Origin of the sequence: Glutamicibacter sp. NPDC087831 (genome assembly GCF_044742845.1) — a bacterium.
Taxonomy (GTDB): domain Bacteria; phylum Actinomycetota; class Actinomycetes; order Actinomycetales; family Micrococcaceae; genus Glutamicibacter.
On the sequence record NZ_JBIUVH010000004.1, the window covers coordinates 53483 to 111153 of the forward strand.

The 57671-nt window shown below is 61.7% G+C and carries 47 protein-coding genes, 1 pseudogene and 3 riboswitches (2 of these 51 running past the window's edge); of the genes and pseudogenes, 21 read left to right on the forward strand and 27 right to left on the reverse strand.

Features of this window, described 5'->3' with window-relative positions:
• The 3 genes from ACIOJF_RS13270 to ACIOJF_RS13280 form a co-directional block, all read left to right on the forward strand.
• On the forward strand, positions 1 to 436 hold the 3' portion of the coding sequence (locus ACIOJF_RS13270) for a Pr6Pr family membrane protein (RefSeq protein WP_402741721.1). 119 nt of this gene lie to the left of the window's left edge; only the last 436 of its 555 coding nucleotides appear in the window; the start codon falls outside the window, past its left edge; its stop codon occupies positions 434 to 436.
• Positions 437 to 591: 155 nt separating this feature from the next.
• Complete coding sequence (locus ACIOJF_RS13275; RefSeq protein ID WP_388024618.1) at positions 592 to 1881, forward strand: adenylosuccinate synthase; 1290 nt, start codon at positions 592 to 594, stop codon at positions 1879 to 1881.
• Positions 1882 to 2164: 283 nt separating this feature from the next.
• Positions 2165 to 2278, forward strand: coding sequence for an NUDIX domain-containing protein (locus ACIOJF_RS13280; protein ID WP_286172329.1), 114 nt, complete (start codon positions 2165 to 2167; stop codon positions 2276 to 2278).
• Here ACIOJF_RS13280 and ACIOJF_RS13285 read toward each other — a convergent pair.
• From ACIOJF_RS13285 to ACIOJF_RS13295, 3 genes are all read right to left on the reverse strand, one after another.
• Positions 2259 to 3545 carry a HipA domain-containing protein gene (locus tag ACIOJF_RS13285; RefSeq protein ID WP_133834949.1) on the reverse strand — a complete coding sequence of 429 codons (1287 nt, stop codon included), beginning with the start codon at positions 3543 to 3545 and terminating at the stop codon, positions 2259 to 2261. The genes ACIOJF_RS13280 and ACIOJF_RS13285 overlap by 20 nt on opposite strands.
• Position 3546: 1 nt before the next feature.
• Complete coding sequence (locus ACIOJF_RS13290; RefSeq protein WP_133834948.1) at positions 3547 to 3828, reverse strand: helix-turn-helix domain-containing protein; 282 nt, start codon at positions 3826 to 3828, stop codon at positions 3547 to 3549.
• Positions 3829 to 4421: 593 nt separating this feature from the next.
• Positions 4422 to 5951, reverse strand: a complete 1530-nt coding sequence (locus ACIOJF_RS13295) for a sodium:solute symporter (RefSeq protein WP_402741722.1) — start codon at positions 5949 to 5951, stop codon at positions 4422 to 4424.
• Between the two features lie 368 nt (positions 5952 to 6319).
• Between ACIOJF_RS13295 and ACIOJF_RS13300 the strand changes: the two genes are divergently transcribed.
• The 5 genes from ACIOJF_RS13300 (at position 6320) to ACIOJF_RS13320 (ending at position 12127) form a co-directional block, all read left to right on the forward strand.
• Positions 6320 to 7975 (forward strand): thiamine pyrophosphate-dependent enzyme, encoded by a 1656-nt coding sequence (locus ACIOJF_RS13300; protein WP_105657924.1) that lies wholly within the window; start codon positions 6320 to 6322, stop codon positions 7973 to 7975.
• Positions 7976 to 8110: 135 nt separating this feature from the next.
• Entirely contained in the window at positions 8111 to 9394 is a 1284-nt protein-coding gene (locus tag ACIOJF_RS13305) for an AAA family ATPase (protein ID WP_105657925.1), read from the forward strand.
• 23 nt (positions 9395 to 9417) lie between these two features.
• On the forward strand, positions 9418 to 11046 hold the full coding sequence (locus ACIOJF_RS13310) for a hypothetical protein (protein WP_402741723.1): 1629 nt from the start codon (positions 9418 to 9420) through the stop codon (positions 11044 to 11046).
• Positions 11047 to 11178: 132 nt separating this feature from the next.
• Complete coding sequence (locus tag ACIOJF_RS13315) at positions 11179 to 11553, forward strand: hypothetical protein (protein WP_105657927.1); 375 nt, start codon at positions 11179 to 11181, stop codon at positions 11551 to 11553.
• Between the two features lie 142 nt (positions 11554 to 11695).
• Positions 11696 to 12127: an SRPBCC family protein gene (locus tag ACIOJF_RS13320; protein ID WP_038991977.1), complete on the forward strand. Its 432-nt coding sequence runs from the start codon at positions 11696 to 11698 to the stop codon at positions 12125 to 12127.
• Between the two features lie 19 nt (positions 12128 to 12146).
• Here the strand turns inward: ACIOJF_RS13320 and ACIOJF_RS13325 are convergent, their stop codons facing one another.
• The 13 genes from ACIOJF_RS13325 to ACIOJF_RS13385 all read right to left on the reverse strand — a co-directional run bounded on the left by ACIOJF_RS13325 (position 12147) and on the right by ACIOJF_RS13385 (position 28276).
• Complete coding sequence (locus ACIOJF_RS13325) at positions 12147 to 12908, reverse strand: polysaccharide deacetylase family protein (protein WP_402741724.1); 762 nt, start codon at positions 12906 to 12908, stop codon at positions 12147 to 12149.
• A 103-nt stretch (positions 12909 to 13011) separates the two neighbouring features.
• The gene (locus tag ACIOJF_RS13330) at positions 13012 to 14316 is read right to left on the reverse strand and encodes an MFS transporter (protein WP_402741725.1); all 1305 of its coding nucleotides are present in this window, start codon (positions 14314 to 14316) and stop codon (positions 13012 to 13014) included.
• Between the two features lie 129 nt (positions 14317 to 14445).
• The gene (locus ACIOJF_RS13335) at positions 14446 to 14724 is read right to left on the reverse strand and encodes an HPr family phosphocarrier protein (RefSeq protein ID WP_105657931.1); all 279 of its coding nucleotides are present in this window, start codon (positions 14722 to 14724) and stop codon (positions 14446 to 14448) included.
• A gap of 52 nt (positions 14725 to 14776) precedes the next feature.
• Positions 14777 to 16459, reverse strand: a complete 1683-nt coding sequence (ptsP, locus tag ACIOJF_RS13340; protein WP_105662633.1) for a phosphoenolpyruvate--protein phosphotransferase — start codon at positions 16457 to 16459, stop codon at positions 14777 to 14779.
• The gene (locus tag ACIOJF_RS13345) at positions 16456 to 18474 is read right to left on the reverse strand and encodes a fructose-specific PTS transporter subunit EIIC (RefSeq protein WP_402473720.1); all 2019 of its coding nucleotides are present in this window, start codon (positions 18472 to 18474) and stop codon (positions 16456 to 16458) included. The genes ptsP and ACIOJF_RS13345 overlap by 4 nt, the downstream gene beginning before the upstream one ends.
• On the reverse strand, positions 18471 to 19451 hold the full coding sequence (locus ACIOJF_RS13350) for a 1-phosphofructokinase family hexose kinase (RefSeq protein WP_402697482.1): 981 nt from the start codon (positions 19449 to 19451) through the stop codon (positions 18471 to 18473). The genes ACIOJF_RS13345 and ACIOJF_RS13350 overlap by 4 nt, the downstream gene beginning before the upstream one ends.
• Positions 19448 to 20224, reverse strand: coding sequence for a DeoR/GlpR family DNA-binding transcription regulator (locus ACIOJF_RS13355; RefSeq protein ID WP_105662630.1), 777 nt, complete (start codon positions 20222 to 20224; stop codon positions 19448 to 19450). Before ACIOJF_RS13355 ends, ACIOJF_RS13350 begins: the two co-directional genes overlap by 4 nt.
• A 1178-nt stretch (positions 20225 to 21402) precedes the next feature.
• Entirely contained in the window at positions 21403 to 22389 is a 987-nt protein-coding gene (locus ACIOJF_RS13360; protein WP_332595360.1) for a peptidase C39 family protein, read from the reverse strand.
• A 165-nt stretch (positions 22390 to 22554) separates the two neighbouring features.
• Positions 22555 to 24696: an iron ABC transporter permease gene (locus ACIOJF_RS13365; RefSeq protein ID WP_402741726.1), complete on the reverse strand. Its 2142-nt coding sequence runs from the start codon at positions 24694 to 24696 to the stop codon at positions 22555 to 22557.
• A 12-nt stretch (positions 24697 to 24708) separates the two neighbouring features.
• Positions 24709 to 25572, reverse strand: coding sequence for an ABC transporter substrate-binding protein (locus ACIOJF_RS13370; protein ID WP_286134247.1), 864 nt, complete (start codon positions 25570 to 25572; stop codon positions 24709 to 24711).
• A 250-nt stretch (positions 25573 to 25822) separates the two neighbouring features.
• A complete protein-coding gene (locus ACIOJF_RS13375; protein WP_105657938.1) occupies positions 25823 to 26665 on the reverse strand; it encodes an ABC transporter ATP-binding protein in 843 nt (280 codons plus the stop codon).
• A gap of 117 nt (positions 26666 to 26782) precedes the next feature.
• Positions 26783 to 27616, reverse strand: a complete 834-nt coding sequence (locus ACIOJF_RS13380) for an AraC family transcriptional regulator (protein WP_402697485.1) — start codon at positions 27614 to 27616, stop codon at positions 26783 to 26785.
• A gap of 183 nt (positions 27617 to 27799) precedes the next feature.
• On the reverse strand, positions 27800 to 28276 hold the full coding sequence (locus ACIOJF_RS13385; protein WP_105657939.1) for a GNAT family N-acetyltransferase: 477 nt from the start codon (positions 28274 to 28276) through the stop codon (positions 27800 to 27802).
• A 111-nt stretch (positions 28277 to 28387) separates the two neighbouring features.
• Here ACIOJF_RS13385 and ACIOJF_RS13390 point away from each other — a divergent pair.
• Positions 28388 to 29462, forward strand: a pseudogene (locus ACIOJF_RS13390) (IS3 family transposase); the annotation flags it as partial.
• 464 nt (positions 29463 to 29926) lie between these two features.
• Here the strand turns inward: ACIOJF_RS13390 and ACIOJF_RS13395 are convergent.
• On the reverse strand, positions 29927 to 30421 hold the full coding sequence (locus tag ACIOJF_RS13395) for a CoA-binding protein (protein WP_402697489.1): 495 nt from the start codon (positions 30419 to 30421) through the stop codon (positions 29927 to 29929).
• Complete coding sequence (locus ACIOJF_RS13400; protein WP_402697491.1) at positions 30421 to 31794, reverse strand: O-acetylhomoserine aminocarboxypropyltransferase/cysteine synthase family protein; 1374 nt, start codon at positions 31792 to 31794, stop codon at positions 30421 to 30423. The genes ACIOJF_RS13395 and ACIOJF_RS13400 overlap by 1 nt, the downstream gene beginning before the upstream one ends.
• Before the next feature lie 115 nt (positions 31795 to 31909).
• Positions 31910 to 32004: riboswitch (SAM riboswitch) on the reverse strand.
• Positions 32005 to 32115: 111 nt separating this feature from the next.
• Between ACIOJF_RS13400 and ACIOJF_RS13405 the strand changes: the two genes are divergently transcribed.
• The 3 genes from ACIOJF_RS13405 to ACIOJF_RS13415 all read left to right on the forward strand — a co-directional run bounded on the left by ACIOJF_RS13405 (position 32116) and on the right by ACIOJF_RS13415 (position 33912).
• Entirely contained in the window at positions 32116 to 32676 is a 561-nt protein-coding gene (locus tag ACIOJF_RS13405) for a histidine phosphatase family protein (protein ID WP_332595233.1), read from the forward strand.
• Positions 32677 to 32788: 112 nt separating this feature from the next.
• Complete coding sequence (locus tag ACIOJF_RS13410) at positions 32789 to 33286, forward strand: RNA polymerase sigma factor (RefSeq protein WP_402735238.1); 498 nt, start codon at positions 32789 to 32791, stop codon at positions 33284 to 33286.
• Positions 33283 to 33912, forward strand: a complete 630-nt coding sequence (locus ACIOJF_RS13415; protein WP_402735239.1) for a methylated-DNA--[protein]-cysteine S-methyltransferase — start codon at positions 33283 to 33285, stop codon at positions 33910 to 33912. The genes ACIOJF_RS13410 and ACIOJF_RS13415 overlap by 4 nt, the downstream gene beginning before the upstream one ends.
• Before the next feature lie 98 nt (positions 33913 to 34010).
• Here the strand turns inward: ACIOJF_RS13415 and katG are convergent, their stop codons facing one another.
• Positions 34011 to 36194: a catalase/peroxidase HPI gene (gene katG / locus ACIOJF_RS13420; protein ID WP_105657950.1), complete on the reverse strand. Its 2184-nt coding sequence runs from the start codon at positions 36192 to 36194 to the stop codon at positions 34011 to 34013.
• A gap of 103 nt (positions 36195 to 36297) precedes the next feature.
• Positions 36298 to 36726 (reverse strand): Fur family transcriptional regulator, encoded by a 429-nt coding sequence (locus tag ACIOJF_RS13425; protein ID WP_402735240.1) that lies wholly within the window; start codon positions 36724 to 36726, stop codon positions 36298 to 36300.
• A 664-nt stretch (positions 36727 to 37390) separates the two neighbouring features.
• Here ACIOJF_RS13425 and ACIOJF_RS13430 point away from each other — a divergent pair.
• Positions 37391 to 39262 carry a BCCT family transporter gene (locus tag ACIOJF_RS13430; RefSeq protein WP_402741727.1) on the forward strand — a complete coding sequence of 624 codons (1872 nt, stop codon included), beginning with the start codon at positions 37391 to 37393 and terminating at the stop codon, positions 39260 to 39262.
• 80 nt (positions 39263 to 39342) lie between these two features.
• On the opposite strand, the gene acs is transcribed toward ACIOJF_RS13430, so the two are convergent.
• From acs to ACIOJF_RS13450, 4 genes are all read right to left on the reverse strand, one after another.
• Entirely contained in the window at positions 39343 to 41304 is a 1962-nt protein-coding gene (acs, locus tag ACIOJF_RS13435) for an acetate--CoA ligase (RefSeq protein ID WP_105657953.1), read from the reverse strand.
• Between the two features lie 56 nt (positions 41305 to 41360).
• The gene (locus tag ACIOJF_RS13440) at positions 41361 to 42125 is read right to left on the reverse strand and encodes an ABC transporter permease (protein WP_388024657.1); all 765 of its coding nucleotides are present in this window, start codon (positions 42123 to 42125) and stop codon (positions 41361 to 41363) included.
• 69 nt (positions 42126 to 42194) lie between these two features.
• A complete protein-coding gene (locus ACIOJF_RS13445; RefSeq protein WP_105657955.1) occupies positions 42195 to 43217 on the reverse strand; it encodes an aliphatic sulfonate ABC transporter substrate-binding protein in 1023 nt (340 codons plus the stop codon).
• Between the two features lie 87 nt (positions 43218 to 43304).
• On the reverse strand, positions 43305 to 44126 hold the full coding sequence (locus ACIOJF_RS13450) for an ABC transporter ATP-binding protein (protein WP_105658011.1): 822 nt from the start codon (positions 44124 to 44126) through the stop codon (positions 43305 to 43307).
• A 5-nt stretch (positions 44127 to 44131) separates the two neighbouring features.
• A riboswitch (SAM riboswitch) is annotated at positions 44132 to 44233 on the reverse strand.
• Positions 44234 to 44500: 267 nt separating this feature from the next.
• Positions 44501 to 44592, forward strand: a riboswitch (SAM riboswitch).
• 15 nt (positions 44593 to 44607) lie between these two features.
• Between ACIOJF_RS13450 and ACIOJF_RS13455 the strand changes: the two genes are divergently transcribed.
• Positions 44608 to 45939: an acyl-CoA dehydrogenase family protein gene (locus tag ACIOJF_RS13455; RefSeq protein ID WP_105657956.1), complete on the forward strand. Its 1332-nt coding sequence runs from the start codon at positions 44608 to 44610 to the stop codon at positions 45937 to 45939.
• Positions 45940 to 45996: 57 nt separating this feature from the next.
• Positions 45997 to 47400, forward strand: coding sequence for an LLM class flavin-dependent oxidoreductase (locus ACIOJF_RS13460; protein WP_402741728.1), 1404 nt, complete (start codon positions 45997 to 45999; stop codon positions 47398 to 47400).
• Between the two features lie 84 nt (positions 47401 to 47484).
• Here the strand turns inward: ACIOJF_RS13460 and ggt are convergent, their stop codons facing one another.
• The 3 genes from ggt to ACIOJF_RS13475 form a co-directional block, all read right to left on the reverse strand.
• Positions 47485 to 49308, reverse strand: a complete 1824-nt coding sequence (ggt, locus tag ACIOJF_RS13465) for a gamma-glutamyltransferase (protein ID WP_402741729.1) — start codon at positions 49306 to 49308, stop codon at positions 47485 to 47487.
• A gap of 216 nt (positions 49309 to 49524) precedes the next feature.
• A complete protein-coding gene (locus tag ACIOJF_RS13470) occupies positions 49525 to 50388 on the reverse strand; it encodes an SDR family oxidoreductase (protein ID WP_402741730.1) in 864 nt (287 codons plus the stop codon).
• A 109-nt stretch (positions 50389 to 50497) separates the two neighbouring features.
• Positions 50498 to 51166: a heme oxygenase (biliverdin-producing) gene (locus ACIOJF_RS13475; RefSeq protein WP_402741731.1), complete on the reverse strand. Its 669-nt coding sequence runs from the start codon at positions 51164 to 51166 to the stop codon at positions 50498 to 50500.
• A gap of 378 nt (positions 51167 to 51544) precedes the next feature.
• Between ACIOJF_RS13475 and ACIOJF_RS13480 the strand changes: the two genes are divergently transcribed.
• From ACIOJF_RS13480 to ACIOJF_RS13505, 6 genes are all read left to right on the forward strand, one after another.
• Positions 51545 to 52651 (forward strand): hemin ABC transporter substrate-binding protein, encoded by a 1107-nt coding sequence (locus ACIOJF_RS13480; protein ID WP_402741732.1) that lies wholly within the window; start codon positions 51545 to 51547, stop codon positions 52649 to 52651.
• Complete coding sequence (locus ACIOJF_RS13485) at positions 52648 to 53787, forward strand: iron ABC transporter permease (RefSeq protein WP_134781187.1); 1140 nt, start codon at positions 52648 to 52650, stop codon at positions 53785 to 53787. The genes ACIOJF_RS13480 and ACIOJF_RS13485 overlap by 4 nt, the downstream gene beginning before the upstream one ends.
• The gene (locus ACIOJF_RS13490; protein WP_402741733.1) at positions 53784 to 54602 is read left to right on the forward strand and encodes a heme ABC transporter ATP-binding protein; all 819 of its coding nucleotides are present in this window, start codon (positions 53784 to 53786) and stop codon (positions 54600 to 54602) included. The genes ACIOJF_RS13485 and ACIOJF_RS13490 overlap by 4 nt, the downstream gene beginning before the upstream one ends.
• Positions 54599 to 55984 carry a hypothetical protein gene (locus ACIOJF_RS13495; RefSeq protein WP_402735252.1) on the forward strand — a complete coding sequence of 462 codons (1386 nt, stop codon included), beginning with the start codon at positions 54599 to 54601 and terminating at the stop codon, positions 55982 to 55984. Before ACIOJF_RS13490 ends, ACIOJF_RS13495 begins: the two co-directional genes overlap by 4 nt.
• Positions 55981 to 57297, forward strand: a complete 1317-nt coding sequence (locus ACIOJF_RS13500; protein WP_402741734.1) for a hypothetical protein — start codon at positions 55981 to 55983, stop codon at positions 57295 to 57297. The genes ACIOJF_RS13495 and ACIOJF_RS13500 overlap by 4 nt, the downstream gene beginning before the upstream one ends.
• A 111-nt stretch (positions 57298 to 57408) precedes the next feature.
• Positions 57409 to 57671 carry the beginning of a hypothetical protein gene (locus ACIOJF_RS13505; protein ID WP_402735254.1) on the forward strand. Its footprint extends 1141 nt past the window's final position, so 263 of the gene's 1404 nt are visible here — the first part of the coding sequence; the start codon lies at positions 57409 to 57411; its stop codon lies beyond the right edge, outside the window.

The window sequence follows — 57671 nt, forward strand, 5'->3', positions numbered from 1 at the left end:
GCCACTGAATTTCTTTGGCTACTTCACCATCCAGTCGAATCTGGTGGTGGTTCTGGTCGGGCTGATCTACCTCACGCTGCTGGCACCCTTAGGGGCCGCAGGCGGGGTTCCGCTTCCTTGGGCGAATTGGGTAATGCATATTCTCGGTCCCCTGCTGGTTCTGGCCGATTGGCTCTTGGCCAGGGACCGTACTTCCCTGTCCTACCGGGCGGTGCCGCTATTGCTGATTTACCCGTTGCTCTGGACCGGGGTAGTGCTGATTCGCGGAGCGTCCGATGGATGGGTTCCTTACCCGTTCCTCGACCCGGATCAGGGATACCCCGTCATTGCCCTGTACGTTGTTTCCATTGCCGTGCTCTTCGCGGGAATAGCTTTTCTGGTTGTCGCTTATGGCCTGCGTGGGCGACATCGTGACGTGCAACTCGAGATTCGCTAATCGTTTCGGTAAACTTTGGTCGTAAGAGCCCCTAACTCTTGCAACGGACCTTCAGGTTTCAGTGAGCAGGACAGGGGCATATTTTTTGTCCGGCACCGTGCCGGGACGGCGCTAAGCACGCCGCAACCGCTGCTTTAAGCAAGGGGGAGGATCCCATGCCAGCAATCGTGATCGTCGGAGCCCAATGGGGCGATGAAGGCAAAGGAAAGGCTACCGACCTGCTCGGTGGCAAGGTCGACTATGTAGTGAAGCCAAACGGCGGCAACAACGCCGGGCACACCGTGGTCGTAGGCGGCGAGAAGTACGAGCTCAAGCTCCTTCCTGCCGGCATCCTTTCCCCGAACGCCACTCCGATTATCGGCAATGGCTGCGTGGTGAACCTTGAAGCCCTCTTCGAAGAAATCGACGGCCTGGAATCGCGCGGCGCCGACACCTCGAAGCTGCGCGTTTCGGCCAACGCCCACCTGGTGGCCCCGTACCACCAGACCATGGACAAGGTCACCGAACGCTTCCTGGGCAAGCGGGCCATCGGCACCACCGGCCGCGGCATCGGCCCCGCCTACATGGACAAGGTCGGACGCCTGGGCATCCGCGTGCAGGACGTCTTCGACGAATCGATCCTGCGCCAGAAGGTCGAAGGCGCACTGCGCCAGAAGAACGAGCTGCTGGTCAAGATCTACAACCGCCGCAGCGTCGAGGTCGAGGAAATCGTCTCGTACTTCCTGTCCTACGCCGAGCGCCTGCGCCCGCTGGTCATCGACTCCACCTACGAGTTGAACAAGGCGCTGGACGAGGACAAGGTCGTGCTGATGGAAGGCGGCCAGGCCACCTTCCTGGACGTGGACCACGGCACCTACCCGTTCGTGACCTCCTCGAACCCGACTGCTGGTGGCGCGTCCGTGGGTTCGGGCATCGGCCCGACCCGCATCACCCGCTCCATCGGCATCATCAAGGCCTACACCACCCGCGTGGGTGCTGGTCCGTTCCCTACCGAGCTGTTCGACGACATGGGCCTCTACCTGCAGAAGACCGGTGGCGAATTCGGCGTAAACACCGGACGCCCGCGTCGTTGCGGTTGGTACGACGCCGTGCTGGCTCGCCACGCTTCGCGCGTGAACGGCTTCACCGACTACTTCGTCACCAAGCTGGATGTGCTCACCAACATTGAGCAGATCCCGGTATGCGTGGCCTACGACGTTGACGGCGTGCGCCACGACGAAATGCCGATGACGCAGACCGAGTTCCACCACGCGAAGCCGATCTTCGAGTACTTCCCGGGCTGGACCGAGGACATCTCGGGTGCGCAGAGCATGGAAGAGCTTCCGGAGAACGCAAGGAACTACATCCTGGCCCTGGAGAAGATCTCCGGCACCCGGATCTCCGCCATCGGCGTGGGACCGGACCGCGATCAGACCATCGTGCGCCACGATCTGATCCAGGACTAGTTCCTGTAGCCAAGGAGCCGCCGCAGTTCATCAGCTGATGAACTGCGGCGGCTCTTTTTCGTGCACTAGAACCTAAGACATGCTGGTAGTGCGGTTCAGGCACCCCAAGATGAAATTCTCGGACTGGATGGCGGGCATGGCGGTTTCTTCGGACATGCACAACCAGCACGTGGATGGATCACGAAGAAACTCGAATGCCGGAACAGATTACTTGTCAGCGGGCATTGCCGTGCATGAGGCCGGGCAGGTTCTGACAGGCCGCAAATGAGGCACGGCATCTTTCATGTTTCCGGGTGGCAAGCCGGAGCCGGACGGACCTCCTATCGATGCGGCCGTGCGAGAAGTGAGTGAGGAGCTACGGACAACCCCGTGTCTTGTTATGTACCTGGCGGGGTGAGCCGGTCGATCCGTTTTCTGGTGTCAGCGGCAACGTCGAGGATCATGGGGGTGAACCAGCCTTCTGCGCGCGATTGCTCGATGAGCGCCGGGAGCGCATCCAGCATCGCTTCCAGAGTGGCGCGGATCTGCCTGGCGGCAATTTTCGCTGGGATACCCCACGAGGACACTTCGTCCATCAGGTGCCTGCCGTTGACTTCGTCGATGTGCACGCCGGCGCCTACGTGCAGGGACAGCTCGCGGTCGGCGTGCTCCCATGCTGCGGTGGGGACCACATCGTAGGCCGGCGCCAGTCGCACGGTTCCGCGGTCGATGGTCAGCCCGATGTTCCGGGCGTGCATGTCGCAGTTCCCCAAGGCCAAGTTCACGGTCAGGTATTTGAGCAGGAGTTCGCGCTCTCGCGGAGGATTTGAAGCGTTGTCGGTGAGGACCTGGGCGATTAGCTTCAGCGTGGGGGATTTCTCTGCGGGTTTCTGGTACTTCTGCTTCATGCCGAGCGCTTGGCAGAAGTCCTCCTGGTGGATGCGCCGCACAGGTTCGGATTGGGCGTCGCGGTCGTAGCGTTCAACCAGGATTGCTTTGCGGCCTTGGACGGTGATGACTTCGGCGGCGGCGGCGATTTGGCGTTTGGAGCGGCTCAGGCGCACGGAGGCTTCGACCAGCCTCAGGCCGAACAGTTCCAGCTCGGCGATGGACGGCCATTGTTCGGTGCCGTCTTCGTTCAGCCGCGCGGGTTTGAGGATGTGGGTGGTGGGGCTGCCGTCCAGGGGCATGCCGATGCGGGGTCCGTCGCGGACTACGAGCAGCTTGCCTTGGAGTCCTCCCAGGCTCACCCGGATGGAGCTGTCGATGCCGATGCCCAGGGGTGCTGTGGGCAGGTTGGTGATGGCTTTGGCCAGTTCCTCGGCGGTGGTCCAGCGGATATTGTGCGGTTCGTTGTTGGGTTCTTCGCCCAGGGGGAGCACTTGGACGGCGCCGGCGCAGTCCTTACCGTAGGCGCCGAGCATCATGAAGGTGTCCACGTGAGCGATTCTCGCCTTGTCGGCGAGCATTTTGCGGATGTCGTCTTCTGGCAGCAGGCCGTCCAGGAAGTGGACGCATTCGACCCAGGGGTAGGGTTCTTCCCGGATGGGCAGCTTGGTGGACAGCAGTGCGCTGCTGTTTTGAGCTTCGGGGGTGTACTGCAGGGAAATGGTGCCGAAGCCGTGATCGGTGATGGTGGCCGTGTGCACTCCATCGAACCATAGTGCCAGCTGTGGGTCCGCCACGTCAGCTCCTCTTGACTCGGTGGTGGATGCTGCGGGCGTTGTGGGCCATGCTGTTGCGGATGGCGTTGGTCTCGCCGGAGTGGCGCGGGGCGATGAGCAGATCCAGGCCGAGGATGGACATGATTTCGAGCAGGATGTTGGCGTTGCCGAGCTTGCCGTTTTCGATCGCGCTGATGGTGTTGCGGGAGATGCCGAGCTGGTCGGCGACGTCCTCTTGGCTCAGTCCGAGGTCGATGCGCTGTTTGCGCAAGGTGCTTCCTATGGCTTTGGGGTCGTTTCGCATGCGCCCGCCTTTCTCTTAAAGCCCATTTTATCGTGAATTAACCCCGATGACATCATAATGTACTGATTTTTGCGCTTTAGTAGGTCGGTGGCTTTAATGAGCAGAATCTTGTGCATTAGCGCATGGTGAGCATTAATGCCCAGAAATTTGATCTTTAATCACTGTGTGCCACTAAAGACCAAAAAACTGCGCATTACCGCTAAGGTGCTAAAAGGCCAGCACCACCAGCAAGCTGGTCGTGCTGGTGGTGCTGGCAATCATCATGATCGGCCTGGGTCAGCTGCCACACCATCTATTTCGGGTGATGAAAATATGAGCATCAACGACAGATCAGAAATAAAGGGTTTCAAGTCGGCGGGAGCGATAAAGAAGCCGAGATGCCAACGCTGCAATACTGCCGTTTCTAAGTTCCCGTGCGGCAAAGACGCGTCCTGCTGAATTGTGAACTCATAATTTCATGTTCCGCTTGGATTCCTGCGCAGCCTATTCTGGGGCGCTGGATGTCGAACAGAAAACGAGTACTGTGCCCAGCGGTTTTCACCGCTGGGCACAGGGCTCGAATCTTATATGCTCCACTCGGTATTCTTGGCGGACTAGAGCGTAGGCTCTTGTGCCGTGGCATTGACCGGAGCGTCCTGGATCTTGCCCGCAACGCGCAGGTTCCAGTGCTCAATCACCTGTCGGTCCGTCGACTTGGTCAACAGCGAAACAGCAATGAACGCTGCTGCCGAAGCGATCAGACCGTAGTAGATCGGGTCATTGGCGTAGACGCCGTCGAACTTGTTCTCAGCCTGGATCTCCAAGATGATCATCGTGCCCAAAGTAGCTATTGATCCTGCCGCCATGGAGGCTGTGGCCCCAGCACCATTGCCGCGCTTCCACAGCAGGCCGCCGATGATTGCCACCAGCAATCCGCCCACCAGGATGTCGTAGGCAATGGTCAGTGCTGCGACCACGTCGTCCACCAGGATCGCCAAGGTGACCGTGACGACGCCCAGCGCCATCACCCAGATGCGGTTCGCGCGCACGTCATGCTCGGGGTTCTCATCGGTATTCACTTCCACGCGCTTGCCGAACCAGCTGGCGACAAATGGGGTGACATCGGTGCGGGCCACGGTTGCGGCGGCGATCAGCGCTCCGGAGGCGGTGGACATCATCGCGGCCACGGCTGCGGCCATGACCAATCCGCCCACCGCAACTGGCAGCAACTGAGTGGCGACCTCGGCATAAACCACGTCCTTGTTATCCGCCGCGCCGGCGATGTTCGGCAGCGCCACCTTCGCGGCCATGCCAATCAGTGCGCCGGCAGCACCGTAGAAGATGCAGTAGATGCCGGCGGTCATCCCGCCCCAGCGGGCGACCTTCGGGGTTTTGGCGGTGAAAACGCGCTGCCAGATATCCTGGCCGATCAGCAAGCCCAAGGTGTAGACCACGAAGTAGGTGATGATCGACTGCAGCCCCATGCCGGTGAAGCTGAAGAATTCGGCGCCCACGCGCTCGCGGATGCCATCCATGCCGCCTGCGGCATTCATGGAGAATGGCAGCATCAGGGCGAAGATGCCGACGGTCTTGATGACGAACTGCACCTGGTCGGCCAGGGTGATGGACCACATGCCGCCGATAGTGGAGTAGATGACTACGATGGCGCCGCCGATGGCGATGGCCAGCCATTTCTCCCAGCCGAAGAGCACCACGAAAATGGTGGCGTAGGCGCTGGTTGAGGTGGCGCAGAGCATCAGCGTGTAGGCCAGCATGACGATGCCGGAGGTATTGGTTGCCGCCGCGCTGCCGTAGCGCAGGGTCAGCATCTGCGAAACGGTGAAGACCTTGAGCTTCTGCAGCGTCGGGGCGAAAGCCAGCGACAGCAGGATCACGCCTGCGCCAATAGCCACCACGAGCCACATGCCGGAGATCCCGTGCTTGTAGCCCAGGCCAACGCCGCCCACGGTCGAGGCTCCGCCGAGCACCACCGCCGCCATGGTTCCGGTGTAGAGGAAGGGGCCCAGGCGCCGGCCGGCCACCAGATAGTCGCTGCTGTTCTTGGTGCGGGATTTGCCCCACCAGCCAAAGGCCAGCATTGCGGCCAGGTAGGCGGCGACAATCGCGCCGTTGATGAATTCCATGGAGAACCTCGATGTCCGGATAAAAGCAGCGCTTACCTTAAGTAAACTTTTGTTGCATCACAGGCTACTAGCGCTGGCGCTGCCGATCAATGGAAATCGCGAACATTGCCCACCGCACTGCTCTGGCCAGCCGCAATGTGACGAAGCAAACCGTTCCATTTAGTGAAACTTTCTAGACATTTTGCACTCAAATATGATTCACATACGGCATCGTGTCACATATGCGTAGCATTCGATCGGCAATGTGTGCAATCGCAGCTTGTTTAGTACTGTTTCACGTTGACGCAGCGTTGCATCATTGGCCAGCAGGGCCGTTTTCTCCGCCGTTGCGTCAGACGATTTCTCGAAACCAGAAAGACGCCTAGAAGATGAGTGAAAATGGTCAGGGCCTGACAAAGAAGTCGGCCGGACACGTCATTGTCGACACGCTTGCCGCGCACGGCGTGGAACGCGCCTACGTGGTGCCGGGTGAAAGCTACCTGGATGTCCTTGATGGGCTGCACAACTCGCCAATCGAAACCGTGGTCTGCCGCCACGAAGGCGGAGCCACCTACATGGCCGAAGCCGAAGGCAAGATGCACCAGCGCCCCGGCATTGCCATGGTGACCCGTGGCCCGGGAGCTGCCAACGCCCACGTCGGCCTGCATACCGCATGGCAGGATTCGACCCCGCTGGTGCTATTCGTGGGGCTGATCCCGTTCGAGCACCGTGAAAAGGAAGCCTTCCAGGAATTCGATCCCAAGGCATGGTTCGGCACCGGCGCCAAGCGCGTGATGATCCTGGACCACGCCGATCGCGCCAGCGAAGTCGTCGCCGAGGCCATGTTCGCTGCCATGTCCGGACGCCCGGGCCCGGTGGTCGTCGGCCTGCCAGAAGACATCATCCGCAACGAAGTTTCCGCCGAAGTCCATCCGGAAATCCCGGTGGCTACCGGCGGCATGACCGTGACCGACTGGAAGGCGCTGAATACTGCCTTGCAGGAAGCGGATAAGCCGCTGTTCATTTTCGGCGGCAACGACTGGTCCCACGAAGGCGCAGCGGACTTCACTCGTTGGCTCGAGGAACACGACCTGCCAGCCGCTGCCGAATGGCGTTGCGAGGGTACCGTGCCTTTCAACTCGCCATCCTATGTTGGCCCGATCGGCTACGGCCGCCCCAAGCCGACCTATGACCTGCTGGAAGAGACTGATCTGCTGATCTTCGTCGGCACGGTTCCAGGCGACGTCATCACCGACGGCTTCAATGTCCGCCAGAACTGGGACAAGAAGAACTTCCTGGTCACCATCGACCCGTCGCTGCGCGGACGTTCCGGCCCGGTATCGCACCAGATTGTCGCCAAGCCCGATGTCTTCGTTCGCGACCTGCTGCTGATGGATTTGCCGGTCAAGGAATCCTGGAAGGAGTGGACTTCCCGGATGCGCGGCGAGCAGGAGAAGTTCGCCGAACTTCCACCAGCGCAGCCTTCCGCGGGCCAGGCGAGGATGGCGACCATGATGGCTAATCTGGTTGGATCCCTGCCCGAAGACGCCCTGGTGACCTTCGGCGCTGGCGAGCACACCAACTGGGCCCACCGCTACTTCCCAACCAACGGCTACGCTTCGATGCTCTCGGCACGCAACGGTTCCATGGGCTACTCGATTCCTTCCGCCGTCGCCGCTTCGCTGAACTACCCGGGGCGCCGCGTGGTGACCATCGCAGGTGACGGCGAGTTCTTGATGAATGGCCAGGAGCTGGCTACCGCTGCCCAGTACGGCGCCACCCCGCTGGTGATCGTCATGGACAACCAGCAGTACGGCACCATCCGCACCCACCAGGAACGCCAGTACCCGGAACGGGTTTCCGGAACCCAGTTGGCCAACCCCGACTTCGCGCTGATGGCGCAGTCCTTCGGCGGGTTCGGCGTCCGCGTCGAGAATGATTCAGATGTCCCGGCTGCCCTGGAAAATGCGCTGAAGGCCATTGACGAAAACAAGAAATTCGCGTTGATCCATTTGGTGGTAGAGCAGGGAGTCAAGGCCTACTAGGCACTGGGTGCGCTTAGCGAACAGTCGGGTCTGCGACGTATAATTCCAGCGGGTGTCGTTTCTAGCGATACCCGCTGGATGCTTTAACCAGCAGAGGCAACAGACCGAGACCTTCAACCGTGGAGCGGCCCTAGAATGAACGATGCCCTTATTGCTAGCCTTCTCCGGGCCGTAGAAGCAGCGCCGGACGACCATGCCCTGCGATTGCACCTGGCTGAACAGCTCGATGGTGCCGGTCGATCCGCCGAAGCGCTGTCCCATGTCAGCATCGTGCTGCAGCAGGATCCGGGGAACGCGTCCGCGCTGGGAAGGCTTGGAACGATCAGCGCGTCGATGGCCGCAGCGATGGCCCCGCAGGCGCCCGTCGAACCCGCAGCGGATGCCGCGCCGGCTGGAAACCAGCAGAACGATACGCCACCAGGCTACGACTGGGAAGCGGGTTCCAAGGAACTCGGCAGTTCGCTGCCGGCGCCCTTTATTGAAGGACGGGTCCCACTGCGCTCAGATGCGGGGTCCGATGCCCCGGAAGCTCCCATCGAGAACCCGGCCGGAAAGGGTGTCACCCTGGATGATGTGGGTGGCTTGCAGGCGGTCAAGGACCGCCTGCACGAATCCTTCCTGGCACCGATGCGCAACGCCGCAATTGCCAAGGCCTTTGGCAAATCATTGCGCGGCGGGCTGCTGCTGTATGGGCCACCGGGATGCGGCAAGACTTTCCTGGCTCGCGCGGTGGCCGGTGAGCTGAAAGCCAATTTCATGTCTGTCACCATTACCGATGTGGTTGATTCCTACATCGGTGAAACGGAAAAGCGGCTCAAGGCGATTTTCGACCAGGCCCGCAAGAATGCTCCAACGGTTCTCTTCATCGATGAGATTGATGCCATCGGCATCCGCCGCGGTTCGCTGACTGGATCGGGCGCGTGGATGCGCCAGATGGTCAATCAGCTGCTGATCGAGATGGATTCGCTTGCGGGAAACAACGATGGCCTTTACGTTCTGGGGGCTACCAACCACCCATGGGATCTGGACGAAGCACTGCTGCGTCCAGGCCGGTTGGACCGGACCCTGCTGGTGACTCCGCCGGACGCGCCGGCACGTGAGTCCATCTTGCGGTACCACCTGAAGAACCGCCCGATTGCCGGAATCGACCTGGAATGGATTGCGGCACAGACCGACGGATTCTCGGGCGCGGACCTGGAGCACGTGTGCACCACTGCCGCCGAGAAGGCAATGATGCAATCCATCGAGCGCAACGAGGTTCTCCCCTTGGACATGGGCCATATCAGAACTGCCCTGGCGGAAATCAAGGCGTCGACTTTGCCGTGGCTGGAATCCGCGCGAAATGTGGTGCGCTTCAGCAACCAGCATGGCCGCTACGATGATTTATCCGAGTATCTGGTTTCGCAGAACATGCTCTAGAAAGCACCGGGGGAGTACACCGCATGGAATTCGAGCGACTGCATCACCGGATCACCCACCACCTGGCGATCGGACGGGAAACCGAAGCGATTGCCTTGCTGAAGGATAACCTCAACGAGCACCATCAGGTCCCTGCCTTCTGGATCCTCTATTCGTCATGCCATTTGAGCCTCAAGCAGTGGGCCGAAGCGGAGTCCGCTGCCAGAGCCGGGCTGAATCTGGATCCTGCCAACCCGGTGGCCGGGGAGTGCCTGGCCATCGCCCTGATGCGCCAGCATCGACGGGAGGAGGCGCTGCTGGCGATCCGGCAGGTAATCGAAACGGAACCGGAATACGGCAACGGGCACTACTGGCTGAGCATGATCACGCTCAGCGATATTCGGAGCAACGATGACAGGGTGCTGGCCCGCCAAGCCATCGAGCACGCGATTCGGCTGGAGCCGGGGAACCCCGATTACTACCAGGGCGCGGCAATTGCTGCCGAAGCCCAGGATGACAACCTGGCGGCTCTCGGATTCCTCCAATCCGGGCTGCAGATCGACCCCAATCACCAGGGGCTGTTGCGGGCGGCCGGAAGTATCGGCAATGGCGAAAAAATCGTCGGGGAACAAGGCGATGTGCTGCGTGGATTGATATCCATGGATCCGATGAACGAAGGCTTGCATCAGGACTACGCGGAAACCTTCGTTGCGAAGCAAACTGCCTACGCTAATCGGTTCTGGCTTTTCACTCCGGTGCTGGCAGTTGCCGCCGCCCTGGGGCAGCGGGCTGGTGGAACCGGGGCACTGCTGGCGATTGCCGCCATTGCCATCGTGGCCGGGCTCTTTGGATGGTGGAACAAGAAGGCGTACAGCAAGGCGGCCAGGTCGTTGCCCGCCGGCTACGCCAAGGACATTGATGCGCGCTTCCCCAAACTGCCCCGAGCTATTCGCTCCTACCGGATTGGTTGGCTCCTGAGCACGAGCGGAGCGGTCCTGGGCTGTTTCCTGCCGGTGGCTGGCATCATCGTGATGCTGCTCGGTGTGCTGGCAAGCCAGCTAGGAGCACTGTGGATCCTGCAAGAAAATGCTGGCCCGCCAAGAAAGGGCTCCGACCGCCACGAGCAACGCCGGTACCTCATCCGGTGCAGCGGCTTGCACGCGGCTGGCTTCTGGAAGCGGGCGTGCCTGGCGCTCATCCAGCTAGTGCTCTTAGGGATTTGCTTGGCCAATGAAAGCAGGATCGCTGCCGTGCCAGCCGGATCGGTGGCCGCCGGACTGCTGGTACCCGGAGTCTCCTTGCTGGCAGCCCAAGTCCGCCTGGGGTTCAAGGAAAATGCCTTCGCCTACGGGCTGGCTGTCAGCTCCTCGGCCAAAAACCGGAACTGGGCCATGCTGCGCGGCAATATCGGCGGCCTGTATTTCATCGGAGTGCATCTGTTCGCCGGACTGCTTGCCGCAGCTGCTTCGCTGGGGCTGCTCATATCGGGAGTGGAGGGTTCGCTGGATTCGCCACCGGAGCCCCGTCATCCAAGCCAGGATAGCGTCCTCGACGAAGACTTGCTGAATCAGCTCAAGGATGTGGAAACTCCGGATTCCCAGCCCCGTGAATACTCGATCCCTTCGCTGCCGGACATGCCCGATATTCCGTCCCTCGGCGTCCCGAACCAGTGAGCAGGAACCTACGCGGAAAAGATCACAACGCCGTGGGCCTTTCTGTCTTGGCACGCGCCCGCTGAAGAAATAAGATGAATTGCTACCGATTCCCGTGAGCACTAGAACCCCAACCACGAGGTGGATAATCTGATGGCACAGATGAGCGAAGAGCTCATTGAGCAGTGGGCTGACGCAACTGCTGAAATCTACAATGAGTCCCTGACTGGCATTAATCTGAGCCGTCTGCCCGAGGCAGTGGCTCAGTACGTCGACCTCTTCGCGCAGAGCGAGAACTTGACGTTCAATGGGGAGGCCACCCCCACCGATTACTTCGATAATCACCCATTCCTCGCGGTGACCGCAGTGCTCAACAGCCCAGAGGCGCTGGAAGCCCTGGATTCCGACGCGCAGGACGCGTTGGATGCGATGGTTGACTTCACCGAGGCCTGGTACAACTTCGACCTCGAGAATGAGCCGGAACTCGGTATCTCCGAGGCGGATGGCGACGACGAAGAAGACTGGTAAGCCTTCTGCCGCCCAGGGGCCGGCACCCAGCAGCGTACGCGCGCTGGGTGCCGGCCTTTGCTGCGGGCGGCCGGAAACCGGATTGCATGCCAACAGCCATGAAGCTATTCCATTTGGCCGCCCAGGGTGGCACTATGCGGATATGAGCCAGTTCAGCGTTTTCGAGAGCACCGTGGTCATTCACCTGCCGGTGCACCGTGTCTGGGAGCTGCTTACCGATTGGGCAGCAACACCCTTGTGGATCCATGGGATCGGCTCCATGCATTCAGACGACCCTGAACTCAAGGTCGGTACCAATCTGGTTTACCGCGTTGCAGGGCATGAACGCGTGTATCGCGTCCATGACCTGATCGAGAACCGCTTGCTGATCCTGCACACCTCGGAGAATCCCGATGGGCTCTCCTACCGCTACGACCTGAAGGACGACGCGGGGCATACCGAGGTAGTGCTGCAGGTGGCAATCATCAACCCGGATCTGACGGTGGAGCAGTGCGAGGAGCTGGCGGCAAATATCCGCGAAAGCGAAGGTGACAAGCTGGACCAGCTGCGGCTGTACGCAGAGCAGGCCCCCTGAGCACCTGCGCGGCGCAAGACTATTTCGTCGCGCCGGGAGCAGGAGCCGAAGCATAGGCCGTCGAATTCTCCAGCTGGCCATTGAATAGCTGGTCCACGGTGACCGGGGTGTAGCCCTCGGCCTTCAGCTTCTCCACGAGATCCGGCAGTGCCTTGACTGAGCTCTCATGGATGTCATGCATCAAGATGATGGAGCCCGGATGGACTTCGTCCATGGCGATGCGCACCGTTTTCTCCGGATCGTGGTGCTTCCAATCCAGGGTGTCAACATCCCACAGCACCAACGGGTAGGGCACCAGCCGGTCATAGACGGCACCGTGATTCCCATAGGGCGGGCGGAAGACGGTGGGCTCGTGGCCGGAGGCCTTTTCTACCGCTTCGCTGGTCCATCCCAGCTCATGCTGGATCTGTTCTCTGGTCAGCGTCGTGAGATCCGCATGGTCCCAGGTATGGCTGCCCAGCTGGTGGCCTTCGGCGGCCATGCGCTTGACCGCGTCGGGGTATTTGGCAATGTTCTTCCCGACCATGAAGAAGGTGGCTGGCGCATCCGCGGCCTTCAGTTCGTCGAGCAGCCGCCCGGTGTACTGGCCAGGTCCGTCATCGAAGGTCAGCGCCACGCATCGAGCCACGGCGCAATCCACCTGCTCGCTTGCCGCGGAGCCCGTGGGTTGCGCATCGGGAGCAGGCGCTGGTGCAGGGGAACAGGAAACCAGGAATGCCGGGCCCAGCGCCAACAGCGCCAACAGGGCCAGGTGCGCCATGTCGGGCAATCGAGAAGTCATCCTTCCACCTTCCCGTCATGCCCGGTCCGTGCCCGGGAACTACACGCGAAAATCTGCTGGGAGTTTGATCAGTGCCGGCCCAGCGCCAGCTGGTCGCAACCGGTCAACTGCGCTCGCCGTCCAGCTCCGCCGGAACGGGGTCCGAGAGCGGATGCGCTATTTCGTCGCGGGCAAATTTCCCGGCCCACCATGCGATGATTCCGAACAGCGGCGAGGCGAGGCCGGCAATGACGAATATCGCCTGCAAGCTGAGCACCTGGGTCAAAGGTCCCGCCGCCGCCATGGACAGCGGCATCAGCGCCAGCGAAACGAAGAAATCCAGGCTGGAGATCCGCCCGAGCAGGTGTCCGGGAACCCGGCGCTGGAGCAAGGTGCCCCAGATGACCATGCCCACGGCGTCGGTGATGCCGAAGGCCAGCAGGATCGCGAAGAGCATCCACGCGGCATCGACGTAGCCCACCAGGGCCAGGGGCAAGGTGCCCAGGCACCAGCAGGCGGTCATCAAGCTCAAGTAGCGCCGCGGGAATTTCGCGGACGCGACCAGCAGCGAGCCGATCGCCGAACCGAGGCCGAAGAAGGCCAGTGCGAAGCTGAACAGTTTCGCGTCCCCGTGCAGGTTGCCGCTGACGATGAAGGGCAGCAGCACCTCGAAGGGCCCGATGAAGGTGAACACCGAAATGACCGAGAACAGCAGCGTCCACAGCAGCCAGCGGGTGCGCACCGTATAGCCGATGCCTTCGCGCAGCTGCCGGAACATCCCGGGCTGTCCCTGGCCGTCAACGGGGCCTGGCGCGTTGTACGCCTGGCGGTTGGGGATCCGGCGCAGCATCAGCAGCGCCGCGAGGTGGATTACGCAGATGCCGACGATGGCGTGCGCCGGCGAGAGTCCCGCCACCACGAATCCGGCGGCCATCGGGCCCAGGGCGGTGTGCACCACCGGCCGGGCTGTCCCTTCCAATCCGTTGGCGGCCAGCAGCTGCTCGGCGGGCAGCATCTTGGGCAGCAGTGCGGAGTAGGCGGGGTAGAAGAAGGCCGACCCGGCCCCGCCGCAGAAGCCGGCGAGCATCAGGTGCCACAGCTCCAGGGCACCGGCCATGGCCAGCACCGCGGTGATGCCCATGACTGCCAGCGACAGCGCCTCGACCAGCATCACGATCCGCCGGCAGGAATGGCGGTCCGCCATGATCCCGCCGAGCAGCACGAAGCAGAGCAGCCCGGCGGCACTGGCGGTGGCCACGGCAGAAAGCTGGATGGGCCCGCCGCCCAGCTGGCGCACCTGGTAGACCATTGCCACGGCCCACATGCCGGTGGCGAAGGTGGAGAGGACAAGTGCGCTGGCCAGCAGGGCGTAGTCGCGGTAGGCGAACGGCTTGATGAGGCGCAGTGCAGAGGTTTTGAGCGCGCTCATGGAAGCTCCTGCGGTAGTGCGTAGGAACTATCATCCATCCACTGATTGGGCTTTGTCAATCAGTGGATGGGAATTAAAGAACTCCGGGGACCACGCGATGGCGCGTGGTCCCCGGAGCTCGGCTTCGTGCTACTCGGCGTCGTGGTCGGTTTCCAGGATGGCCGCCAACTGCTCCAGGGCAGCTTCGGCTCCTTCGCCTTCGGCGCGCAGCACTACGGTGGTTCCGTATTCCGCGCCCAGGCCCATCAGCGAGAGGATGCTGGACGCGTCCAGCGCCTCGTCCACGGGCTCGCCCTGAAGGGCGATGGTGACCTCGACCGGCGCCTCGGCCGCGGCCTCGGCGAAGATGGCTGCCGGGCGGGCGTGCAGGCCGACGCGGCTGCCGATGATTGCTGTACGTTCTGCCATGATGGCTCCTTCGGGATCTATTGAACGGTTGATTGCGGTAAATTCGGGGGGCCTAGAGGCCGAATCGGTCCAGCTCGCCCAGCTGCGCGCGCACGGCAGTGCGTGCCGCCTCGGCCGACTCGGCGTCCAAGGCCAGCTGGGACAGGCGCTGCGCAGTGGGCAGGTCTACGGTGCGCAGCACCGCGGCAACCGGTGCCAACGCCCGCTTGTTCATGGACAGGGTGTCCACGCCCAGGCCCACCAGCACCACGGCCAGCGCCGGGTCGGCAGCCGCTTCGCCGCACACCCCGACGGGTTTGCCGCCGGCCGCCTGCGCACCGGCGGCGGTGGCGGCCACCAGGTGCAGCACTGCCGGCTGCCAGGGGTCGTTGAGCTCGGCCAGGGCACCGAGCTGGCGGTCCGCGGCCATGGTGTACTGGGTCAAGTCGTTGGTGCCGATGGAGACGAAATCGCAGCGCTGCAGGATCTGGCCTGCCAGCACCGCCGCCGAAGGGACCTCGATCATGGTCCCGGCGGTGGCCAGGCCAGCGGCCTTGGCCAGCTGCGCGAATTCCTGCGCTTCGGACGCAGTGGAAATCATCGGCGCCATCACCCAGATTTCGGCCTGGTGCTCGCCGGCGGCTTGCGCGATGGCCTGCAGCTGGCGTTCGAGCACGCCCGGGCTGGACAGGTCGGTGCGGTAGCCGCGCACGCCGAGGGCCGGATTCGGCTCGCTGGCATCGGTCAGGAAGGGCAGCGGCTTGTCCGCTCCCGCATCCAAGGTGCGCACCACGACCTTGCGGCCGGGGAAGGCGGCGAAGACCGCACCGTAGGCTGCCACCTGCTCGTCATGGGAGGGCTCCTTGTCCTTGCCCAGGAAGCAGAACTCGGTACGCAGCAGGCCCACGCCCTCGGCGCCCGCCGCGGCGGCCAGCTGCGCGTCGTCGCCGCTGCCGACATTGGACAATAGCGGCACGCGGTGCCCGTCGCGCAGCTGCCCGGTGCCGGAGAACTCCGGCAGCGCCTCGCGGTTGGCGTAGGTGGCGGCCAGGTGCTCTTCGGCCTCGCCGGGACCGGTGATGACCAGCCCGTCGATGCCGTCCACGAAGACATGGTCCCCGTCGGCCAGCGCTGTGGTGCCGGCAGCGGCCACGATGGCCGGAAGGCCCAGCGAGCGCGCGATGATGGCGGTATGCGATTGCGGCCCGCCATCGGAGGTGACCAGCGCCAGGACCTTGGCCGGATCCAGCGTCGCGGTATCGGCCGGAGCCAGGTCCACCGCGGCGAGGATGAAGGGCTGGTCCGAGTCCGGGATGCCCGGGGCGGGTACGCCGCGCAGCTCGGCGACGATGCGCGAGCGCACATCGAGCACATCCCCGGCGCGTTCGGCCATGTAGCCGCCGAGCGCCGACAGCTGCGTGGCGACCGCGTCGGCGGCCTCCCAGATGGCCGATTCGGCGCAGGTGCCCGATGCCACCAGCCTGGTGGCCGACTTGAGCAGCGTGCGGTCGCTGGCCATCAGCGCGGTGGCCTTGAGCACGGCTTGGGCATCGCCGGTGGCCTGCGCCGCGCGTTCCTTGAGCTGCGCGGCGACCGCCTGCGTGGCCTCGGCCAGGCGCAGGGATTCGGCTTCCGCGCTGGAACCTGCTGGCAGGGGCGCGCCGTCGGCGGGCGGGAGGATGGGGTCGGGCATGCGGCGCACGGATCCGATGACCCGTCCGGCGCTGACGCCTACTCCGGTGAATTTCTGGCTCATGCTGCGGCCTTTGCCTCTTCAGCGGCCCGTGCGGGGGCCTTGCGGACATATTTCTTCAGGATGATCACCAGCGCCGCGGAAACCAGCGTGCCGATCACGGTGGCCACCAGGAACATCGGCCAGGTGCTGTCCATCGCGAAGAAGACGAAGATGCCGCCGTGCGGTGCCTGGGAGAGCACATCGAAGCTCATGATCAGCGAGCCGGTGACCCCGGCACCCACCATGGAGGCCGGGATGACGCGCAGCGGGTCGGCCGCGGCGAAGGGGATGGCGCCTTCGGAGATGAACGCGGCACCCAGCAGCCAGGCCGCCTTGCCGTTTTCGCGTTCCGCCCCGGTGAACAGCTTCGGGGACACCGCGGTGGCCAGGGCCATCGCCAGCGGCGGAACCATGCCGGCAGCCATCACGGCTGCCATGATCATCAGCGGGGCCGGGTTCTCGGCCACCGAACCGGCGCCCAAGCCGGCTACCGCGAAGGAATAAGCGACCTTGTTGATCGGCCCGCCCAAATCGATGGCCATCATCAGGCCCAGGACCAGGCCGAGGATCGCCGCCGCGGTGCCGGACATGCCCGCCAGCCAGCCGTTGAGGGCTTCGGTGAGCTGGGCAATCGGCCCGCCAAGGAACAGGAACATCAGGCCCGAAGCGATGATGGAACCGAGCAACGGCACGATGACCACTGGCATCAGCCCGCGCAGCCAGCGTGGCACGGTCCAGGAATTGATCCAGCGGCAGGCCAGGCCAGCGATGAGTCCGCCAATGATGCCGCCAATGAATCCGGCACCCATGAAGCCTGCCACGGCACCCGCGGTGAAGCCCGGGGCGATGCCCGGACGGTCGGCGTAGGCATAGGCGATGTAGCCTGCCAGCGCCGGAATCAGGAAGGACATGGACAGGGAACCGATCTTGAACGCGACGGCGCCCAGATAGGCGCCCAGCGGACCGAACGGGGTATCGAGCTGCGCCATGATCTCGGCACCTGGCAAGTTGAACAGGGTGCTGGAACCCAGCACGCCATCGGCCACGTTGCTGATCGAGTACCCGCCGAGCAGGAAGCCCAGCGCGATGAGCAAGCCGCCGCCGGCGACGAACGGGATCATGTAGGAGACGCCGGTGAGCAGCGCGCGCTTCAGGCCTGCGCCGAAGGATTCGCTGCCGCCGGATTCCTCGCCGGATGCGGCGGCACCGGCGGGAACGCGGCGCGCCTTGGGATCTTCGGAGGCGGCGATGGCGTCATTGATCAGCTTCTTCGGCTCGTCGATGCCGCGCTTGACCGGAACCTGGATCACCGGCTTGCCGGCGAAGCGGCCGCGGTCGCGCACATCGACGTCTACCGCGAAAATCACGGCGTCGGCGGCTTCGATGACCGCCGGGTCCAGCGGGGTGGAACCCGAGGAACCCTGGGTTTCCACCGCGAAGCCGACACCCATTTCCTCGGCGGTCTGGGCCAGCGAATCGGCGGCCATGTAGGTGTGGGCGATGCCGGTGGGGCAGGCGGTGACCGCGACGATCGACTTCTTCTTGGGGGCGGCCGGAGCAAGGGAGGCAGGAGCCGCGGCCGGAGCATCGGAAACCACCGCGCGCACCAGTTCCACGATCTCGGCTTCACTGGCTGCTGCCCGCAGGGAGGCGGTGAAGGACTTCTTCACCAGGGCGCGGGCGAGCTTGGAGAGCAGCTTGAGGTGGGCCTGGTCGGCGCCATCGGGGGCGGCAATGAAGAACACCAGGTCGGCTTCGCCGTCCTTGGCGCCGAAGTCCACCGTCGGTTCCAGGCGGGCCATGGCCAGGGTCGGCTCGGTCACCGCAGCCGAACGGCAGTGCGGGATGGCGATGCCTCCGGGCACCCCGGTAGCGGTCTTGGCTTCGCGGGCCTTGGCATCGGCGGCCAGGGCGGCGGCGTCGGTGGCGCGCCCCTGGTTGGCCACCAGCAGGGCCAGCTTCTCGATGACCTCGCTCGTGCTGTTGCCCAGGTCGGCATCGAGCAGCACGAGCTCTGCAGTGATTAGTTCACTCATGACTCGGTTCCTTGCGTTGAAGTAAGTTCGTGGACGGTGACGGCGCCAACGGTGAGATCGGATTGGGTCGGGATGGTGGAGCCGGGCAGCTGCGTGGCGGCGGCCCCGTAGGCGACGGCATTGCGCAGCCGTTCAGGGGCGCTGGCCCCTGCAGCATCGGCCAGCAGGTAGCCGGCCAGCGAGGAATCGCCAGCCCCCACGGTGCTGCGCGGGGTGATCGGGGTGTGCGATCCGTGCCAGACACCGGCCTTGGTGACCAGCAGTGCGCCCTGCGCCCCGAGGGTGGCCAGTACCGCGCCGACGCCTCGGTCCAGCAGCTGCTGCGCGCAGCCGGTGGCCAGCTCGCGGGAGCCTTCCAGTGCCGCCTCGCCGTAGCCGCCCGCCAGCTGCGCCAACTCCTCGGCATTGGGCTTGACCAGATCCGGGATGTGCTGCTGGCTGTGGGCGAAGAGCTCCAGAAGCGGTGCGCCGGAGGTGTCCACGGCGATCTTCGGGCACTTCCCGCCCAGGGCCGCCCTCAGCTTTGCGGTCAGCTGCGCATAGAAGCTGGCAGGAACTCCCGGCGGCAGCGAACCGGCCATCACCATCCAGCTGGCGCCGGCGGCGGCCTCGGCGACCAGGTCGCCGAGATCGGCCAGCTGCTGCGCGTCCAGGGTAGGGCCTGGCTCATTGATCTTGGTGGTGGTGCCATCGGGATCGGTCAGGGTGGTGTTGGTGCGCAGCGCTTCGGTGATCGGCAGGTTCCGGTGCGCCAGCTGGTCGCGGGACAGCGCGGTAATCAGCGGGTCGGTGCCGGCTCCGGGCAGCACTGCCAGGGTGGGAACACCGGCCGCGGCAATGGCGCGCGAGACGTTCACTCCCTTGCCTGCCGCCTGGACGTGGCTGGAAGCCGCGCGCTGCACGGCGCCGGGGGCCAGTGGCGCGCCTAGCTCGATGGTCTTGTCCAGCGCCGGGTTGACGGTCAGCGTGATAATCATGCGATCACCACCTCGACATCCGCCGCTTCCAGCGCAGCGGCAAGTTCAGTGCCGGGTTGCTGGTCGGTGACCAGGGTGTCGATGTCTTCGAGCCGGGCGAAGCAGACCAGGGTTTCCTGGTCGAATTTGGATCCGTCGGCCAGCAGCACCACGCGGCGGGCACTGGCGACCAGGGCGCGCTTGACGGCAGCTTCCAGCGGGTCCGGGGTGCTCAGGCCGAATCCTGCATGCAGCCCGTTGGTGCCGATGAAGGCGATGTCGGCCCGGTACTGGGAATACTCCTGCACGGTGCGGGCTCCGCTGGAGGCGCCGGTGATGCCGCGGACCCGCCCGCCGATCAGCTCCAAGGCGACATCCGGGCTGTGGACCAGCACCGAGGCAATGGGCAGGGCGTGGGTGATAACCACCAGTCCGGTGCCCGCGGTGCTCTTGAGCATGCGTTCGGCCAGGATTTCCGTGGTGGTTCCCGCGTCGATGATGACCGAGGCATCGGAGACCGGCAGCAGGCTCAGGGCGCGCTGGGCGATGCGGGCCTTGGACTCGGAATGGATGGCGGTGCGCACCACGTAGCTTTCCTCGCGGGTGCTGGCTTCGGTGATGGTGACCGCTCCGCCGTGGACGCGGCGCAGGTAGTTCTCGGATTCCAGCTGGGCCAGATCCCGCCGCACGGTTTCCCGGGTGATATCGAAGCGCTGCGCGAGCTGGGCGACGGTTACTTTCCCGTCAGCTTCCAGCTGCTCAACGATCAGCCGGTGTCGTTCTTCGGCGAACATTCTTGCCTCCGCAATTCCTCATGACCTGCAACACATTGATCTGTGTTTCCATGACTTTATGCCCGATTGTGTGGCATCGTCAAGTGAAAATCCGGGGAATATTTGGCTTTAGTTGGTTTTGAGTGGGTTTGCCAGGGGTTATGCAGAATCAACGGTGGGGGATACGCGCAACCCAAGCAGCGTGCGACTTGATTCTGTCCTCCTGAAATCGCCATCTGTGCGGCCTCAGTTGACTGGAAACCCAGCTAATGAGCAAGACGTCTGTACGGCCAGGAACCAGGGCGGGCAGTTCATGAATTCGACAGGAATCATAGGTTGCTGGGCGAATGAGTTGCGTCAGGACGACGTGCCTGGATCAAGCCATGCCACTCTCCGCGCTTGAATGCGTTCGGTCGAGTTGGCTGAAATGCAACAGCCCTTTGTGCATTCCTTTTCTCCTCGGATGTTACTCTGCCAAGGTATAACTTCGACCGGAACAGCATGGGGGCGATCTGAGGTCAGCTCTGATATTTGCACTAGTGGGCGTCTGTTAAAGTCTTTCCGTTGGATTGGCATTTGGCGATGGATTCGTTATTGCGTTCTTGCAGGCTTCCTAGTTGCATTGGGGTCGAATTTACCATGACGGTGAAAAACCATGGGGCCCACCGGCAATCTCGGATCGGCGTCACTGCCGTCGAAGCCAGAGGCCCGCAGCTCGAGGTTGTATTCGCGAACTTCGTCGGAGAGTTCGATTGTTATCTAGTTCGAGCGTTCCTCCCAAACCAAGTACATGATCACCGGAGTAGCATCGGGGAAGTATCGCGTCGAGGGCTGTATCGAATTCGGGCCGGCCTACCAGAGCACCGAATAGCTCGTGATGAATCCAGTGGTCATCGCAGCGGAATCGAATGACGAGGAAGCCCTGGACTTGGCGATCGGCGGCCTTAGCCTTGATTGATCCGCGAGGGGATCCGAAGAGACTGGTTATGGAGTCCTTGAAAAGCCTCTCGCGACTAATAGGGCCCGCATGATCCAACGATATTAGTGCGACACATAGTTGGGAGATTCTAGGACTAGTGAGTTCTCAAGGATTCTCGGCTGGGGAGCGGTGCCCGGCGAGACTTCTCGCAACCATGGAGTTGCAATATGTCTCTGGATGGGTGTCGAATTCTTTTGTCATTGACGAACTTGATTGGTGATTACTGAGCACTCTCAGTCAGAATTAGCGCAGCTCGATAGCCATCTGACTCGAGACAAGACATTGCTTCTAGTTGCTGGAAAGCTATCGGTAGGCAGGTAGCATCCACCCAGCTCTCCCCGCTACTAACATCGACCCAAGAGTCCTCGATGAGAATGACGGGACGTTCCGTGGAACCAGCCGTTCCATGGCAGAGTAGCCAGTGCGGAACATCGTAGCCGAGCATCTGCTGCAATGACACCAGCAACAAGACGCGGGCACCCTGACTTAATACTTTGTGAATCTGTGAGATTTCCATACGCATAGAGGTCACCGGCAACCCGGTAGCTTCTGCACGGCGGCGCGAGTCAGCCTGCAAGATGCCCCGCCAACCACGTTCAACCTCGGGATAATAGTCGACGATTACTGGCTTATCGGTATCCAAAGACACCTGAACTGAGCTTGCTGGCCAGCGCTCAGCGATGGCCAGCCCGAGCCCCACGGGTTCGCAAGCCATGAAATTAGTCGCTTGACGCCACAGTAACAACTCGGCGGTACGTAGGCGATCCATCGTTGCAATGCTCATCGTTTCCCCGTGCGCGGCCAGCGCGGAAACCGCCGCGCAGGTGAAGTTCTCGCTTTGCTGGTAGTGCGAGGTACGCAGATATCGGGCTGGATGTGACCAGTGCACATAGCCGAATTTTGGAATCGATACCGAAGCATCTGTGGTGAAGCGTGGAGCAGGCAACGACTGGAAACCCATTTGTTCAGCCAGGTCTGCTAGCCACGGTTCTCCCGACCAGCTTTCCCATTTCACGCAGGCCAGATCTTTTTCCCTGGCATAGTCCAGCACCGCACGGACGAGCTCTTCATATGCAGCTGTGTCGCGGGCAAGAACCCCAGAGATCTTCACGTATGCAGTCGCCGAACGGGCGGTAAGCAATGCGGCACCGAGTATGGTGGCATCTGATGACTGTATCGTGAGCAGCCGAGCGTTGACCGTTGCCATGAGACTTTCCCACGGACCTGATATGGAACCCAGATGCCGTAGTTGCGCCGGGTGCTGCTCGGGGTCAAAGGCCTGGATTCTCGTTTGCCGGGCAGAGCGTTTCGCCATGATTCCTTACTATTAGGTGGGGTGGAGGCGGAGTCGGTTAGGATCCTCGCTTAACACCTAGCCGCGTGATCGGTACAAAAGCCAAATGAAGTACGGGGAGCCGAGCAACGACACGATCAGACCGGCGGGAATCTGTGCCGGCGCGATTGCGGTACGGCCCAAGGTATCGGCCAGGCAAACTAGCAAGGCTCCGAAAACCATGGACACCGGGATCGCCCGGTGATGGCGGGAACCCACCAACGACCGCGCCAGATGCGGGGCGATGAGTCCGACGAAGCCAACCACACCTACGGCCACGACGCTGAGTGCCGCAAGCAGCGCGGCAATGGACAATGAGACTAATCGGATGCGAATGGTCTTGACGCCCAGCACCCGGGGCAGGTCTTCGTCGATGGCTAGCAGGTCCAGTTTGCGTCCCATGAGCAGTACGACCGGAAGAGCTAATGCCAACACCGTCAGAACAGGTAACACGTCTGCGAACTGACGTCCATAAGTTGAGCCAGACAGCCAGGTGTAGATGCGCGGAGTTTCCCACGAATTAATGCTCAGCAGCAGGTAGGTGGTGACCGCAGAGAGCGTGTAGCCTGCACCGATGCCGATTAGCACAAAACGTTCAGGGGAGAATCCTCGACGCCAGGCTAGGGCGGTGATGGCAGCGAAGGTCGCGAGCCCGGCAATCACCGCAAAAATCACCAGTAGCGAGCGGGAACCGCCAAAGGCGGTGACCACTACACCCGCGCCCAGCCCTGCCCCCGCGGTAATACCCAGGATTCCGGGCTCGGCCAATGGGTTGCGCACGGCGCCCTGCACCAAACAACCAGCCAGTCCCAAGGCGGCTCCGGCACCCAGCGCCGCGCTGGTCCGTGGTGCACGTTCGGAGAAGGCGCGGGCAATGAGCTTGGGCGCATCATCCTGGAACCACAAGGCGAGATCTCCCAGCTTGAGTAACATGCTCCCGGCCAAAAGGCCTAGAATCACCGCTCCCAACAGCAAACTGAATCCCAGCGTCATGGTGAGAATGAATCGGCGGTTGCTACGCAATTTGCTTGCTACCTGTAACGGGTTGCGAGAGCTGGAAGCTTCGGGCAGTCGCATTGCCAAGATGATGATCAGCACGCCGCCCAGGATCGCGGTGGGAACTCCAGTAGGAATGGAAGCCGCACCTTGCGCACCGAGCGAGGCACGAAGCGAAACATCGGCCAGCAGGATCAGTAGCGCACCAATCAGGCCGGTGGCGGGGAGCAAGAACAGTTGACGGCGCAACACTACCAGGCGGCGCGACAGCAGTCGGGCGAGCACGGGGGCGCCAAGCCCTACAAAAGCAATCGGGCCGGACAGCGAAACGGAAACGCCGGTGAGCAGAACAGCACACAGGACGGCCAGAGCGCGGGTTGAGCGCACCGGGATGCCGAGCACCGCAGCGTTTTCATCACCCAAGGACAGGACATCCAGTCGGCGAGAGAGCAAGAGGCAGATGGCCAGCACCACCAAGATCACTGGCAGACTGCGCAAGAATGCATCGAGATTTAGTTGGGCCAGCGACCCTGAACCCCAGGCATACAGTCCAGTCGTATTTTCCTTGAACAGCAGCAAGATGATTCCGCTGCCTGCTTCCAACGCCATGGCGATGGCTGAGCCAGCGAGGATCAACCGGGTGGTGGCGGTTCCCGCGCTGCGCCCAGAGATAGCCAATACGATCCCGGCGGCGAGCAGCCCGCCAGCGAATGCGAGAGTGCTGGAAGCCAGCGTGGACATGCTTATTCCCAAGGCAGCAGCCACGCTCAACGCGAAGAATGCACCTGAGGTGACAGCCAATGTGTCCGGCGAGGCCAGCGGGTTGCGGGTGACGGATTGGAGCAGTGAACCTGCTACCCCCAAAGCCAGACCAACGGCGGCACCCGCACAGAGGCGCGGTAGCCGGGAGCCGGTGAAGATCTCGGCGGCTCCCACCCCTCCGATACGGGTGTCATCTCCGGTGAGTGCGCGTAGCAGTTCACCCAAACCAATACCAGAGGTCCCCTGGGTGAGGTGCCAAGCACCCACCAGCAGTACCGCTGCCGCTAAGGCGGCTAGCAGACCTAGGCCAGTGGCGAGACGGGTACCGGTGACCGGCGCGGGGGAATAACCAAGGCCGGTCATTTGGATGCCGACCCCGCTGTCCACGATGTGTCGCTCTGCTGATTTTTCAGCGGTTTTCATTTCAGTTGTACGCTACTTGGCTTCCGAGGCGGAGGTCAGTGCATCGGTGAAGGCATCTACCGCTTGACTGGTGGATTTCGGCCCGCCGGCACCCCAGATGTTTGGGAACTGGAAGGTCCGGCCTTCCTTGACTGCGGTCAAGTTGTTCCAGATCTCGCTGGATTCCAGCTCGGTGGTCCACCCGGTGCCTGCGTCGTTGGAGTAGAACAGGTTGACGTCGCCAACGCCCGCTAGGCCTTCTATGTCCGTCTGGGCCAGCCCGTATTCTTTGTTCACGCCGCCGGATCCGAAGGACTTGTTGATGTCATCGTTCCAAGCTGGGCTCAGGCCCAGTTCCTTGCCAAGCTCTGTGAACAGAGCCCCATCAGTGTATGGGCGAATCGTCAGGTTGGAGCCGTCAACCCAACCGTCGAAGAAGAGGAAGTCGGTGGTTTCCAACTTCACCTCGGAGACTTCCTGTTTTTTCTGCGCCAAGTGGGCGTCGAATTCGTTGAGCACTAAGGCAGCACGCTCGGTGCGGCCGGTGGCTTCGGCGACCTGTGAGAAGACATTTTTCATGTTGCCGATGGGATCCGCAGAATCGTTGCCCTTGACCGCCAATACGGGAACGTCGCCCTTATCAAGCTGCGACAGCACGGGGTCTTCTTCACTAAAAGCGTCCACGATGATTAAGTCGGGGTCCAGCGCGTAGATCGAATCCAGATCTGGCTCGCCACGTTCACCCACCGAAGCGACACCCTCAGGCAGCTCCTCTGCAGTGACGTAGGTGCTATATCCATCTGGGGAAGCGACGCCCACCGGAGTGACGCACAAGGTCAGTACATCTTCAATTTCCTGCCATTCGAGCACCACCACGCGCTCGGCTGGTTTATCCAATTCAAGTGTGCGACCCAGATCATCGGTCATAGATACCGGATCTGTGCTAGTGGCGGTGGTGTCATTCGCGCAACTTGCGGATGCGGCAGCGGGGCTCCGTTCGGCACCAGCGCTGCTAATGTCCGTGGTACCGCAAGCGGTGGCTGAGAACAACAGTGCTAGAGCGGCCGCTGAAGTGACTGCATTTCGAGCGAGTGTAGGCATAGGTTTTCCCTTGTAATTATATGTTTCGGTGGTAGAAAGAAAGTGGTCAGCTCATCCGGTGGCGGCTAACCGGTTCGATGCGCAACAATCCATTCTGCTTATCAGAGAGGACCTGCACAGGGATCTCATAGACCTCCGAGAGGTTATCTGCTGTGAGGACCTCAGCGGGGGTTCCTGAGACGTATACCCGGCCGTGTTTCATCAGCACCAGCCGATCAGCCAACGCGGCGGCTTGATTCAGGTCATGCAGGACGATGCCGATGGCTAGCCGATCTTGACGGGCCAGATCATGGACCAGATCTAGGGTCTCGACCTGATATCTCAAGTCGAGGTGATTGGTCGGCTCGTCGAGAAGCACCACATTGGTTTGCTGTGCCAAGCACACGGCCAACCAGACACGTTGAAGTTCTCCACCGGATAGTTCCCCAGCTGCCTTCCGGGACATCGAGGTAGTGCCAGTCAGTTCCATGGCCGAGGCAATCGCCGCATGATCCGCATCGGATAGCCCCGAGAAACCGCGCCGATATGGATGGCGACCGAAGGCGACGATATCTGCCACGGCTAACCCTTCCGGGGTGGCGTGGGACTGCGCGAAGAGCGTAACTTCGTGGGCGAATGTTCGTCCATTCAGCGTGCTAATTTCGCGGGCCTCCCCGTGAGAATTGGAGAGCGTGATCACCCCCGCGGCGCGCTCATGCAACCTTGCCATGGAACGGAGAAGTGTGGATTTCCCGCTGCCATTGGGTCCAATGAGTGCGGTGACTTCACCCGGGGATAAACGGATGGAAGCACCGTCCACTACAGTGCTTTTGCCGTAGCGCAGTACTACCTCGTGGGCGAGCATCGTTCCGGCTGCGGCGGATGCTGCTCCGGACGCCACGTCTAGCATGCGTAAGGAACGGATTGAATACGTCCGATTTGAATAGGTATTTTCACTTAGGTAAGTCTAAGTTAACTAATCGATGTCAGCAATCGATGATTTCTGACAGTGCATCCGGCTTTTCGGTCACCTATTCACATTTGCTAAGGCGAATGTGCCAGGTGTGGAGCCCAAGGTGCGTCGAAAAGCGTCGATAAAAGTACTCGGCTGCGCGTAGCCCAGCATTTCAGAGATGTCTTGGACGCCTTCACCGTTGGTGAGCAGCTCCAGGGCGCGATGAATTTTCACCGCTTGACGCCACTGGGCAAAGGATAAGCCGGTTGCTTCGCGGAAGACTCGCGTGATGGTTCGTGAGCTGATTCCAGCATCTACCGCCCATCGCTCGAGAGATCGGTTATCCGCAGGGTTGGCTAGTAAACGGTTGGCAATGCCATGGATACGAGGGTCATCGGGCAAGCGCAGCGCTAGCTGATGAGCTGATGGTTTGAGTACGTCGAAAACTACAGCCTCCGCACGCGCTCTGGCTTCTTGGCTCAGTTCCCGACTGGATAAATGGACCAGCAACGACTTAAGCAACGGTTTCATGTCGATCACTGTAGGGGTACTGAATGGGGTGGTGGTTCGTTCAGGGGAAAAGAACGCGCTGAAAAGTTCTACATTTGCGGTCAGGCGTCCACCGTGCAGCGCTCCGGACGGAATCCACAGACCATGACCCTCGGAGACCGTAAAAATCTGTCCTTCGATTCGAGCGGTGAGTGTCCCATCTTGGGTCCATAAGAGCTCATGGGCCAGGTGCGAATGAGGCTCCCACTCCGTAGAGACATCAATGGTGTGCGTTTCGCTCAGAATCACAAATGATGAGGTCGCATCGCTAGGCAAGGCAGTTGCTTGCACTAGAGCAGTACCTGGTTCACGGGACCAAGTACCAAGCCCGATGGTCGAGGTAGGAGGGGAAGTCATATTTGCAGTATAGAAAGTATTCGGCATGACATAGCAGGTTTCATGTTAGTTCTACCGAACCCCTTGAAGAACGGTTCAATAATCGCGTGCCAAAATTCTACGGATCGGCTACTAAACCAAATACATTTCACCCCCAACTGGTTCAATCAGGAATCTAGGCTGCGTTCGGTTACCCACAGAAGGCTATTCCAGTGTGTAGTACTCAAGCATGTCATCACGTTTTTCCAGTCTGAATCCTCGACTGGTGAGCAGTCGGGTTGAAGCAGTGTTAGCCGGAGCTACGCGGGCACTGAATTTCGTAATTCCGTATATCTTGGGAATTGAAATCAGGGTGCTATCGAGCACGGCTCCACCAACTCCTCGCCCCCATTGATCTGGAGATACCCAGTAACCGACCTCCACGCAACTTTCCTGCCGGGTGCAAAACACGAGGCCCACTGCTGCATTTGCTTCAGTAGCTAGGAACCATCGAGAGCCCCCCACAGTGTCGAGTGGTTCATGTTGGAGGGATTGCTTAACGCAGGCGTTGATGGTTTGCCGGTCCCATGGCTCCCCATACCCAATAAAACGAGCTACACGTTCATCCGAGGCCATGCTGGCAAAGAATTCGGTGTCTGCGCTGCGAAATGGACGCAGGGTAATTGATTGTGAGCGCGACATCCAAAGCCTTTCGATGTCGTAAATTTAAAAAACTCTTAAATGCATTAAACAGTACTAGACGTACCTATGGCGCTCTTATTTCAAATAGAGGTCAATGAGCGCTCAGAATCCCGCGCCGACCGCGCCGAGCGTCCCATAGCGGAAACCGAAGAACACGGCCCAGTGAAACGGTCCACAACGAGAACCTGCGCAAAGAACTGTTGAAGGTGAAACGGGAGAACGGCTTCATAAAAGTTGTCGGTGCCTATCGCGCCTCGAACAGTAAGGAGTAAGCGCGGTCTTAGACTTCATCGAAGCCCACATAGGCGAGTATCCAGTGAACTGGATGGGCAGGAAACCCAGAATTCCAGGGGCAGTCACTACCGATGTCTGAACGCCTGCCAAGAGCTGAGCGAAGCCTAAGTCCTGCGAGCACACCGCACGAAACTGCTCCAGGACGAGTGTGAGGCGTCCAACCAGGTCGCCGGTGGCGGACAATTAGTGGATTTGATCCGCAAAAACCATGAGGAAGACATCTCGACATCCACGGTGATGTCGCTCATGAAAGAGCTGAGAATCCGGGCCAGGCGGATGAGCGCCTTCAAAACCACGACCGTGCGTGAGCGCCAATCCCGGACGGTGCGTATAGAAAACCATAGGGTCGACAATCTCGGCATGCCTGACTTCCGCTCCTCGCGGCTTGCGGCGAAACTGTTAGGCGATATTGCCTGCCTGCGCGCCGGTGAAGGCTGGTTGTATTTGGCGACGGTGATCGATTTGAATTCGCGACAGATCGTGGGCTGGTCAATGGGTAAGAACATGTAAACGTAGTTGGCCATTGACTCGAGGGGGCTTGCTGCGTCGCAGGCGTTCATCCAGTTTGGTAGTGTGTTCCATTCAGACCGAGGCCCCAATGTACCTCGGCGCGTTCCAGAGGTGGTGTGCTGCGCACAGGGTGCGGTAGTCGACGGGACGCGCCGGGGTGTCCCTGGGATAATTCCGTCGCCGAGTCAGCCTTCTGGACGACCAAGAAGGAAATGTTCCACCACAGGTTCTTCAGCAGCAGGGTGGCTGCGTGTGCCGCAGTGAAGGAGTGCATCGCGGTTTGGTACAACCGGAAGCGCCCGTATACGGCAAATGGCGGAGTTAGCCCCAGGCGGTTCTGGACTCATATCAGGAAAGGGATCCTCTAGCTTTGACGGCTTGAGGAAATGTACAAAAAGATCAAAGTTCGTGTCCCAAAAACTTGACCAGCTCAGGCGCAATGCTATTGCGAGATGCTGGAATGTTCTCGGGCCAGGGGAATTGAGTTTTCATATAGCAGTGCGGGCGGGATTTTTCTTCTTTCGTTCGCGCTCGTAGCGAATCGAAATCGATTCTCTCTGCCTGTTTTAGGGTTTGGGTCGTTTGGCCTTGCGTTGCAGTGCTGTGGTTTGCAGATTTTTCGATCTGTGATTGAACGCGTCGAGCACTTCGGGGCCACACCCACGGCATGCCGTGGGCCAATTGCGTCGACCATGGTTCGTTAGAGGTCTTGTTCTTCCTTCGGAATGCTCCGTGCAAAAGTTCAGCGTCGTTGACCAAACCGGCCGATTCCGGGGAATTGCCGCAGAAAAATGGGTGCATGCAACGCAATGTTGCATGCACCCATTTCCTGGAATCTTGGACTCCCTAGGCAAGTACCTGGCGCTTGGAAGAAATCACGCCGGTGTTGAATCCAGCCAGGCGCAGGCCGCCGTGGAAGCGCGCGTGCTCGATCTTCACGCAGCGGTCCATGACCACATTCATGCCCGCGGCCTCGGCGCGCTGGGCCACTTCCTCGTGCCAGGATCCCAGCTGCAGCCACAGTGTTTTCGCGCCTACGGCCAGAGCCTCGTCCAACACGGTAGGCAGGTCATCGTGCTTGCGGAAGACCTCCACCAGATCCGGGGTTTCCGGCAGATCGGCCAGCGACTTGTACACCGGCTGGCCCAGGATCTCATCGAGTACCGGGTTGATGAAGTACACCTTGTACTTGGAGGAGGAGAGCAGGTAGGTAGCCACGAAATAGCTGGCGCGCGATGGCTTGTTCGAGGCGCCGACAATGGCGATGGACTTGGTGTCGCGCAGGATCTCCAGGCGCTGTGCGGCTCCCGGGCCTTCCCAAGTGGTTTCAACGGCAGCCATTAGATTGCTCCCTTCGAAGCGGTTGGCAATGCGCAGGCGGAACCGTCATAGGCCGGTGCCTCGAACCCTGCGGCGGAACCGGCAATCACTTCCTGCGAAGCGGCCAGCGCCTGGTCCAGATCCCAGAGAATATCCTCGACATCTTCCAGCCCTACCGACAGTCGGATCAAATCTTCTGGCACGCCCGCGGAGACCAGCTGCTCGGCGCTCAGCTGCTGGTGGGTGGTGGAGGCCGGGTGCAGCACCAGGGTGCGGGCATCGCCGATGTTGGCCAGGTGGCTGGCCAGCTGCAGGGCCTCGATGAACTTCGAGCCGGCTTCGCGCCCGCCCTTGACCCCGAAGCTGAAGACCGAGCCGACGCCCATGGGCAGCAGCTCCTTGGCCTGCGCGTGCTGCGGGTGGGACTCCAGGCCCGCGTAGTTCACGTAGGTCACGCGCTCATCGGCCTGCAACCAGGCCGCGACCTGCTTCGCATTGGACAGGTGGTTGTCCATGCGCTGCGGCAAGGTCTCCAGGCCCTGGAGCAGCTGGAATGCGGACTGGGCCGGCAGGGCCGGTCCGAAGTCGCGCAGCTGCTCGCTGCGCAGCTTGGTCAGGAAGCCGTACTCGCCGAAGTTGTCCCACCAGGAGACGTTGCCGTAGCTGGCTACCGGTTCGGTCATGGTGGGGAACTTGCCGTTGCCCCAGTTGAACTTGCCCGACTCGATGACCACGCCGCCCAGGGTGGTGCCGTGCCCGCCGATGAACTTGGTAGCCGAGTGGATCACGATGTCCGCGCCGTGCTCGATAGGGCGCAGGATGTACGGGGGAGTGAGCGTCGAATCGACCACCAGCGGGAGATTGTGGCGGTGCGCCACCTCGGCCAGGCCCTTCAGGTCAGCGATGTCGCCGGACGGGTTGGCCACAACTTCGGTGTAGACGGCCTTGGTGTTCTCCTGGATCGCCGCTTCGAAGTCGGCGGGATCATTGGAGTCGATGAAAGTGGTGTTGATGCCGAAGCGGCGCAGCGAGACATCCAGCTGGGTGATGGTGCCGCCATAGAGCTTGGAGGATGCCACGATGTGGTCGCCTGCCTGGGCCAAGGCCGCGAAGGTGACGAATTCCGCGGCCATGCCCGAGCCGGTGGCTACCGCTCCGATGCCGCCTTCCAGCGAAGCCATGCGCTCTTCGAAAGCCGCCACGGTCGGGTTGCCGATACGCGAGTAGATGTTGCCGTACTTCTGCAGGGCAAAGAGGTTGGCCGCATCGTCAGCGTCCTTGAAGACGAACGAAGTGGTCTGGTAGATCGGCACTGCGCGTGAGCCATGCTCGGCATCGGGGGTGCCTCCGGCATGCAATGCGCGGGTGCGGAATCCAAACTTGTGATCTGCCATGGTGGCTTACGACTCCTTGTCGATTGGGGTTTCGCGGGCACCGCAGGGCGGGTCGCGATCGAGGCAGGAATCCCGGAATCAATGTCGCTTCCTGCTGTGGTCCAACGGGTAGGCGGCTGCATCGTTTCTGGCGGTAGCACCGTAACCACCGGATGTGGCAGGTTGCTGCGGCGTCATCGAACCAGATCTCTCAGCCGCTCGGGATGGTGTAATAATCTTCGCAACATGACCGTTCGTGACCCAACTATGAGTCGTAACGTTGCGTATTGGACGTAATGCCGGAGATTCTTCGATACCTGTTACCCCGGTTAGGCTGGAGCCATGGATACTTCGCTGGCACTGGTGCGACACGGGCAGACCGATTGGAACCTTGCAGGGCGCCTGCAGGGGCGTACCGATATCCCGTTGAACGACACCGGGCGCGAGCAAGCTCGCGAGGTCGGGCGCCAGCTGATCGGCCAGAACTGGTCGCTGGTACTTGCTTCGCCCTTGGAACGTGCCCGGGAAACTGCCGCGCTGATTGCCCAGCAGATCGGGGCCGAGACGGGGAACGCCGTTCCGGAACTCATTGAACGCGGCTTCGGCCCGCTGGAAGGCCGGATCATGGCCGAGGTCAGCGAAGCGGAATCGGCTGCTGCCAAGGACCTGCGTGAGCCGCGTGCCCAGATCTTGAGCCGTGCGGTGCCAGCGCTGCTGGACTTGGCCAGCAGGCATGCCGGGCGCAAGGTCATGATTGTCAGCCATGGGGCCACCATGCGCACCATCCGCGACGCATTGGCCGGAACCACGGATCCCCAAGGCGTGGAAAATGGCGAAATGCTCCACCTGGACTTGATCCGCCTTGAGCAGATCGCCAGCGAATTGGATCTGGTGGCATTCTAGGAATCCATGGGTATCTGCGTGAAGGAATTTTTTTCGTTCACGCCTCACAAAATGGTCTCCTCGTACGTTTACATGGTGAGAAGCCATGAAGGCGCAAAATTCCAGGAGAGCCATGCAAGCACCGTTCGAGCGGATAGTCCAGGACTATGGACTCAACATCCTGCGCGTTTGCCGTGCCCTGCTTGATGAGCATCGCGCGCAAGACGCCTGGTCCGAAACATTCCTCGCCGCGCTCAAGGCGTACCCGCAACTGCCTGAGGACGCCAATGTCCTGGCATGGCTAGTGCGTATTGCCCGGAATAAAGCCATTGACGAGTTGCGCAGGAATAAGCCGGAAATCCTCATCGGCCAAGACGTGGACAGCCTGGCCCCATCGGCCCAACGGCCGGATCTGCAGTTGGAAAACCTGCAGCTGTGGTATGAGGTGAACCAGCTTCCTGGCAAGCAGCGGCAGGTGGTGGCCTACCGCTACCTGGGCGGAATGAGCTACGCGCAAATTGCCGGAATCCTTTCCGGCACCGAAGCTGCCGCCCGGCGTTCGGGCGCCGATGGGATCAAGAATCTGCGGGCCCGGATGGATGACCAAGAACTATGGCGGGAGCAGCCATGAACGGAAAAAATTATCGGCAGCAGGCTACGGCCGCTGAAGCGCAAATCCTCGACTCGCTGCAGGGCCGGCTCGTTGAACGGGCCCGTGCACGGGAACTTGTTGATGTTGCCTATCGCGTGGTCGATAGCCCCGTGGGGGCCTTGCTGCTGGCCAGTACCGATGCCGGGCTGGTGCGGGTCGCTTTTGAATCCGAAGGCCACGACCGGATTCTGGAGGTGCTCTCGGAAAAGCTCAGCCCGCGGATCCTGCGCGACAAGTCGAGCTTGGATGGTGCCGTCCGGCAACTGGATGAGTATTTCGCGGGCCAACGGCATGGCTTCGATCTTCCGGTGGACTTGCAGCTCTCCACCGAGTTCCGCCGCCAGGTGCAGTTGGAACTGGGTCTTATCGATTACGGGCGTACCCTGAGCTACGCCCAGCTGGCGCAGCAGATCGGCAAGCCGAAGGCGGTGCGGGCCGTCGGTTCAGCCTGCGCCACCAACCCGATTCCCATCGTGCTGCCCTGCCATCGGGTGCTGCGCACCGATGGTTCATTGGGCGGCTACCTGGGAGGCTTGGAAGCCAAGTCCGAGCTGCTGAAGCTGGAGAACCCGGACTTCGCCAGCGGCGCCGCGACGCTGTTCTGACGGGCAGTTCCCGCATGAAACAAGTGCTGGGCTGCTGCCTCCCTTGCGGGAAGCAGCAGCCCAGCACTAATTGCTACGGGCTTGCAGCCCAGCAGCTGCTACTTGCTGCGCAGTTCGAAGCGATCTGCGTCCATGAGCTTGGCCCAAGCGGAGGCGAAGTCATTGACGAACTTCTCCTTGGCATCATCCGAAGCGTAAACCTCGGCCAGTGCACGCAGCTCGGAGTTGGCACCGAAGACCAGATCCACGCGGCTGCCGGTCCAGCGGCCATCGGTGGTGGTGTAGGTCTGCTCGTCAGCGGACGGGGTCCATTCCAACCCCAGCTCCAGCAGGTTCGCGAAGAAGTCGTTGGTCAACGCGCCTGGGGTGTCGGTGAAGACGCCCAAGTTGGAGCCGTCCCAGTTATTGCCGATGACGCGCAGTCCACCGAGCAGTACGGTAGCTTCCGGTGCCGAGAGGCCCAGCAGATTCGCGCGGTCGATCAGCAAGTACTCGCTTGGCAGCTTGACGAAGCCCGAGTCGTAGTTGCGGAATCCGTCGGAAACTGGTTCCAGCCATGCGAACTGGTCAACGTCGGTTTGCTCCTGGGTTGCGTCTACACGGCCCGGGGTGAATGGAACCTCGACCTGCTGGCCAGCTGCCAGGGCTGCCTGCTCGACTCCGACGTTGCCGGCTAGGACAACGACGTCCGCGAAGGAAGCCTTGATCCCGGAAGTGGCGTTGAAGTTGTCAACAATCTCTTCCAGCTTGGCAATTACCGGCTTGAGCTGTTCAGGCTGGTTCACGCTCCAGGAGACCTGTGGTTCCAGGCGGATGCGGCCGCCGTTGACGCCGCCGCGCTTATCCGAGGTGCGGAAGGTCGAAGCGGCCTTCCAAGCCGTGGATACCAGCTGCTGGACGGTCAGTCCCGAATCGTTGATCAGGGCTTTAAGTGCGGCAACTTCAGTTGCACCCAAGGTGGTCTGCGGAGCTGCTGGCAGTGGATCCTGCCAGAGCAGGTCCTCAGCAGGAACCTCTGGGCCGAAGTAGCGGGACTTCGGGCCCATGTCACGGTGGGTCAGCTTGAACCATGCGCGGGCGAAGGCGTCTGCGAACTGGTCAGGGTTCTCCTTGAAGTTCTTGGAGATCGGGCCGTAGACCGGGTCGAAGCGCAGGGCCAGGTCGCTGGTAAGCATGCGTGGCTCGCGGTGTTCCAAGGTCTCGAATGCAGGCTGGACCAAGCCGGCTCCGCCATTGTTGACCGGGCGCCACTGCTTGGCGCCTGCTGGGGATTCGAACAGTTCCCATTCGTAGGCGAAGAGGATGTGGAAGAACTCGTTGTCCCAGCGGGTTGGGTGGTAGGTCCAGGTGACTTCAAGACCCGAGGAGACGGTGTCCGCGCCCTTGCCGGTGCCGTGGCCGTTCTTCCAGCCCAGTCCCTGCATTTCGAGCGGAGCTGCTTCTGGATCCGGGCCGATCTTGTCATCGGCATGCGCGCCGTGGGTCTTGCCGAAGGTGTGGCCACCGGCGATCAGCGCGACGGTCTCCTCGTCGTTCATGCCCATGCGGCGGAAGGTTTCGCGGATGTCTACGGCCGAGGCCAGCGGATCCGGATTTCCGTCAGGACCCTCAGGATTCACGTAGATCAGGCCCATCTGCACTGCTGCCAGAGGAGCATCCAGGTCTCGCTTGCCGGTGTAGCGTTCGCTGTCCAGCCAGACCTTTTCAGGGCCCCAGTAGACATCGTCATCTGCTTCCCAAACGTCCTTGCGGCCGCCGGCGAAACCGAAGGTCTCGAATCCCATGTCTTCCAGAGCCACATTGCCAGCCAGCAGGATAAGGTCGGCCCAGGAAATCGACTGGCCGTACTTCTTCTTCACTGGCCACAGCAGGCGGCGAGCCTTGTCCAGCGAAACGTTGTCAGGCCACGAGTTCAGCGGAGCGAAGCGCTGCTGGCCTGCGCCGCCGCCGCCACGGCCGTCGTGCGAGCGGTAGGTGCCTGCGGAGTGCCAAGCCATGCGGATGAAGAACGGGCCGTAGTGGCCGAAGTCTGCTGGCCACCAGTCGTGCGACTGGGTCATGATTTCGGTCAGGTCGGCTTTTACTGCCGACAAGTCGAGGGCATTGAAGGCTTCAATGTAGTCGAAGTTCTCGTCCAGCGGGTTGGAAACCTGCTGGTTCTTGGCCAGAATCCTCAGATTCAGCTTATTCGGCCACCATTCGGTGTTGGCATTGCCCTGGGTAGGGTGAATTCGACCCGCGCCGCCAACTACTGGGCACTGACCTGCAGTCATCTCAGACATGTGCTCTTTCCTTCCGGATTGTTTAGGGTTTATCTGGTTTTATCCATCGCGCAGCAGCTGCGCTGATGACGATGGCAAATCTAGGGGTTTACTTAGACAGCAACTATGCGTTCGCAGCCTGGCAATCCGGGCAGGTGCCCCAATAGATCACTTCGGCTTCATCAATGCTGAACCCGTGGTCATTGGAAGCATGCAGGCACGGGGCGCCGCCGACAGCGCAGTCGACGTCCGCCAGCTTTCCGCACTGGCGGCACACCACATGGTGGTGATTGTCGCCAACGCGGGCTTCATAGCGGGCGGTATGGCCCTGTGGCTGTATCTGCCGAATGACACCCAGCTTCGTGAAGAGCCTGAGTGAATCGTAGACAGCTTGGTGCGACACATTGGGGTGATCTTCACGGACAGCCGAAATGATGGTTTCGGTATCCGCGTGCGGGTGCGCCGCGACGGCGGAAAGTACCGCAACGCGCGGTTGCGTGACCCGCATCGATGCCGCCTTCAGCACCTGCTCGATCCCTGCCTGTGATGTCATGTACCCAGCATGCCTGCTTATTTTGAATCAGTCAAGATAAGTTCCAGTGTATTTCACGTTAAAAGTTGGTGGACCCCGGTTCGCTGGTTGAATCAATGGCTCATTAGTAGATATTCCTTAACCGGCATGTTCAAGCGTGACGTGCTTCCGGGGAGAAAAATTGCGGAATCATAGAGATTTCACCAGAAATAGGAAAGGCAATAATGGGCGATTTTGACTCCAAGAATATTTCCGGTCATTTCATGATTTCGCGGGGGCAAGGAGTGGAAATCTCCATGGGGCGAGGAAGCTCACATGGATGGTGATGCCAGCGTAAACAACGTGATCCTGGGGCGGTGGAGGTCCGAAAATAGCGAGAAATCAAGGAACAGATTTGACCCTTGATGAGATGTCGACCATGCTTGAAAAGGCCCATTTTGGGATTTATCGTGTCAAATTCGTGCTAAATCGGGTCAACTCGCAGAAATAATTCGCGGGATATCAGCGGAGAATAGCTGTTTCTTTCAGGCTGCTCCAACGCTAGATTTAGACACAACGGACCGACACCCGAAAAGCAATTCGCAATCAATCACACTGCATGGCGATCGTTTACTCGAGAGGCGATGGCTCGGCAGATTCCGCCCGGATCTTCTCCGCGGGATCTCACCAGTGAAGGAAGAACGCAATGAAGCAGACGGATCAATCAATCGTAGACCTCGTCGAGGAACTGCATTCAGTTCGTCACAGACGACCTAAGAAGTACTCACTTTCCGGTACGGATTACTGGGTATTCGGAATTGCCGGCGTTCTAGCGCTGGCATTTATCATTTGGGGTTTCGCTACCCCGGAAGGGCTGGGCAAGGCCTCCAGTGCGGCCCTTGATTGGGTTATCACCAACACTGGCTGGCTTTTTGTCATCGCTGCCGCGGTTTTCGCGGTCTTCGCCATCGTCGTAGCGGCCAAGAACTTCGGACGCATCCCGCTGGGCAAGGACGGCGAGACGCCAAAGTTCTCCACGGTCTCGTGGATCTCGATGATGTTCGCAACAGGCATGGGCATCGGCTTGGTCTTCTACGGCGTAGGCGAGCCGCTGTACTTCTACATGTCGCCTCCTCCGGGCACGGTGGAAGGTTCCACCAGTGATGCCCTGAGCACCGCCATGGGCACCACGCTCTTCCACTGGACCCTATTCCCATGGGCCATGTACGCCATCGTTGGCTTGGGCATGGCTTACGGCAGCTTCCGGCTGGGACGCCCCCAGCTTTTCTCAGCCATGTTCAGCTCGATCTTCGGCGACCGCGCCATCCATGGTTGGGGCGGGCGCACCATCAATATCCTGGCCATCATCGCCACCCTCTTCGGCTCGGCTTGTTCGCTGGGTCTGGGCGCATTGCAGATTGGCGGCGGCATCCAGGCCACCGGGATGATGGAGAAGGTCGGCTCCGGCGTTCTGGTTATCATCATTGGCATTCTGACCGCATTGTTTGTCGCTTCTGCCGTTTCCGGCATCGAGCGCGGTATCCAGTGGTTGTCCAACACCAACATGGTATTGGCATTGATCATCGCATTGATCGTTTTCATTGGCGGCCCAACTCTGTTCATCCTGAACGTCATTCCCAATGCCATTGGCGCTTTCATCGGCGACTTGCCGGAGATGGCTTCGCGTACGGCTGCCGGCGATGGCGCAATGTCTGATTGGCTGTCCTCGTGGACTGTCTTCTACTGGGCATGGTGGATCTCTTGGAGCCCATTCGTAGGCTTGTTCATCGCCCGCATTTCCCGTGGCCGCACTATTCGCCAGTTCGTCACCGGCGTGCTGCTCGTTCCATCCAGTGTCACCCTGATTTGGTTTGCAATCTTCGGCGGTGGCGCAATCGGTATTCAGGAACGCGCTGAACGCTCCGGGGAAACCGGGGAAAAGCTGGCCAGCATTGTTGACGGCGTACCAGACATCGACTTCGATTTGATCCTCTTCGACATGCTTGGGCGCCTCCCGCTGTCGGGCTGGATGGCTACCGTGCTGATGGTCGTCACCGTGCTGCTGATTGCAATCTTCTTCGTGACCGGCGCAGACTCGGCCTCGATCGTGATGGGTGCGCTCAGCGAACGCGGCGCTGAAGAGCCATCCAAGAAGGCCGTGATCTTCTGGGGCGTGGCCACCGGCGCTGTGGCCGCGGTGATGCTGCTGGCTGGCGGCGATCATCCGGCGGAGGCATTGACCGGGCTGAAGAACATCACCATTGTTTCGGCGCTGCCATTCGTGATTGTGATGCTCCTGCTCTGCGTGGCGTTGTGGAAGGACCTGAGCAAGGATCCGCTGGTGCTTCGCGGCAAGGTGGCTCGAAAGGTCCTGGAGCAGTCCGTGGGCCAAGCGGTTGACCGCCATGAGGGCAGCCAGTTCAGCTTGATGACCACCGAAATTCCTTTGGTCAGTGCCGAGGGCAAGGCCTCCGAAGTGAAGCTCTTCGCCACCGAAGCCGCCGCTGACCCGGTGAAGGACGGCAAGGACACTGCGGCCGATGGCCAGAGCCAGAAGCCAACGACCGGGGATTCCTAACCGGCAAATCAAATGAAGCTTCTTCCCCCGCCGGGGAAGAAGCTTCATTTGTTTAACCCCAAGGGGCCTGGGAGCAGCGATTAGCCGCGCGCGCGGCAGATCGCGTTGATCTCCGGAATGCACGGCTCATTCTGCAGGCTCGTTGTGTCGCCGAGCGTGGTGCCCTCGAACAGCTGGGTGAGCAGGCGGCGCATGATCTTGCCCGAACGGGTCTTGGGCACATCTGGAACCAAGACGATTTCCCGCGGCTTGGCAATCGGGCCGATCTGCACCGCGACGGTATTGCGGAGTTCAGCAATGAATTCGGCCTGCCGTGCAACGAGCTGCTCGTCAGGCGACTCGGCAACCAGCGTCTTGTCCAGCGGTACCACGAAGGCGGTTGCAGCGTGCCCGGTCTTGGAATCCGGGGTGGGGCAGACGCCGGCTTCCACCACGCCGGGGTTGGTGACCAATGCCGATTCGATTTCAATGGTGGAAAGCCGGTGGCCGGAAATATTGATCACGTCATCGGTGCGGCCCAGGATGTAGATATCGCCGTCCTCATCGAAGCGGGCACCGTCGCCAGCCAAGAACCAGCCCTGCTCTACGTATTGTTCCCAGTAGCTGGTGTAGTAGCGCGTCGGGTTGCCCCATACGGTACGGGCCATCGACGGGCCAGTGCGCGTGATGACAATATTGCCCTGCTGGTTGGCCGGCACGCTCAGGCCGCCGTCGTCGACAATGTCCACCGAGATGCCCGGCAGCGCGCGTGCGGCGCAGCCTGGCTTGAAATGTCCATCGGTCGGCAGGGGGGAAAGCACGGTCGCGCCGGATTCGGACTGCCACCAGGTGTCAACCATCGGTAGTCCTGCTTCGCTGTCCCGGCCGATCTGCTGGCGGAACCATTTCCATGCCTCGGGATTGACGGCTTCACCCACAGTGCCGCCGATCTTCACCGAGGACAGATCGTATTGAGCGGGGATGCCGTCTGGGAACCAGCCCATCAACGAGCGGACCAAGGTGGGAGCGGTGTAGTAGCTGGTGACCTTGTAGCGTTCAATGACCTCGAAGTGGCGGCCCGGGTGCGGGGCGTTGGGGACGCCCTCGTAGATTACCTGGGTGACGCCATTGGCCAACGGGCCGTAGATCTCGTAGGTATGCGCGGTGACCCAGGCGAGGTCGGCGGTGCACCAGTGCACGTCCTTGGCGCGCTGGGATTCGTCCGGGTTGGCGAACAGCAGGTTGTAGCTGGTGGCCGCCTGCGTCAGGTACCCGCCGGTGGTGTGAACCAAGCCCTTCGGCTGGCCGGTGGTTCCCGAGGTGTACATGATGAACAGCGGTGTTTCCGCATCGAATGCCTGCGCATGGTGCTCGGTGGACTGGGTATCAACCACCTCATGCCACCAGATGTCGCGGCCTTCGGTCCACGGGATTTCGTCGCCGGTGCGGCGGATAACCAGGACCTTTTCGATTTCGTTCTCTCCGGCAACGGCCGCATCGGCGTTGCCTTTGACCGGAACCGAAGTGCCGCGGCGGAACTGGCCGTCGGTGGTGACCAGGACCTTTGCCTTGGTGTCCTCCACGCGGAACCTCAGCGCCTCGGCGGAGAACCCGCCGAAGACCAGCGAGTGGATGGCGCCGATGCGGGCGCAAGCCAAGGTGATGACAATTGTTTCAATGAGCACCGGCAGGTAAATGACCACGCGGTCGCCCTTCACCACACCCAGGGATTCCAAGGCGTTGGCTGCCTGGGAGACCCGCTCCTGCAAATTCTTGTAGGTGACGGCTACCCGGTCACCGGGCTCGCCTTCGAAATACAGTGCGACCTTCTGGCCGCGTCCCGCAGCTACATGGCGGTCGGCGCAGTTCACTGCGGCGTTCAGCTTGCCGCCGAGGTACCAAGAAATTTCCGGTCCGCGCTTGGCATCCGGATCGGCCGGAATGATGCGGCTGGTGGTGTGCCACGGGGTGTCCCAATCCAAGAGGTTCGCCGCTTCGTCCCAGAATTCCTGGCGTGCTGCCTCTGAAACTTGAGTTGAGGTTGTTGCCAATTCGGTGGTCATCGCAAACTTTCTTTGGTGAGGGGTAGTTTTGTCAGCGGGTACTAGCTGGTCCGGTTTCAGGTCCAGCGCTTGATAGCCCAGCGTTCTGCTATCGACAGCAGGGCATCGGTGATCTTTCCAAAGACGGCCAGCAGCACGATGGTCATGATTAGGCGGTCCAATCGGCCGTTGTTCTGCGAGTCGGTAAGCAAGAAGCCAAGGCCCATTGACGCGCCGAGGAGTTCGGCTGCGACCAGGAAGAGCCAAGCTTGGGCTAGTGCCAAACGCAGTCCGGAGAAGATCGAAGGGACCACTGCGGGCAGCTGGACGGTGCGCAGCAGCTTCAATCCCTTCAACCCGAAGGCGCGGGCTGCTTCGACCAGGTGGGCATCGACATGGCGCAACGCCAAGGCGACGGTGGTAAAGACCGGGAAGAAGGCACCAATGATCACGAGTGTGACCTTGGAATCTTCACCCATTTTCATCCAGAGCACCAGCAGCGGAACCCAAGCCAAGGAAGGGACTGCACGCAGGGCGCTGATGCTCAGTCCCAGAAATGCATCTGCCAATTTGGACAGCCCGACAAGCGCACCCAGCGCCAAGCCCAGCAATGATCCGAAGGCGAAACCGAGAAGAACACGCTGAGTGGAGATGCCGATGTGCTTTCCGAGTTCGCCATCCTGGAAGAGCTCAATGGCAGCAGAAACCACTGAACCCGGAGTTGGCAGTGTCCACGGAGCAACGATTCCGGTAACGGTGACAAATTGCCACACAGCCAGGGTGGTCAACGGCAAGACCAGCGCAAGCAGCCATTTCGGGGCACGCAGGATCGTTGCGGCCATGCTGGCCTTCTGCTTGGCAGGTGTTTGGCTTCCGCGGGTTCCAGCCACGTTAGTGGGGCTCATGGCTGGTTACTCTCCGGAGATCTTTGTTGCGTCTGCCTTGACGGCAAACTGGTCATCGATGAGGGTTTCCAGAGCTTCATCAACGGATTCCTGCTCCGAGACACCGCCGCTAGCGACCAGCGTGGGAGCAATCTTGCTCAGGACTCCAGTGAATTTGGCGTCGGGAACTGCCGGAACGTCCAGATTGGAGCGTTCCTCAATCACGGTGGCAGCAACTCCTGGTTCGAGCCCTGCTACGTCGGCCAGGATTTCTGCGGTTTCCTCGGGATGGTCAGCTGCCCAGCCACGAGCCTTTTCGTAGGCATCGACAATGAGCTGGGCGAGTTCGGGGCTCTGCTCAATGAAGTCTTCGCGAGCGTTCAGCGCACCGTAGGTGTTGAAATCCAAGTTCCGGTAAACCAGTTGCGCGCCGTCTTTTTCGGCAGCGGCCATGATCGGATCCAAACCGCTCCAGGCATCAACCGAGCCGTTGGCCAGGGCGGTACGTCCATCGGCATGCTGGAGGTTCTGCAGCTTGATGTCAGCTTCACTCAAGCCCGCGGATTCCAGCGCCTGCAGCAGGAAGAAGTATGGGTCGGTGCCCTTCGTAGCGGCCACGGTCTTGCCAGCGAGATCTTCAACGGACTCGATTTTCGAGTCCTTATCCACTACCAGGGCCGCCCATTCCGGCTGCGAATACAGTGCGATGGTCTTGATGGGTGCACCGTTCGAACGGTTCAGGAGCGCAGCGGAACCGGCTGTGGAACCAACATCGATTGCGTCGGCGCGAAGAGCTTCATTGGCCTTGTTGGAACCAGCGGACTGGATCCATTCGACATTTACGCCCTGTTCTTTGGCGGCTGCTTCCAGCCATCCCTTTTCCTTGAGCACCAGGCTCAGCGGGTTGTAAGTGGCAAAGTCGATGGACAGGGTCTGACCATCCGAGGAGGCTGTAGCGTTTTCGCCAGCACAGCCGGTCAGGGCAATTGCGCCAACGATCAAGGCGGCGGCGGACAATGCAGTGCGGCGGGTGAGACGGTTCAAAAGCATGGAGAATCCTAGAATTGTGCGTGCAAGCGGTGTAGGTGAAAGGCAAAGAGGCCGCCGAATGGTTCGGGACCCACGGCGTGGCCGGGACTAGTGGTTGGTTGGGTCGACGCCGAGCAGGCGCAATAGGTGCAGGCGATCTGCAACGAACTTTTCATCGGTATGCCGGCGTGGATGCCCAGCTGAGATGGACAGATCTTCGATGACGCCCGCTGCACTATGCCCAGCGCCTCGCCCCAGAACAATCACGCGGTCAGCCAGAGTCAACGCCTCGTCCACATCATGGGTCACCATGAGAACGGTGGTGGGGAACGATGCGTGAATCGAGAGCAGCAGATCCTGCATCTTCAAGCGTGTCAGCGCATCGAGGGCGCCGAAGGGTTCATCAAGAAGCAATACACCCGGGCGCCGAGCCAGCGCGCGAGCCAGCGAAACCCGCTGCGCCATGCCTCCGGAGATCTCGCGTGGGCGCAAGCTGGCTGCATGGCTCAGACCGGTCAGCTCGATCAACTCCTCGATCAGCGTGTTGCCGGAGCGCTTATCGGTTTCCGGTGCCAGGCCCAGTGCAATGTTCTGGCGAACCGAGCGCCATGGCAGCAGCCGGGGCTCCTGGAAGGCAACGGCGCATAACTCGTTGATGCCGGTGACCTCGCGGGTGCCGGTGCGGATGGTGCCGGTGGTGGGGTGGTCCAAGCCCGATACTGAACGCAGCAGCGTGGATTTTCCGCAACCGCTGGCTCCAAGAATGGCCACGACTTGACCTGCTGGAATTTGCAGGTTGATATCGGCCAGGACGGTGCGGCTTTCCATCTTGGTGGTGAAGGTCCGCGACACGTTGCTGAACTGCACGTCCAGGGCGCTTGAAGCTGAGGCAACGGAAGCTGCCTCGGGCGCTGCAAAGGAAAGAGTCATGTTCATCTCCATCGGTCCTGGCGGTAGCACCGGCCTGCAGAGCAAAACTCCAAAGGTGGTTGCTGCGGCGTCAACGAGCCAGATCTCTCGGCCGCTCGGGATGGTTACGTGTCCATTACAACGAGTCGAACGATTTGAACGCAAATCTTGCGTAATATGAAAAAATCTTCGACAACTACGTCACATTGCCCAGAAATTTCGTTATTTATTTTATTGCAGGCCGGTTTGCTCGACATTAAGCAAAACTTTGCAACTCATCTTCGGCAGGACACGGATTAGGCTGTGAAATTTGAAGATGGGCACTTCCGGCACTGGGACGAAATGTGACTTCGCGGGTTGGAATCACCGGTTTATTACCGTTACAAATGAATTACGACCCATCCAGAGCGGCTGAGAGATCTGGCTCCACGACGCCGCAGCAACCACCCCAATAGCGGGACGGTGCTACCGCCAGGACCGATGGAAAGAATTGAGAACCCTGATGCCTATTGGTGAATCGCACAATGCCCTCGGACTGGACTTCAACCAGCTCAGTGACCCTTCGCAGGCCACCGCAATGGACCTGGACAAGTTTGAAGAACAGCTGCCGACTAGGCAATTGCTGAAAATCACCCCCGGACCAAGTGCGGATGAGCAATACGACCGGCTGGCCGAAATCTTCCGTCCCGTTTTTGCGCAGATCGCCGCAACCGCCAAGGACCGCGACTTGAACCGCGTGCTTCCTTTCGAGCAGGTAGGCCTGCTGAATCGCGAGCGGTTCGGTGCGTTGCGCCTTTCCGTTGCCGACGGGGGCTACGGCGCACGGCTGGTGGATGTCTTCCGCTTGCTCATCGAGCTGTCCGAGGCGGACTCCCACGTAGGCCAGCTGTGGCGTGCACATGTCGCATTCGTCGAGAACGTCTTGGCGCTGGAGGACGAAGAGCTGCGCAAGAAGTGGGTCGCTCGCATCGCTGCCGGGCAGATTATCGGCAACGCCTACACCGAACGCGGTGGCAACGCCCTGGGCACCTTGAACACCAAGGCCAGCACCGTGGACGGGCGCTGGGTGATCGACGGTGAAAAGTACTACTGCACCGGCACCATTTTTGCCGACTGGACCACCGTTGCCGTGGCCCACCCGGAGCTCGCCGGCCGCCAGATCGCCGTGGTCTCCACCCAGCGCAGCGGCGTCAAGATCCTCGACGACTGGGATGGGTTCGGCCAGGGCCTCACCGGAACCGGCACCACCGAATTCCACCAGGTCCCGGTGGATTGCTTCATGCCGCAGCAGACCAATGACTCCGAAGCGGCGATCTTCCAGCTGGTGCTCATGGCCGTGCAGGCCGGCATCGCCCGCGCCGCGCTGAACGACCTGCGTAGCGCGGTGCAGGCGCGCACCCGCATCTTCACCACCGGAACCGGGGTGCCGGTATACCAGGAACCCCAGGTCCTCCAGCTGGTGGGCGAAGTTTCCGCGGAGTCCTTCGCTGCCGACTCCGTGGTGATCGGCGCGGTACTCGAAGTTGAAGCCGCCTTGGGCGACCCGGGACTGAACGACGAAGAACGCTACGCAGTATGCGAGCTGGCCGCCAACCGCGCGCAAACCGTGGTGCAGCCACTGGCCATCGGCGTGACCAGCAAGCTCTTCGACGGACTGGGAGCCTCGTCCACCAGAAGCGGCTGCAACCTGGACCGGCACTGGCGCAATGCGCGCACCATCGCCACGCATAACCCGGCGATCTACAAGGCGCGCATCGTCGGGGACTACGAGATCAACGGGGTCCAGCCGCAGCGGCTGTCCGTCACCGGCGAAGATTCAACCCAGCGGGCTTGAGGGCCTGCGACGCAAACCAGCAACTTTCCACGATTACCGACCTATGGGGGCAAAGCCATGAGCGAGAACAAGCGCGAGATCCTATTCAACGCATTCGACATGAACTGCGTGGTGCACCAGTCGCCGGGCCTGTGGCGCCATCCGCAGGACAAGGCCTCGACCTACAACACCCTGGGCTACTGGACGCACCTGGCCAAAGTGCTGGAAAAGGGAAAGTTCGACGGACTGTTCCTCGCCGACGTGCTGGGCACCTACGACGTGTACAAGGGCACCAACGTCACCCCGCTGGGCTCCGGCGCCCAGGCACCGGTCAACGACCCGATGATGCTGGTTTCCGCCATGGCCGCCGTGACCGAGAACCTCGGCTTCGGCGTCACCGCGGGCACCGCCTATGAGCACCCTTACGCTTTCGCCCGCCGCTTGGCCACCCTGGACCACCTGACCAACGGCCGCGTGGGTTGGAATGTCGTCACCGGCTACCTTCCCTCGGCCGCCCGCAATATGGGCCAGGAAGACCAGATGGAGCACGACGAGCGCTACAACCACGCCGATGAGTACCTCGAGGTGGTCTACAAGCTGCTCGAAGGCTCGTGGGAAGACGACGCGGTGCAGAATGACAAGGCCACCGGCGTCTACACCGACCCGGCCAAGGTGCACCCGATCGAGCACGAAGGCAAGTACTTCAAGGTTCCGGGCATCGCCATCACCGAGCCGTCCACCCAGCGCACCCCGGTGATCTACCAGGCCGGCGCCTCCAAGCGCGGCACCGAGTTCGCCGCGTCGAACGCCGAAGCGATCTTCGTCAATTGCCCCACCCGCGACCTGCTGAAGGAAGCGGTCAGCAAGATCCGTGACGCTGCCGAGGCCGCCGGGCGTGGCCGCTACGACATCAAGGTCTTCGCCATGCAGACCATCATTACCGCCGAAACCACCGAACTGGCCCAGGCGAAGTTCCAGGACTACAGCTCCTACGTGGATATCGAGGGGTCGCTGGCACTGCTGTCCGGCTGGACCGGCATCGACATGTCCGTCTACGGCCCCGACGATGTCATCGGCGACGACGTGAAGTCCAACGCCATCCAGTCCTCGGTGGAAACCTTCAAGAAGGCCAGCGGCGATACCGGCAAGCCGTGGACCATCCGCCAGCTGGCCGAATGGATCGGCGTGGGCGGATTCGGCCCGGTCTCCGTCGGTTCGGGTGCCGAGGTAGCCGAGAAGCTCATCGACTGGGTGGACTACACCGATGTTGATGGCTTCAACCTCGCCTATGCTGTCACTCCGGGCACCTTCGAGGACGTTGTCGAGTACGTGGTTCCCGAGCTGCAGGCCCGCGGGGTCTACAAGACCGAGTACACCGAGGGCACGCTGCGCAACAAGCTGTTCGGCGCCGGCGACCGGGTGAAGGACACCCATCGCGCAGCCCAGTACAAGATCGCCAACCGGATGGCCACCCAAGCCTGAGCATCCGGCCCGCTGGCGCAATAGGCGGCGGCCTGCGGCAACTTCGAAAGAATGTTGCCGCAGGCCGCCGTTTTCGCTGCGCGCCTACTTGCTTGGCTTCAGCACCATGGCTGAACCGCCGCCGCGCCTGCTCGGCTCGGCTGCCGCGGTGAGCGTGCCGTCGGCAGCGATTTCCACCGCTTCAACGGCGCCGATTTCCGCTTGCGGGGTGAAGGAATCGCCAGCTGGCGTGAGTTTGTGGCCGAAGGCCTCAAGCGCCGGGCCGTAGGCATCGATGAACTCAGGTTCCGCCGTGACCGTGGCCGTATTGCGCTGCGAAGCCCGTGGTGCGGCAATGGCCTCGCTGATGCTCATGCCCAAATCGATGCGGTTCACCAGGGTCTGCAGCACCGTGGTGATGATGGTGGAACCGCCGGGGGAGCCGATGGCCAGCACCGGTTCGCCGTCCTGCAGGACAATGGTTGGCGCCATCGAGGAGCGCGGGCGCTTGCCAGGTCCGATGCGGTTGGGATCCTGCGGATCGTAGACCGTGGAGAAATCAGTCAGTTCGTTATTCAGCAAGAAGCCGCGGCCGGGAACCACCATGCCCGAGCCGCCGGTCTGCTCGATGGTCAACGTGTAGGAAACGACGTTGCCCCAGCGGTCCACCACCGACAGATGGGTGGTGGAGATGTTCTCCGTGTCCTGCTCTTCAACCGGTTCGCTGGTGGCAGCAGGGCAGCGGCCATCATAGTTTTCGATATCACCTGGAGCGACCGGCTTGGCCGCGGCTTGATCCGGGTCGATGGCGCACGCGCGATCTGCGCCGAACAGCTTGTCTGTCAGGGTCCGGGTCGGAACGTCGGCGAACGCCGGGTCTCCGACGAACTTGCCGCGATCAGCATAGGCGAGCGCCGTTGCCTCGAAATAATGGTGCAGGGCATCGGCCTCATCCATGGCCGCCACATCGAACTGCCCCAGGATGTTCAGCGATTCGCCGATGGTCGTCCCGCCGCTGGAAGAAGGTGCCATGCCGAAGACATCGTAGCCCCGGTAATCCACCTGGGTCGGTTCCTGTTCCACCACGTCGTAGCCGGCCAGGTCCGCGGTGGACAGCTGGCCTGCGGGAACCGGGAGGTCGGTGCCAGTGCTCTTGGGCGGTGCCTGCACCGTGTGGGCGATCTCGGCAGCCAGCTCTCCCTCATAGAATCCATCAAGGCCTTGCTTGGCCAGCATCCGGTAGGTGTGCGCGAGATCCGGATTCCGGAAGATGGTCCCGACCTCAGGAGCATCTCCGCCGGGCAAGAACAATTCGCTGGTGGCCGGGAACGCGGCGAATCGTTCCTTGTTATCCAAGGTCTGCTCGCGGAACGTTTCATCAATGACAAAACCGCGCGAAGCGATCTTGGTTGCCGGCTGCAGGACCTTTTTCAGGTTCTGCGAACCCCAGTTATCCAGGGCACGCTGCCACGTTGCCAGGGTTCCAGGCACGCCTACTGCCACTCCGCTGGTGACCAGCTCCGGGGTGAAGTTGTACTGCTCGCCGGTTTCCGGATCGATGAATGCGTCATGGGCCATGGCCGCCGGGGCGGTTTCGCGCCCGTCGATGGTGCTGACCTTGCCCGACGTCGCATCGTAGTAGAGGAAGTATCCGCCACCGCCAATGCCCGCGCTGTAGGGTTCGGTGACGCCCAGTGCCGCCGCGGTGGCCACGGCCGCATCCACGGCGTTGCCACCCTTGCGCAGGATTTCAATGCCGGCGGCGGTGGCCTCCGGGTCGACCGAAGACACTGCGCCTCCGGTGCCGATGGCAGTCGGAACCTTTTCGGTATGGCGCGGATCCGCGCTCGCCGGGAGGGCCGAGAAGGCTCCTAAGCCCAAGGCGATGGCTGCCGCGCAGGCAACTGATCTCAATCGTGCTCGTGGCATACTTTGATCTCCTCTTCAGGTGGGGATGAAGTATGCGCAAATTTACGGGAGCGGGCACTGCCTGCATGGTTGTGACACGCGGCACAATCCGTTTGGGCGCTAATTTATCCCTTGTCGCGCGAATATTCGCGGACATGACGTTTAAGAGCGGCAGGGCCGGCATCGCGGCAATGACCGCCGCGGATACCGGCCCGCTGGGCCCTCGATGCGAAGGGGCTACTTGGCCAGATTGTCCTTGATGACCTTGCCCAAGGATGCTGGAGCGCGGCCGATCAGCGTGGCCAGATCGCCTGTATTGACCTCCAGTGCTCCTTCGCGAATGCGTACGTCGGTATCGACGAGGAGGTGCGCGAAAGGTCCTGGCACGCCAGCATCAGCGTAGATCCTTTCCAGCTGCTCGGGATCCATATCCTGGTAGGCGACGTCCTGGCCAGCGGCGGCGCCGACAGCGCCAGCGAGCTGGGCGAGGGTGAATGGCTTGTCGCTGCCCAACTCGTAGATCTTGCCGTTCTGCTCTTCATCGGCGAGCAGCACCGCCGCGGCGGCCTCAGCAAAATCGGCACGGGCCGCGGCGCTGATTTTGCCCTCGCCCGCCGCTCCGAGGATCACGCCGCTGTTGAGGTAGCCCATCAGCTGGTCGGTGTAGTTCTCGATGTACCAGCCGTTGCGCAGCAGCACGTAGCCGATGCCGGATCCGGCCAGCAACCGCTCGGTGGCGATGTGCTCTTCGGCGAGCTCCATGCCGCCGGTCATCGCGTTGGCGATGGACGTGTAGGCGATTAGCGAGACGTCCACCTGCTTGGCGGCGTTGATGACGTTCTCATGCTGGGCCACGCGCTGGCCTACTTCGCTGGACGAGATCAGCAGCAGCTTGTCCACGCCTTCGAGTGCGGAAACCAGCTCTGGCTGGACGTTGTAATCGGCAACCCGGGTTTCCAAGCCCTTGCCATCCAACGGGGCCAGCTTCTCCTCCGAACGGCCGATGGCCACCAGCTGCGCGGGATCGGCCCCGCGCTCCAGCAACGCGTCGATGACAAGGTTCCCGAGCTGTCCGGTGGCACCGGTAATTGCTATTTTCATGAAATTCCTTCGTTGGCGTCTACCGTTGCCAACGACGCTCCAGCCCAATGCATTCCCGTGCTCGGCAAACTAGGCCGGGCAGTAGCGTATTACGCTGCGTCGGGGTCAGTTACGAAGCTGCCGGTACCTTGCGGGACGTCGCGCGCAGGAGATCCTCGAAGATCGCCTTGTTCCACTGGAACCCGCGCTTCGCTTCATCCAGCACCGCTTCGGCATGCGACGGGTTGGCCCCGAAAGTATCAAGTTTTTCGCGGTAGGCATCCTTGTAGAGCTTCGGCTTCTCGATGGCGTCGAATTTCCACATGTTCAATGCTTCGTCAGGGATGGAGTAGTGGCGCGAGACCAGCTTGCCAATCGCCAGGCCGCCGGAGAGGTCACCCAAATAGCGCAGGTAGTGGTGGGCGACGAGCCGCGCGGGGTCCGCTGCCGCTGCCCGCAGAGCGGCAACGTAGTCCTCCGTAGCAGGCAGTGCGGCGGGACTCTCCTCCAAGTCGTGCATCGGCAACAGGACCTCCAGGTCCTTAATGATCTGCGCGCCGCGCTCAAGGTGCAGATCGAAGATATCGGTGAGCGCCGGATGCGAGGCAAGCGCCCGGACTTCCTCTTCCAGCGCTTCGTAGATGTAGTGGTACTGGGAAATCAGCAGGGTGTAGTCGCGTGCCGAGCGCTCCCCGCCCATGAGCGTCGTAATGAAGTCACTGGATTCGGCTGCGTGGTGGTCTTCTTGGGTCACGCTGCGAAGCTGGGCTGAAAACTGCGAGGTGTCGGTGATGGTCATGTTCCCCATGGTCCTTGGTGGATAGTAGTTGCGAGATTTTCTTAAGGCTAACCTAATTAATTGATGCCCTGACGAGTGTCCTCGAAGAAGAAGCTGAAAAAATTCTTGTGAAGCTGTGAGTTGAGAAATGTTTCGAGAGTCACGCTTTCAGATTAAAAGTGAAATTAATTATTGATTGACAAGGGTTGATATAAATTGCCGATAAGTGGAATTGAAACTTCCGGTAGTGAATAAAGTTATGAAGCAGTGCCCTAAAAAGATTTCTGAATTGAGTTCGCGATCGAGAAAATTTGCCAACAGATGGATTCGTTAAGCTAGGATCCAGTAGTTAGGTAACCTTTACCTAAAGCGCAACTCACACTCGCATCTAGGATTCCCGTGCTTCGCAATCTATTCACTCGTGCGCCGATCCGCTTAGGGGCACTGCTCCTTGCCGTCGCCATGGCCCTGTCTTCCTGCAGTTCGGCTGCTGCCGGAGGTGAAGCCAGCGGCGATGGCAAAGCGCTGTCCGAGGTCCAGGTCATGGAAAACCCCAAGTCCCATGAGGGGCCGTCGACCGCGGTTCTGGCCGAAGCCGGGGTCAATCCCGTAGCGAAGAACCCGCAAGCGGCGCTGCCGGCAACCGTCACCGACGCGCAGGGCAACGAAGTCACGGTCACCGACATTTCGCGGATCCTGCCGCTGGATCTCTACGGAACGACCTCGCGAATCGTCTTCGACCTGGGCTTGGGAGAGAACGTGGTGGGACGTGACACCTCGACAACTTTCGAGGAAGCCGCCGGCCTTCCGCTGGTGACGCAGAACGGGCACGAACTGAACGCCGAGGCGATCTTGCAACTCGCCCCCACGGTCATCATCACTGACTCATCACTGGGCCCTTGGGACGTGATCGAGCAGGTTCGCCAGGCCGGAATCCCCGTCGTGACACTCGATTCCACGCGTAGTCTCGAAACTACCGCCGAGATGATCAACACCGTTGCGCAAGCGCTCGGCGTACCTGCACAGGGCGAGGAACTCGCCGAAAGAACCTCGGCGGAAATGGCGAAGATCACCGAGCAGATCGCCGGGATCGCACCCCCGGGGGACCGGCGCCTGCGCATGCTGCTGCTCTACGCCCGCGGGCAATCGGGGATCTACTACATTTTCGGCAAGGAATCCGGTGCAGATTCGCTGATCACCTCTCTGGGCGGCATCGATGTGGCCACCGAGATCGGGTGGAAAGGCATGCGCCCGATGACCGACGAAGCCATGGTGGAAGCGGCTCCGGATCTGGTCATCATGATGACCGGCGGGCTTGAATCCCTCGGCGGGATTGACGGCATCGCAGACACCGTTCCGGCGCTGGCCCATACTCCTGCGGGACAGAACCGGCGAATCGTGGACATGGCCGACGCGGAACTGCTCAGTTTCGGCCCCAATTCCGCGGCCGTGCTGGAAGCCTTGTCGGTAGCTATCTACGCGCCGCAAATGGCGGTCGCCCCATGAGCTTGGAGCAGATAACCCGGCCGCTGCGACTAGAGGAGAACGCGCCTTCGGCCGCCAAGTCTCCGGACACCCAGCTGCCGGCCGCGAGGCAGAGCCCAGGCCGCTCAGTGCGCAATGCCATTGTGCTCGTAGCCCTGGCCGCCGCGGTGGCCATTGCCACGCTGGCCAGCGCCGGCGTAGGGCAGATGCAGATCTCTGTGCCTGAAATCCTGGCCAGCATCTTCCATCGCCTCGGGCTCGACTGGGGCGAGCTGCCGGCCCACCAGCATGCGGAGTCCGCGTTGTGGGCGATCCGCTTCCCGCGGGTGCTGATGGCCATCGTGGTCGGCGCCGCGTTGGCGTCGGCAGGCGTGATCATGCAGGGAGTCTTCGGCAACCCGCTGGCTGAACCCAGCGTCGTCGGAGTCTCAGCCGGAGCCGCGGCGTTCGCCTGCACCTCCATTGCGTTGGGGCTGACATTCTTCGGACAGTGGACCACGGTGGTGGCGGCATTCCTCGGCGGGCTGATCGCGACCTGCTTGGTCTACCTGACCGCGCGGCACGCAGGACGCACCGAGGTGGTCACGCTGGTGCTGACAGGAGTGGCGATCAACGCCATCGCCGGAGCGGTTATCGCGCTGATGACCTTTGTTGGCGATTCATCTGCCCGCGAGGAAATCGTCTTCTGGCAGCTCGGCTCGCTGAACGGGACATTGTGGATCAACGTCGCGATTGCAGGGCCGATTGCGCTGGCCGGCATCCTGTTGGCATATACCATGGCCCGCAAGCTCGACCTGCTGGCGCTGGGTGAACGGCCAGCCCGACACCTAGGCGTGAACGTGGAATCCTTGCGCCGCCGGATCATCGTGATCGTCGCGTTCCTGACCTCTGCTGCCGTGGCCTTCGCCGGCATTATCGGTTTCGTGGGGCTTGTGGTCCCGCACATCCTGCGCATGGCGCTGGGCCCGGGACACCGCCTGCTGCTTCCGGCCTCGGCCCTCGGCGGCGCCCTGCTGATGCTTGCTGCAGACACCGCCGCCCGAACGCTGGTCGCCAACGCTGACCTGCCCATCGGCATGCTGACCGCGCTGGTTGGCGGGCCGTTCTTCTTCTGGCTGATTCGCCGCACCCGCCGCGGGGCAGGGGGCTGGTCATGAGCGCGACCCCTGTGATCCAGGTGCGCGGAGCCCAGGTGCAGCTGGGTGGAGCACCGATTCTCAAGGAGATCGACCTCGAGCTGTTCACCGGGGAAGTTGTGGCGTTGGTCGGCCCCAACGGCGCAGGAAAGTCCACCCTGCTCGCGGCCCTGAGCGGTGATGAACCCCTGGAATCCGGCCAGATTATGGTGGCCGGAAAGCCGCTGGAATCGTGGTCAGTGCGCCAATTATCCCGCGTGCGCGCTGTACAGACTCAAGAGTCCCGGGTGTCCTTCGCCTTCACCGGAGAAGAAGTGGTCCGGATGGGCCGCGCTCCCTGGGTGGGGACGGAGCAGGAACACCGCGACGACCAGGTGCTGGCCGCCGCGCTGCGCTGCACCGAGTCGCAGGCCCTGGCCAGCCGCACCGTGCAGACGCTGTCCGGCGGGGAGAAGGCACGCATCGCCTTCGCTCGTGTCATGGCCCAGGAAACCCGGATCATCATGCTCGACGAGCCGACCGCGCCAATGGACATCCGGTACCAGGAACAGCTGATGACCATGGTCCGCCAGCGCGCCCGGGACGGTGCCACCGCCGTGGTGGTGCTGCACGACCTGTCCCTTGCCGCGGCTTACGCGGACCGCATCGTATTGCTGCAGGACGGCCGCGTCGCGGCGGCCGGCGCACCCGACGAGGTGCTGACCGCCGAGAACCTGCAACGGGTCTACCGCTATCCGCTGAGCGTGATGCGGCACCCGGAGAACGGAGCCCTGATCATCACCCCGCTGCGCCCGCACCTGCAGCCAATCTCCATTCGTGAAAAGGAACTGATATGACGAGCATGCAGGCACCGCGCACCCGCGGGCTGTTCATTGCCCTGCTGGCCACCGTTCTGGTGCTGACGCAGGGCTTTGGGGGCACCGTGGCCACGCCTGCGGACTCTGCAGCGCGGCTGAGCGTCACCTCCTCCGCGGGGACCAATAAGGCTTCGGCCAGCGGTCCCACCACGCTCAGCGTCAGCGGGTCGGGGTTCCAGTCCATCGACAAGGGATTCGGCGGCATCTACGTGGTCTTCGGCTATGTGGCCAGCTCTGCCTGGCAGCCGAGCAAGGGAGGCAAGGCAGACAAGGATTTCTTCTACGTGGCCGACTCCCAGTCCAAGAACAACAAGGGCTACCAGCGCTTCGTCGCCTTCCCCGGATCCAGCACCGCAGACAGCGCCAACGGCGGGGTGCTCTCCGCCAATGGCACCTTCAAGTTGTCCATGGTGATCCCCGGACCGACCTTCACCGCCGCCAGCGCATCCGGCGGCAGCACAACTGTCGACTGCCGAGAGGTGCAGTGCGGCATCATCACCTTCGGCGCCCACGGGGTGTCCAATGGCCGCAATGAATCATTCCAGCCGATTTCCTTCGCGGCTTCCGCCTTTGCCGCGCAGAACAGTGGTACGCAGAACGGTGCCGCGCGGGAGAATTCCACGCAGAATTCTGTGCCAACCACCAGGACCCCGGAAGGAACCGCCACGCAGAACCCCGGCGCTGAAGGCCAGGGCAGCGGCGCAGCAGGATCCCAAGCCCCAGGGACGTCCAAGGAAGCGCAGGAAACTGGTGCCGGAGAGCCGCTGACGGCCGTCGCCGCCGGCGAACCGGCCTTGGGCCTGGAACAGCAGACCGTCATCGCCGGCCGATCGTTGGGATTCACCGGCCGGGGATTCGCCGCCGGCGAGCAGGTCGTGGCCACCCTGTCCTCCGGGCTGACGGCCGCCGGGCCGATCACGGCGGGCCAGTTCGGCGAAATCGCAGGTGCCGTGCAGGTTCCTTCCGACATGACCGCAGGCACGCACAAGCTCAAGCTCACCGGCGCCGGTTCAGGCAACAGCGTCGAGGCTGAATTCAGCGTGATGGCTGATTCCGCGTTGCTGCCCGTGGCCGATAAAGGAAACCAGGAAGGGATGCGCTGGGCCATGATCGCAGTCATCGCCACCGCCGCGGTGCTGCTCCTGCTGGTGCTCAGTTCGCTGATCACGACCTTGACCCGCAAGGGGCAACGGAAGAAGGCCACGTCGGCAACTGCCGCGCCAGCCCAGCGCCCGGCAACCCGCAAGCGGCGCGTTAAGCCTTCGCGGGCAATCAAGGCTCCCGCCGCGGCGCAGCACGCAGATCCCGAGACCACAGCACTGGACCGGCTGGAAGAATCCCCTCACAAGGAACACGTATGAGCGTGCGACGCCGGCTGGCCGCCGTCATGGCAACACCCTTGCTGCTGGGCTCGCTGTTCGCACCGGTGGCGGCCCACGCTGGCCACGGCAGCGGCGAAGAACAGATCGATGTCCAGGTAGTCATCCCGGACGCTGGCACCTTCGAGGTGACCGATGCCCAGTTCCGCTGGGGAGTCAACACCGAGATGACCTCCGGTTCGTTCTTCGGCGGCTGCAATTTCCTGTCTGCCGGGATCGCCGGGGATGCCGGGACGAGCCGGACCTGGGCTGAATCCGACGGGTTCTACAAGTCCAAGGACGGCAACTCGCGCATCGAAGCGCCCGATGCCGGAGGCGAATGGGCGCTCGATTCCTGGGACACCAAATGCCAGGATGCCTCGGGGCGCGAGGTCGGCACCGGCTACGACGAGTCCGGCACCGGCGCCCAAGTGGTCATCGAGAAGGGCAAGGGAAGCGTCGACACCGCCAAAGGCACCGCACGGATCTCCTGGAAGGGCTCCTTCACGCTGGCGATGTACGGCGGCATGACCTACTGGTCGCTTTCGGACCCGGTGCTCAGCGTGTCCAACGGCCAGGGCAAATTGACCGCCACGGCCAGCGGCTTCGGGTCGGACATGAACGACACCTCCAAATGGACCAAGCTCGCCGACACCAGCATCACCATGGCAGACCTTCCCCAGGTGGTCCTGGACAAGAAGGGGATCATCACCACGCCAGCGTACAAGTCGGTGGCCACGAATGGCACGGCCGATGCCGCGCAGTCGCGCACCGGCGACTGGTGGGGTTCCTTCCCTGAAAGCTGGATCGATTTCAACGCCAAGACCGGTCAGGCCGGATATTGGTTCTCCACCGGCGGCAAGCGCGATGCGGCGAAAGTCGCCAGCGACGTGTACATCAGCTACACGCCGCAGAACCTGGTGCTGGAGAAACCGGAAGCCGGCACGGAAAGCACTCCCGAGGCGCAAGACGAAACCGCCGGGAGCACAGAGGATTCCAACGACACCACGTTGGGCGGGGGAAGTTCGCTGTCGGACACCACGACGACGAACATCCTGCAACAAGCAGCGGCGGCACTCCAAGCCCCGCTGGCAGAACTACCCGGGCTGGGCACCACGGTGCTTCAAGCGTCGAACCACACGGCCAGTGCCATCAACTGGCTGGGGAAGTCGCTGATCCCGGAGGCCATCGAGCGGGCCAAGGACTACCGGCAGCCTCTGCTGTGGTCCCTGGCAGGCTTGCTGGCGCTGTCTTCCGCGGCATGGATTGGATTCCGCCGCGGATGGCTGGTCTGGCCCTTCTCGTCGAAAAAGTAGGGGCCGGAAACAACACATGCTCGTGGGATTGAACCCACGGAGCTTCATCGATACCCACGCACCAGGCCCGCCAGGGTCCGGGCACCATTCTACAAATCACTCGGAGGGGAAATGTCCTCACAGAACGGCATGTCCAAGATTCGCAAGCCGCTAGCACTAGCCGCTGCAGCGTCGGCAGCTATCACCATGGCGGCAGTGGCCGCACCCGCCCAAGCCGCAGAGCAAGCAGTCAATGGCGTCACCTTGACTTGGGGCTTGAACTTGGAATCGGGAGCCGGTGCATTCCAGCCCGGCGCCTGCAACTTCCTGTCGGCGGGCAAGGCCGGCAACTCCGGTTCGTCCCGCGCCTGGACCCAGGAGGACGGTTTCTACAA

Excerpts from the sequence above, each read along its gene's own strand:
- ACIOJF_RS13275 (WP_388024618.1), top strand. The coding sequence starts at position 592 with ATGCCAGCAATCGTGATCGTCGGAGCCCAATGGGGCGATGAAGGCAAA.
- ACIOJF_RS13280 (WP_286172329.1), top strand. The coding sequence starts at position 2,165 with ATGTTTCCGGGTGGCAAGCCGGAGCCGGACGGACCTCCTATCGATGCG.
- ACIOJF_RS13290 (WP_133834948.1), bottom strand. The coding sequence starts at position 3,828 with ATGCGAAACGACCCCAAAGCCATAGGAAGCACCTTGCGCAAACAGCGC.
- ACIOJF_RS13295 (WP_402741722.1), bottom strand. The coding sequence starts at position 5,951 with ATGGAATTCATCAACGGCGCGATTGTCGCCGCCTACCTGGCCGCAATG.
- ACIOJF_RS13300 (WP_105657924.1), top strand. The coding sequence starts at position 6,320 with ATGAGTGAAAATGGTCAGGGCCTGACAAAGAAGTCGGCCGGACACGTC.
- ACIOJF_RS13305 (WP_105657925.1), top strand. The coding sequence starts at position 8,111 with ATGAACGATGCCCTTATTGCTAGCCTTCTCCGGGCCGTAGAAGCAGCG.
- ACIOJF_RS13310 (WP_402741723.1), top strand. The coding sequence starts at position 9,418 with ATGGAATTCGAGCGACTGCATCACCGGATCACCCACCACCTGGCGATC.
- ACIOJF_RS13315 (WP_105657927.1), top strand. The coding sequence starts at position 11,179 with ATGGCACAGATGAGCGAAGAGCTCATTGAGCAGTGGGCTGACGCAACT.
- ACIOJF_RS13320 (WP_038991977.1), top strand. The coding sequence starts at position 11,696 with ATGAGCCAGTTCAGCGTTTTCGAGAGCACCGTGGTCATTCACCTGCCG.
- ACIOJF_RS13325 (WP_402741724.1), bottom strand. The coding sequence starts at position 12,908 with ATGACTTCTCGATTGCCCGACATGGCGCACCTGGCCCTGTTGGCGCTG.
- ACIOJF_RS13330 (WP_402741725.1), bottom strand. The coding sequence starts at position 14,316 with ATGAGCGCGCTCAAAACCTCTGCACTGCGCCTCATCAAGCCGTTCGCC.
- ACIOJF_RS13335 (WP_105657931.1), bottom strand. The coding sequence starts at position 14,724 with ATGGCAGAACGTACAGCAATCATCGGCAGCCGCGTCGGCCTGCACGCC.
- ptsP (WP_105662633.1), bottom strand. The coding sequence starts at position 16,459 with ATGAGCCAGAAATTCACCGGAGTAGGCGTCAGCGCCGGACGGGTCATC.
- ACIOJF_RS13345 (WP_402473720.1), bottom strand. The coding sequence starts at position 18,474 with ATGAGTGAACTAATCACTGCAGAGCTCGTGCTGCTCGATGCCGACCTG.
- ACIOJF_RS13350 (WP_402697482.1), bottom strand. The coding sequence starts at position 19,451 with ATGATTATCACGCTGACCGTCAACCCGGCGCTGGACAAGACCATCGAG.
- ACIOJF_RS13355 (WP_105662630.1), bottom strand. The coding sequence starts at position 20,224 with ATGTTCGCCGAAGAACGACACCGGCTGATCGTTGAGCAGCTGGAAGCT.
- ACIOJF_RS13360 (WP_332595360.1), bottom strand. The coding sequence starts at position 22,389 with ATGGCAACGGTCAACGCTCGGCTGCTCACGATACAGTCATCAGATGCC.
- ACIOJF_RS13365 (WP_402741726.1), bottom strand. The coding sequence starts at position 24,696 with ATGAAAACCGCTGAAAAATCAGCAGAGCGACACATCGTGGACAGCGGG.
- ACIOJF_RS13375 (WP_105657938.1), bottom strand. The coding sequence starts at position 26,665 with ATGCTAGACGTGGCGTCCGGAGCAGCATCCGCCGCAGCCGGAACGATG.
- ACIOJF_RS13380 (WP_402697485.1), bottom strand. The coding sequence starts at position 27,616 with ATGACTTCCCCTCCTACCTCGACCATCGGGCTTGGTACTTGGTCCCGT.
- ACIOJF_RS13385 (WP_105657939.1), bottom strand. The coding sequence starts at position 28,276 with ATGTCGCGCTCACAATCAATTACCCTGCGTCCATTTCGCAGCGCAGAC.
- ACIOJF_RS13395 (WP_402697489.1), bottom strand. The coding sequence starts at position 30,421 with ATGGCTGCCGTTGAAACCACTTGGGAAGGCCCGGGAGCCGCACAGCGC.
- ACIOJF_RS13400 (WP_402697491.1), bottom strand. The coding sequence starts at position 31,794 with ATGGCAGATCACAAGTTTGGATTCCGCACCCGCGCATTGCATGCCGGA.
- ACIOJF_RS13405 (WP_332595233.1), top strand. The coding sequence starts at position 32,116 with ATGGATACTTCGCTGGCACTGGTGCGACACGGGCAGACCGATTGGAAC.
- ACIOJF_RS13410 (WP_402735238.1), top strand. The coding sequence starts at position 32,789 with ATGCAAGCACCGTTCGAGCGGATAGTCCAGGACTATGGACTCAACATC.
- ACIOJF_RS13415 (WP_402735239.1), top strand. The coding sequence starts at position 33,283 with ATGAACGGAAAAAATTATCGGCAGCAGGCTACGGCCGCTGAAGCGCAA.
- katG (WP_105657950.1), bottom strand. The coding sequence starts at position 36,194 with ATGTCTGAGATGACTGCAGGTCAGTGCCCAGTAGTTGGCGGCGCGGGT.
- ACIOJF_RS13425 (WP_402735240.1), bottom strand. The coding sequence starts at position 36,726 with ATGACATCACAGGCAGGGATCGAGCAGGTGCTGAAGGCGGCATCGATG.
- ACIOJF_RS13430 (WP_402741727.1), top strand. The coding sequence starts at position 37,391 with ATGAAGCAGACGGATCAATCAATCGTAGACCTCGTCGAGGAACTGCAT.
- acs (WP_105657953.1), bottom strand. The coding sequence starts at position 41,304 with ATGACCACCGAATTGGCAACAACCTCAACTCAAGTTTCAGAGGCAGCA.
- ACIOJF_RS13440 (WP_388024657.1), bottom strand. The coding sequence starts at position 42,125 with ATGGCCGCAACGATCCTGCGTGCCCCGAAATGGCTGCTTGCGCTGGTC.
- ACIOJF_RS13445 (WP_105657955.1), bottom strand. The coding sequence starts at position 43,217 with ATGCTTTTGAACCGTCTCACCCGCCGCACTGCATTGTCCGCCGCCGCC.
- ACIOJF_RS13450 (WP_105658011.1), bottom strand. The coding sequence starts at position 44,126 with ATGACTCTTTCCTTTGCAGCGCCCGAGGCAGCTTCCGTTGCCTCAGCT.
- ACIOJF_RS13455 (WP_105657956.1), top strand. The coding sequence starts at position 44,608 with ATGCCTATTGGTGAATCGCACAATGCCCTCGGACTGGACTTCAACCAG.
- ACIOJF_RS13460 (WP_402741728.1), top strand. The coding sequence starts at position 45,997 with ATGAGCGAGAACAAGCGCGAGATCCTATTCAACGCATTCGACATGAAC.
- ggt (WP_402741729.1), bottom strand. The coding sequence starts at position 49,308 with ATGCCACGAGCACGATTGAGATCAGTTGCCTGCGCGGCAGCCATCGCC.
- ACIOJF_RS13470 (WP_402741730.1), bottom strand. The coding sequence starts at position 50,388 with ATGAAAATAGCAATTACCGGTGCCACCGGACAGCTCGGGAACCTTGTC.
- ACIOJF_RS13475 (WP_402741731.1), bottom strand. The coding sequence starts at position 51,166 with ATGACCATCACCGACACCTCGCAGTTTTCAGCCCAGCTTCGCAGCGTG.
- ACIOJF_RS13485 (WP_134781187.1), top strand. The coding sequence starts at position 52,648 with ATGAGCTTGGAGCAGATAACCCGGCCGCTGCGACTAGAGGAGAACGCG.
- ACIOJF_RS13490 (WP_402741733.1), top strand. The coding sequence starts at position 53,784 with ATGAGCGCGACCCCTGTGATCCAGGTGCGCGGAGCCCAGGTGCAGCTG.
- ACIOJF_RS13495 (WP_402735252.1), top strand. The coding sequence starts at position 54,599 with ATGACGAGCATGCAGGCACCGCGCACCCGCGGGCTGTTCATTGCCCTG.
- ACIOJF_RS13500 (WP_402741734.1), top strand. The coding sequence starts at position 55,981 with ATGAGCGTGCGACGCCGGCTGGCCGCCGTCATGGCAACACCCTTGCTG.